The organism is Phenylobacterium conjunctum (genome assembly GCF_042679085.1).
Lineage (GTDB): Bacteria > Pseudomonadota > Alphaproteobacteria > Caulobacterales > Caulobacteraceae > Phenylobacterium > Phenylobacterium conjunctum.
Map to the genome: position 1 here is coordinate 1 of NZ_JBHTLQ010000024.1, position 56178 is coordinate 56178.

The 56178-nt window shown below is 68.8% G+C and carries 51 protein-coding genes; 31 read left to right on the top strand and 20 right to left on the bottom strand.

Annotation, left to right across the window (positions count from 1 at the left end):
• Positions 1-221, top strand: a 221-nt coding sequence (locus ACFQ27_RS11660; protein WP_377353702.1) for a hypothetical protein, incomplete at its 5' end; no start/stop codon positions are given.
• On the top strand, positions 222-746 hold the full coding sequence (locus ACFQ27_RS11665; RefSeq protein ID WP_377353703.1) for a periplasmic heavy metal sensor: 525 nt from the start codon (positions 222-224) through the stop codon (positions 744-746).
• Positions 747-751: 5 nt separating this feature from the next.
• Here the strand turns inward: ACFQ27_RS11665 and ACFQ27_RS11670 are convergent, their stop codons facing one another.
• From ACFQ27_RS11670 to pepN, 3 genes are all read right to left on the bottom strand, one after another.
• The gene (locus ACFQ27_RS11670) at positions 752-3262 is read right to left on the bottom strand and encodes a sensor histidine kinase (RefSeq protein WP_377353705.1); all 2511 of its coding nucleotides are present in this window, start codon (positions 3260-3262) and stop codon (positions 752-754) included.
• Between the two features lie 131 nt (positions 3263-3393).
• Positions 3394-3894 (bottom strand): response regulator, encoded by a 501-nt coding sequence (locus ACFQ27_RS11675; protein WP_374347136.1) that lies wholly within the window; start codon positions 3892-3894, stop codon positions 3394-3396.
• A 74-nt stretch (positions 3895-3968) separates the two neighbouring features.
• On the bottom strand, positions 3969-6587 hold the full coding sequence (gene pepN, locus ACFQ27_RS11680; protein WP_377353706.1) for an aminopeptidase N: 2619 nt from the start codon (positions 6585-6587) through the stop codon (positions 3969-3971).
• Positions 6588-6819: 232 nt separating this feature from the next.
• Between pepN and ACFQ27_RS11685 the strand changes: the two genes are divergently transcribed.
• Positions 6820-7467, top strand: coding sequence for an OmpW/AlkL family protein (locus ACFQ27_RS11685; RefSeq protein ID WP_377353707.1), 648 nt, complete (start codon positions 6820-6822; stop codon positions 7465-7467).
• 1 nt (position 7468) lies between these two features.
• On the opposite strand, the gene ACFQ27_RS11690 is transcribed toward ACFQ27_RS11685, so the two are convergent.
• Complete coding sequence (locus ACFQ27_RS11690; RefSeq protein WP_374347142.1) at positions 7469-8044, bottom strand: hypothetical protein; 576 nt, start codon at positions 8042-8044, stop codon at positions 7469-7471.
• A gap of 150 nt (positions 8045-8194) precedes the next feature.
• On the opposite strand from ACFQ27_RS11690, the gene ACFQ27_RS11695 reads away from it, so the two are divergent.
• Positions 8195-9319 (top strand): acyl-CoA dehydrogenase family protein, encoded by a 1125-nt coding sequence (locus ACFQ27_RS11695; protein ID WP_377353708.1) that lies wholly within the window; start codon positions 8195-8197, stop codon positions 9317-9319.
• Positions 9320-9333: 14 nt separating this feature from the next.
• On the top strand, positions 9334-10560 hold the full coding sequence (locus tag ACFQ27_RS11700) for an acyl-CoA dehydrogenase family protein (protein WP_374347146.1): 1227 nt from the start codon (positions 9334-9336) through the stop codon (positions 10558-10560).
• Between the two features lie 82 nt (positions 10561-10642).
• Here the strand turns inward: ACFQ27_RS11700 and ACFQ27_RS11705 are convergent, their stop codons facing one another.
• Positions 10643-12382, bottom strand: a complete 1740-nt coding sequence (locus tag ACFQ27_RS11705; RefSeq protein WP_377353709.1) for a vWA domain-containing protein — start codon at positions 12380-12382, stop codon at positions 10643-10645.
• Between the two features lie 220 nt (positions 12383-12602).
• On the opposite strand from ACFQ27_RS11705, the gene ACFQ27_RS11710 reads away from it, so the two are divergent.
• The 4 genes from ACFQ27_RS11710 to ACFQ27_RS11725 are packed head-to-tail and all read left to right on the top strand — an operon-like array spanning position 12603 to position 16229.
• The gene (locus ACFQ27_RS11710) at positions 12603-14033 is read left to right on the top strand and encodes a tetratricopeptide repeat protein (RefSeq protein ID WP_374347150.1); all 1431 of its coding nucleotides are present in this window, start codon (positions 12603-12605) and stop codon (positions 14031-14033) included.
• The gene (locus ACFQ27_RS11715) at positions 14033-15466 is read left to right on the top strand and encodes a hypothetical protein (RefSeq protein ID WP_377353710.1); all 1434 of its coding nucleotides are present in this window, start codon (positions 14033-14035) and stop codon (positions 15464-15466) included. Before ACFQ27_RS11710 ends, ACFQ27_RS11715 begins: the two co-directional genes overlap by 1 nt.
• The gene (locus tag ACFQ27_RS11720; RefSeq protein WP_374347153.1) at positions 15463-16080 is read left to right on the top strand and encodes a hypothetical protein; all 618 of its coding nucleotides are present in this window, start codon (positions 15463-15465) and stop codon (positions 16078-16080) included. The genes ACFQ27_RS11715 and ACFQ27_RS11720 overlap by 4 nt, the downstream gene beginning before the upstream one ends.
• Positions 16074-16229, top strand: a complete 156-nt coding sequence (locus tag ACFQ27_RS11725; protein WP_374347155.1) for a hypothetical protein — start codon at positions 16074-16076, stop codon at positions 16227-16229. The genes ACFQ27_RS11720 and ACFQ27_RS11725 overlap by 7 nt, the downstream gene beginning before the upstream one ends.
• Here ACFQ27_RS11725 and ACFQ27_RS11730 read toward each other — a convergent pair.
• The 5 genes from ACFQ27_RS11730 to ACFQ27_RS11750 form a co-directional block, all read right to left on the bottom strand.
• Positions 16226-16771, bottom strand: a complete 546-nt coding sequence (locus ACFQ27_RS11730) for an AAA family ATPase (RefSeq protein ID WP_377353711.1) — start codon at positions 16769-16771, stop codon at positions 16226-16228. The two genes, ACFQ27_RS11725 and ACFQ27_RS11730, sit on opposite strands and share 4 nt — an antisense overlap.
• Positions 16768-18375 carry an amidase gene (locus tag ACFQ27_RS11735; RefSeq protein ID WP_377353712.1) on the bottom strand — a complete coding sequence of 536 codons (1608 nt, stop codon included), beginning with the start codon at positions 18373-18375 and terminating at the stop codon, positions 16768-16770. The genes ACFQ27_RS11730 and ACFQ27_RS11735 overlap by 4 nt, the downstream gene beginning before the upstream one ends.
• A gap of 138 nt (positions 18376-18513) precedes the next feature.
• Positions 18514-18696, bottom strand: coding sequence for a CsbD family protein (locus ACFQ27_RS11740; protein ID WP_374347161.1), 183 nt, complete (start codon positions 18694-18696; stop codon positions 18514-18516).
• 66 nt (positions 18697-18762) lie between these two features.
• Positions 18763-19923, bottom strand: a complete 1161-nt coding sequence (locus tag ACFQ27_RS11745; RefSeq protein ID WP_377353713.1) for an acyl-CoA dehydrogenase family protein — start codon at positions 19921-19923, stop codon at positions 18763-18765.
• Positions 19913-21064: an alpha/beta hydrolase family protein gene (locus ACFQ27_RS11750; RefSeq protein WP_377353714.1), complete on the bottom strand. Its 1152-nt coding sequence runs from the start codon at positions 21062-21064 to the stop codon at positions 19913-19915. Before ACFQ27_RS11750 ends, ACFQ27_RS11745 begins: the two co-directional genes overlap by 11 nt.
• 88 nt (positions 21065-21152) lie before the next feature.
• On the opposite strand from ACFQ27_RS11750, the gene ACFQ27_RS11755 reads away from it, so the two are divergent.
• Positions 21153-21818 carry a TetR/AcrR family transcriptional regulator gene (locus ACFQ27_RS11755; protein WP_377353715.1) on the top strand — a complete coding sequence of 222 codons (666 nt, stop codon included), beginning with the start codon at positions 21153-21155 and terminating at the stop codon, positions 21816-21818.
• Complete coding sequence (locus ACFQ27_RS11760) at positions 21815-22501, top strand: VOC family protein (protein ID WP_377353716.1); 687 nt, start codon at positions 21815-21817, stop codon at positions 22499-22501. Before ACFQ27_RS11755 ends, ACFQ27_RS11760 begins: the two co-directional genes overlap by 4 nt.
• Positions 22502-22581: 80 nt before the next feature.
• Here ACFQ27_RS11760 and ACFQ27_RS11765 read toward each other — a convergent pair whose 3' ends face one another.
• The gene (locus ACFQ27_RS11765; RefSeq protein WP_377353717.1) at positions 22582-24924 is read right to left on the bottom strand and encodes a TonB-dependent receptor; all 2343 of its coding nucleotides are present in this window, start codon (positions 24922-24924) and stop codon (positions 22582-22584) included.
• Positions 24925-25117: 193 nt separating this feature from the next.
• Here ACFQ27_RS11765 and ettA point away from each other — a divergent pair, with 193 nt between their 5' ends.
• The 4 genes from ettA to ACFQ27_RS11785 all read left to right on the top strand — a co-directional run bounded on the left by ettA (position 25118) and on the right by ACFQ27_RS11785 (position 32020).
• A complete protein-coding gene (gene ettA / locus ACFQ27_RS11770; RefSeq protein ID WP_377353718.1) occupies positions 25118-26785 on the top strand; it encodes an energy-dependent translational throttle protein EttA in 1668 nt (555 codons plus the stop codon).
• Between the two features lie 71 nt (positions 26786-26856).
• A complete protein-coding gene (locus tag ACFQ27_RS11775; RefSeq protein WP_377353719.1) occupies positions 26857-28356 on the top strand; it encodes a calcium-binding protein in 1500 nt (499 codons plus the stop codon).
• A gap of 108 nt (positions 28357-28464) precedes the next feature.
• On the top strand, positions 28465-30192 hold the full coding sequence (locus ACFQ27_RS11780; protein WP_377353720.1) for a calcium-binding protein: 1728 nt from the start codon (positions 28465-28467) through the stop codon (positions 30190-30192).
• A 100-nt stretch (positions 30193-30292) separates the two neighbouring features.
• Positions 30293-32020 (top strand): calcium-binding protein, encoded by a 1728-nt coding sequence (locus tag ACFQ27_RS11785; RefSeq protein ID WP_377353721.1) that lies wholly within the window; start codon positions 30293-30295, stop codon positions 32018-32020.
• A gap of 6 nt (positions 32021-32026) precedes the next feature.
• On the opposite strand, the gene amaB is transcribed toward ACFQ27_RS11785, so the two are convergent.
• Positions 32027-33532 (bottom strand): L-piperidine-6-carboxylate dehydrogenase, encoded by a 1506-nt coding sequence (gene amaB, locus ACFQ27_RS11790; RefSeq protein WP_377353722.1) that lies wholly within the window; start codon positions 33530-33532, stop codon positions 32027-32029.
• Positions 33533-33616: 84 nt separating this feature from the next.
• Positions 33617-34735: a saccharopine dehydrogenase family protein gene (locus ACFQ27_RS11795; RefSeq protein ID WP_377353723.1), complete on the bottom strand. Its 1119-nt coding sequence runs from the start codon at positions 34733-34735 to the stop codon at positions 33617-33619.
• Positions 34736-34841: 106 nt separating this feature from the next.
• Between ACFQ27_RS11795 and ACFQ27_RS11800 the strand changes: the two genes are divergently transcribed.
• Complete coding sequence (locus ACFQ27_RS11800; protein ID WP_374347183.1) at positions 34842-35285, top strand: Lrp/AsnC family transcriptional regulator; 444 nt, start codon at positions 34842-34844, stop codon at positions 35283-35285.
• A gap of 3 nt (positions 35286-35288) precedes the next feature.
• Here ACFQ27_RS11800 and ACFQ27_RS11805 read toward each other — a convergent pair whose 3' ends face one another.
• Positions 35289-36524: an MFS transporter gene (locus tag ACFQ27_RS11805; RefSeq protein ID WP_374347185.1), complete on the bottom strand. Its 1236-nt coding sequence runs from the start codon at positions 36522-36524 to the stop codon at positions 35289-35291.
• Positions 36525-36727: 203 nt separating this feature from the next.
• Here ACFQ27_RS11805 and ACFQ27_RS11810 point away from each other — a divergent pair, with 203 nt between their 5' ends.
• The 13 genes from ACFQ27_RS11810 (at position 36728) to ACFQ27_RS11870 (ending at position 49787) form a co-directional block, all read left to right on the top strand.
• A complete protein-coding gene (locus tag ACFQ27_RS11810) occupies positions 36728-38113 on the top strand; it encodes a serine hydrolase domain-containing protein (RefSeq protein ID WP_377353724.1) in 1386 nt (461 codons plus the stop codon).
• A 59-nt stretch (positions 38114-38172) separates the two neighbouring features.
• A complete protein-coding gene (locus ACFQ27_RS11815) occupies positions 38173-39105 on the top strand; it encodes a 2-hydroxyacid dehydrogenase (protein WP_377353725.1) in 933 nt (310 codons plus the stop codon).
• 13 nt (positions 39106-39118) lie between these two features.
• Positions 39119-39487 (top strand): VOC family protein, encoded by a 369-nt coding sequence (locus ACFQ27_RS11820; RefSeq protein ID WP_377353727.1) that lies wholly within the window; start codon positions 39119-39121, stop codon positions 39485-39487.
• Between the two features lie 31 nt (positions 39488-39518).
• A complete protein-coding gene (locus ACFQ27_RS11825) occupies positions 39519-40490 on the top strand; it encodes an ArsR/SmtB family transcription factor (RefSeq protein ID WP_374347191.1) in 972 nt (323 codons plus the stop codon).
• Positions 40487-41416, top strand: a complete 930-nt coding sequence (gene metF / locus ACFQ27_RS11830; RefSeq protein WP_374347192.1) for a methylenetetrahydrofolate reductase [NAD(P)H] — start codon at positions 40487-40489, stop codon at positions 41414-41416. Before ACFQ27_RS11825 ends, metF begins: the two co-directional genes overlap by 4 nt.
• On the top strand, positions 41413-42267 hold the full coding sequence (gene bla, locus ACFQ27_RS11835) for a subclass B3 metallo-beta-lactamase (protein WP_377353728.1): 855 nt from the start codon (positions 41413-41415) through the stop codon (positions 42265-42267). The genes metF and bla overlap by 4 nt, the downstream gene beginning before the upstream one ends.
• Positions 42264-43328 (top strand): homocysteine S-methyltransferase family protein, encoded by a 1065-nt coding sequence (locus ACFQ27_RS11840; RefSeq protein WP_374347196.1) that lies wholly within the window; start codon positions 42264-42266, stop codon positions 43326-43328. Before bla ends, ACFQ27_RS11840 begins: the two co-directional genes overlap by 4 nt.
• Positions 43325-45973 carry a methionine synthase gene (metH, locus tag ACFQ27_RS11845; protein WP_377353729.1) on the top strand — a complete coding sequence of 883 codons (2649 nt, stop codon included), beginning with the start codon at positions 43325-43327 and terminating at the stop codon, positions 45971-45973. Before ACFQ27_RS11840 ends, metH begins: the two co-directional genes overlap by 4 nt.
• Positions 45974-46196: 223 nt before the next feature.
• Positions 46197-46376, top strand: a complete 180-nt coding sequence (locus ACFQ27_RS11850) for an antitoxin (protein WP_374347200.1) — start codon at positions 46197-46199, stop codon at positions 46374-46376.
• Entirely contained in the window at positions 46364-46636 is a 273-nt protein-coding gene (locus ACFQ27_RS11855; protein WP_377353730.1) for a type II toxin-antitoxin system RelE/ParE family toxin, read from the top strand. The genes ACFQ27_RS11850 and ACFQ27_RS11855 overlap by 13 nt, the downstream gene beginning before the upstream one ends.
• 53 nt (positions 46637-46689) lie before the next feature.
• A complete protein-coding gene (locus ACFQ27_RS11860) occupies positions 46690-47136 on the top strand; it encodes a hypothetical protein (RefSeq protein ID WP_377353731.1) in 447 nt (148 codons plus the stop codon).
• A gap of 1071 nt (positions 47137-48207) precedes the next feature.
• Positions 48208-48882 (top strand): terminase small subunit-like protein, encoded by a 675-nt coding sequence (locus tag ACFQ27_RS11865; RefSeq protein WP_377353733.1) that lies wholly within the window; start codon positions 48208-48210, stop codon positions 48880-48882.
• A 221-nt stretch (positions 48883-49103) separates the two neighbouring features.
• Entirely contained in the window at positions 49104-49787 is a 684-nt protein-coding gene (locus ACFQ27_RS11870; protein WP_377353734.1) for a M24 family metallopeptidase, read from the top strand.
• A gap of 12 nt (positions 49788-49799) precedes the next feature.
• Here the strand turns inward: ACFQ27_RS11870 and ACFQ27_RS11875 are convergent, their stop codons facing one another.
• The 3 genes from ACFQ27_RS11875 to ACFQ27_RS11885 all read right to left on the bottom strand — a co-directional run bounded on the left by ACFQ27_RS11875 (position 49800) and on the right by ACFQ27_RS11885 (position 52499).
• Positions 49800-50033 (bottom strand): hypothetical protein, encoded by a 234-nt coding sequence (locus tag ACFQ27_RS11875; RefSeq protein ID WP_374347208.1) that lies wholly within the window; start codon positions 50031-50033, stop codon positions 49800-49802.
• Positions 50034-50185: 152 nt separating this feature from the next.
• Positions 50186-51055 (bottom strand): hypothetical protein, encoded by an 870-nt coding sequence (locus ACFQ27_RS11880; RefSeq protein ID WP_377353736.1) that lies wholly within the window; start codon positions 51053-51055, stop codon positions 50186-50188.
• 82 nt (positions 51056-51137) lie between these two features.
• Complete coding sequence (locus tag ACFQ27_RS11885) at positions 51138-52499, bottom strand: alginate export family protein (protein ID WP_377353737.1); 1362 nt, start codon at positions 52497-52499, stop codon at positions 51138-51140.
• A gap of 127 nt (positions 52500-52626) precedes the next feature.
• On the opposite strand from ACFQ27_RS11885, the gene ACFQ27_RS11890 reads away from it, so the two are divergent.
• Entirely contained in the window at positions 52627-53019 is a 393-nt protein-coding gene (locus tag ACFQ27_RS11890; protein WP_377353738.1) for a nuclear transport factor 2 family protein, read from the top strand.
• A gap of 83 nt (positions 53020-53102) precedes the next feature.
• Positions 53103-54506, top strand: coding sequence for a tetratricopeptide repeat protein (locus tag ACFQ27_RS11895; RefSeq protein WP_377353740.1), 1404 nt, complete (start codon positions 53103-53105; stop codon positions 54504-54506).
• A gap of 11 nt (positions 54507-54517) precedes the next feature.
• Here the strand turns inward: ACFQ27_RS11895 and ACFQ27_RS11900 are convergent, their stop codons facing one another.
• The 3 genes from ACFQ27_RS11900 to ACFQ27_RS11910 form a co-directional block, all read right to left on the bottom strand.
• The gene (locus tag ACFQ27_RS11900; protein ID WP_377353741.1) at positions 54518-55183 is read right to left on the bottom strand and encodes a M15 family metallopeptidase; all 666 of its coding nucleotides are present in this window, start codon (positions 55181-55183) and stop codon (positions 54518-54520) included.
• 138 nt (positions 55184-55321) lie between these two features.
• Positions 55322-55750, bottom strand: coding sequence for a hypothetical protein (locus ACFQ27_RS11905; RefSeq protein WP_374347219.1), 429 nt, complete (start codon positions 55748-55750; stop codon positions 55322-55324).
• A 23-nt stretch (positions 55751-55773) separates the two neighbouring features.
• The gene (locus tag ACFQ27_RS11910; protein ID WP_374347221.1) at positions 55774-56151 is read right to left on the bottom strand and encodes a glycine zipper 2TM domain-containing protein; all 378 of its coding nucleotides are present in this window, start codon (positions 56149-56151) and stop codon (positions 55774-55776) included.
• Between the last annotated feature and the right edge of the window lie 27 nt (positions 56152-56178).

Sequence of the window (56178 nt, forward strand, 5' to 3'; positions counted from 1 at the left end):
CGCCGCGTCGCCGCGCCACGGGATTGGCCGCCTGGATCTGGCGCGGCGCGGTCGGCGCCGGCCTCGCGGGCGCCTGCGCCGCCGGCCTGTTGATGGGGGTGAGCCTGTCCTCAGCTTCCGGGGGCGGCCACACCACGGACACTTTGAGCGCCGCCATGGGCGCCTATGATGGGGACACTACGGCCCCGCTCAACACCTCGGCTATTGGAGCCGCCGCCTAGATGAGCCCACGCGCCCTGACGATCGCCCTGCTGGCCTCGCTGGCCGTCAACCTGTTCGCCATCGGCGCCGGAGTGGGGGTCCTTGTGGCCGGCCGCCTGCCGGGGCCCGCCCGCGGCCAGCCTGTCGGCCCGGTGGCCCTCTGGCGCGCCGGCGACACCCTGCCGGACCCGGAGCGCCAGGCCTATCGCGACCTGCTACGCCGCCAGTCGATGGAGGTGCGCGACGAGGTGCGCCGGTCCCGCCAGGCCCGGCGAGAGGCCTTTGAATCCCTGGCTGACGAGCCGGTGGACGCTCCCGCCGTCCGCGCCCGCCTGGACGAGGCCCGCCGCCTGGAGATGCAGGCCCGCGGCGGGGTCGAGGGATCGCTGGTGAACTTCGCCGCCAGCCTGCCGCCTCGCGAACGGGCGGAACTGTCCCGCGGCCTGGCGGAGTTCGCGCCGGGGCCCAGGCCAGGGCGCTTCGGCATGGGCCGCCCAGGGATGGGGCCGCTGCACGGACCGCCGGGCGGGCCGGACGCGCCGTAGAGCCGTCAGGCCACCTGGCTGGCGGCGCCGGTCTGGTGGATCGGGATCGAGAAGCTGACCATGGTGCCCTCGCCAGGCGCGCTCTGCATGTCCAGCGAGCCGCCGTGCATCTCCACCAGGGACTTGGTGAGCGCCAGGCCGAGGCCCGTGCCCTGGGTGGTCTTGGAGTGCTGGTTCTCCACCTGCTCGAAGGGCTGGGCCAGGCGGGCGAGGTCGTCCTGGGCGATGCCGATGCCGGTGTCCTGCACGCTGATCCGCAGGCGCTCGCCCAGGGGATCGTGACGGCCCTCGGCCCGGACCGTGACCCGGCCGCCGCGCGGGGTGAACTTGATGGCGTTGGAGAGCAGGTTGAGCAGCACCTGCTTGATGGCCCGATAGTCGGCCTCGATCTCGGGCAGGTGCGGCGGGAAGTCGATGGTCAGGGCCAGGCCCGCGGTCTCGGCGCGGTTGCGCACCAGGCGGACAGCGTCCTCGGTGACGTCCTCCAGCGATAGGGGCTCGAACTTCAGGTTCATCTTGCCGGCCTCGATCTTCGACATGTCGAGGATGTCGTTGATCAGGGCCAGCAGGTGCTGGCCTGAGGACAGGATGTCCTGGGAGTAGCCCTTGTAGCGGGCGTCGCCCAGCGGGCCGAACATCTCCTGGACCATGATCTCGGAGAAGCCGTTGATGGCGTTCAGCGGGGTGCGCAGCTCGTGGCTCATGTTGGCCAGGAACTCGCTCTTGGCCGTGTTGGCGCTTTCGGCGCGGACCTTCTCGGCCTCGTACTTTCGAGCCAGTTCCGACAGCTGCTCCTGGCTGCGTTCCAGGCTGTCGACGGCCTTCTGCAGCTGTTCCTCGTTGAGGCGGCGGGCCTCCTCCTGGGTCTTGATCGCGGTGATGTCGGCGGCGGTCATGACCAGGCCGCCCTCGGCCGTGCGCCGCTCTGAGATCTGGATCCAGCGGCCGTCGTGCAGCTCGGCCTCGCGCACGCCCTTGCGACCGTCGGGGGAGGGGTGCTCGTGCTTGATGGCCAACTGGGCGTAGCGGCTGACCTGGTCCCGCAGGGCGCCCGGCTTCAACAGCCGCGGCTCCAGGGAGAAGACGTTGCGATAGTTGCGGTTGCACATCAGCAGCCGCCCGCCGCGGTCCCAGAGGACGAAGGCCTCGGAGAAGCTCTCGATGGCGTCGCGCAGGCGGATCTCGGCGGCCTGTGCGCGGGCCTGGGCCATGCGCTCCTCGGTGACGTCGAGGGCCACGCCGATGATGCGGGTGTAGCTCTGGCCGTCGCCGAAGGCCTGGCCGCGGGCGTCGATCCAGATGGGCCGGCCGCCATTGGGGCCGGGGACGCGGAACGAGACGTCAAAGCCGCCATAGGCGGCGGCCGTGGCCAGGGCCTGGCGGACCCGTTCGCGGTGGTCGGGGGAGACGCGCTCCAGCACCTGCTGGCCTTCGACGACGCCACCGCCGCCCCAGCCGAAGATCGCGCCGGTGACATCGGACATGTACATCCGGTCCTGCAGCAGATCCCACTCCCAGATCCCGCAGCGGGCGGCCTCGACGGCCAGGCGGAAGCGCTGTTCGGAATCGACGAAGGCCTTGGTGGCGGTCTCGGCCTTGCGGCTCTGGATGATCAGCATCAGGCCCAGCAGCAGGGCCGCCGCCAGGGGCAGAAGCAGCCAGGTCAGCTGTTCCGCGGTGGTCGCCTCCTCGTTGATGGCGGAGGGGGCTGCGGCCACCACATAGAGCGCGCCGCCCAGGGCCGGGCGGGCCGCCAGGTCGATGCTGGCGCCGTCGGGACGCTTGCCGCGGCTGAGCCCTCCATCCAGCACCAGCTCGTCGGGGGTGACGCCGAAGCCCGCGTTGAGGCTGTCGGCCATGGCCACGCCGCCGGGACCGGAGGCGGCCAGCACGCGCCCGTCCGGGGTGGCTATGGCCTCGTCGCGGGTCTTGGACAGCCAGGCGGTCAGGCGCGAGGCCTTGCCCACCACCACGACCCAGCGGCGGCCCTTGTCGGTGCCGGCCGAGGTGGCCAGGGCGATGGCGGGCTTGGTCTGGGAGGTGACGCCCAGCCAGGGATCGCGGCCGGTGCGCTCGACGGTCTGGGCCAGTTCCTGCCAGTTGATCCCGGCGGTGTCGCCGGCCGTCGCCAGGACGCCGTCCTCGCCGACCACGGCCACGCCCGAGGCCGCGCCAGCGCTGGCCGCTAGGCCCAGCTCGGCGGCGTCGGCGGCCTGGCTGGAGGGTTGCTGCAGCAGGCTGCGAGTGGCGAGTAGGGTGGCCTTGAGCCCGGACGCCTCGCCGTCCAGCCGCGCGGCCACCGCGTCGGCGCGGTCGGGCAGGGCGGCGTTGGCCAGGGTTGTGCTTTGCGGCTCGCGCTGGATGCGGGCGATGGCGAAGACGGTGTAGATGGCCAGCAGCAGCAGGGTGGACAGGATCGCGGCGCGCGCGAAGGCCTGGCCGGGCGGCGTGTCCGAACCGGGCGTCTTCGCCCGTTTTCGCCCGCCCGCCGGACGGTCAGCCGCGTCTTGCCCCACGCGTCTGGCCAAAGCCCGCCGCTCCTTCAACCTTTACCGAGTCACCCCGAAGCCCTGAGTCTACGCGGGCGAGTCCGTCGCGTCACGGGGCACGTTTGGTCACACCCGGCTCAAGGCGGGGATTGATCGACTCAGATCATGGCGGGGCCGCGGCGGCGGTCCGGGCCCTTGTACTTCGGATCGTTGTGCCGCCGGCGATCGGGGCCGACATAGCCGCCCGGATTGCGGATGAAGGGGCGCGGGCTCTCGAAGGTGGTGAGCATGCGCTTCATCAGGTCGGCCGGGGTGAAGGGCTTCACGCAGATCTCGTTCACCCCTGAGTCGCGGGCCGCCACCACGCGGGCGCGGTCGGCGTGCCCGGTCAGCATGATGATCGGCACATCCTCATGCTTGCTGGCCGGGTTGGCCCGAATCCAGCGCGCCAGGGTGACGCCTTCCTCCGGCCCCAGGATGTAGTCCAGGAGGACCAGATCCACCGGCTTGGTGCGCAGGATCTGCTGGGCGTCGGCGATATTGGTCGCCTCGTAGAACTGCTCGAAGCCGAAGCCGCGCAGCATCGTCTTCACGAGGTCGATGGTCCGGATGTTGTCGTCCACCAACAGAACGCGCAGCCGAGCCAACGGATTGGTCATGTGAAGAGCCCCCTTCCGCGCTCGTCTATCCTGGCGAAAGCGTGCGCCGCCAGCATCCCTGGGTTGTCAAACTTCTAGTCAGCGAGCGCCTTGGAGGCCAGTTCGTAGACGTTCTTCGACAAGCCCGGCGCCTCGACGATCCGTTGCAGTTGCGCCTTCATCAGGGCCCCAAGCTCCGGCGTGTAACGCCGCCAGCCGCCCAGAGGCTCCACCAGGCGGGCCGCGGTCATCGGGTTGAAGCCGTCCACCGCCAGGATCTGGTCGGCGAGGAAGCGATAGCCCGCCCCGCTGGGATCGTGGAAGCGGGCGGGGTTGAAGCCGGCGAAGGTCGAGACCAGGGCGCGCAGGCGGTTCGGATTTTTCTGGTCGAAGGCCGGATGGGCGGTGAGGCCCAGGACGCGGCCCAGCGCGCTGTCGGCCGGATCGCGGGCCTGCAGGGCGAACCACTTGTCGATGACCAGGGGCTCGGATTTCCAGCGATCAAAGAAGTCGGCCAGGGCCGCCTCGAAGGCCTCGCCGCCGATCTGCATCAGGGCCGACAGGCCGCCCATGGCGTCGGTCATGTTGAGGGCGGCGCGGTAGTGGCCGTCCGCCAGCTCGGCGATCTCGGAGCGGGGATTGGCGGCCAGCAGGTCGAGGGCGGCGTTGCGCAGGGCGCGGCGACCGGCGCTGGCGGCGTCCGGCGAGAAGTCGCCCAGGCCCTGGAGGCCGATGTGCAGGCGCTTCAGGTCCTCGTCCAGGTGCAGGGACAGGCGCTGGCGCAGGGCGTCCCGGGCGGCGTGGATCGCCGCCGGGTCGGCGGGTTGGCGGGCGAGCGCCAGGTCCGACTCGCTGGGCAGGGCGAGCAGCAGGGCCTTGAACGCCGGGTCGGCGGCCTGGTCGGCCAGGGCGCGCTGGACGGCGTGGGCGTAGCGCTCCTCGCCGACCTCGTCAGGCTTGCCGGCGGCGCGGGCCAGGATCAGGTCGCGGGCCAGGTCCTGGCCGGCTTCCCAGCGATTGAACAGGTCCGGATCGCCGGCCAGCTGGACATAGCGGTCCTTGGGCGCGGCGTCGGTGGTCATCACCACCGGAGCCGAGAACCCGCGCAGGGCCGAGACAACGGGCGCCTGGTCGACGTCGGTCAGGGTGACGCTGGCCTTGGCGTCCTTCAGCACCACCACGGTCTCGTCCATGGCCTGGCCGTCGCGCTGGAAGGCCAGGGTCCGGCCCTCGGCGTCCAGCAGGCCCACGCGCACCGGCGTCGGCAGGGGGCGCTTGTCCGGCTGACCCGGCGTCGGGTCGATCTTCTGGGACAGCTCCAGGGTCAGGGTGCGGGCGGCGGCGTCATAGGCGTGCTTCAGGTCCAGACGCGGGGTGCCGGCCTGTTCGTACCAGGCGAAGAAGTCCGACAGGTCCTGGCCGCTGACCTCGGCGAAGCAGCGGATGAATTCCTCCACCGTGGTGGCGTGGCCGTCCCAGCGGTCGAAATAGAGGTCCATGCCTTTGCGGAACAGCTCAGGCCCGATCAGGGTCCTGAGCATGCGGATCACCTCCGCGCCCTTCTCGTAGATGGTCGCGGTGTAGAAGTTGTCGATCTTCAGATAGCTGGAGGGGCGCACCGGGTGGGCGAGCGGGCCCTGGTCCTCGGCGAACTGGCGGGCGCGCAGGGCCTTCACGTCCTTGATCCGCTGGACGGCCTCGCCGCGCATATCGGCCGAGAAGCTCTGGTCGCGGAAGACGGTCAGGCCTTCCTTCAGGCACAGCTGGAACCAGTCGCGGCAGGTGATCCGGTCGCCGGTCCAGTTGTGGAAATACTCGTGGGCGACGACGCTCTCGATCCGCTCGTAGTCCAGGTCGGTGGCCGTCGCCGGATCGGCCAGCAGGAGCGAGGCGTTGAAGATGTTCAGCCCCTTGTTCTCCATCGCCCCGAAGTTGAAGTCGCGCACGGCGACGATCATGAACAGGTCGAGGTCGTACTCGCGGCCGAACGCTTCTTCGTCCCACTTCATGGAGCGCTTCAGGGCGTCCATGGCGTAGGTGGCGCGGTCCGCCATGCCGGGGTCGACATAGATGCGCAGGTCGATGGTCCGGCCGCTCATGGTGACCAGGCTGTCGACCAGCTCGTCCAACTCACCAGCCACCAGGGCGAACAGGTAGCAGGGCTTGGGGAAGGGGTCGTTCCAGACGGCGAAGTGACGCCCGCCCGGCAGGTCGCCCGCCTCCATCAGGTTGCCGTTGGACAACAGGCGCTGGAAACTCTTGGGCGCCTCGATGCGCACCGTGTAGCGGGCCAGCACGTCAGGGCGGTCGGCGAACCAGGTGATCTTGCGGAAGCCCTCGGCCTCGCACTGGGTGCAGAAGCGGCCGCCGGACATGTAGAGGCCGTCGAGCGCCTTGTTGTTCTCCGGATCGATCTCGACCTCGGTCGCGAGCTCGAAGGCCGCGGGCGGGTTCGGGATGGTCAGGACTTCGGCGTCGATGGTCCGCTCGGCCTCGGCCAGTTCGCGACCATCGATGGCCACCGAGATCGGCTTCAGCTTCTCGCCGTTCAGGACCAGGGGCTCGGCATGATCGCCATTGCGCCGGATCGTCAGCCTGGCCTTCACCCGCGTCGTGTTCGGGGCCAGATCGAAGGTCAGGTGGACCGTGTCGATCAGGTAGGCGGGCGGGCGATAGTCGGAGAGCCGGATCGGCTGGGGCGTTTCGGTGCGCATGACCTGGATTTAGGACATCGCGAGCCGAAGGGCGAGGGGCGGGACAGGTGGAAAGTCGATCCATCCACGCCCCTGGCGGCGGGCGGTGGACGAAACCTCCATGCGACCTGCAAGCCACACCGTAGGACGTCAAACACGCGTTTGAGTTAGATCAAGGTGGCGCTGTCCGGTTGGCGCGATCCCACGGTCAAGGCGATCCGAGAGACCGCCTCCACCAAGGGGATAGACACCAATGAAAGCTCTCCGCATCGCCCTGTTCGCCACGGCCGCCCTGGCCGTCGCCGGCGCCGCCCAGGCCCAGGATTTCCAGCCCAAGCAAAAGGGCACCATCATGCTGAACGTCCGTCTGACGGACGTTTCGTCGAAGGCCGATGACGCCATCACCACGGCGGCCGGCGCGGCCACCGGCCTGAATGTCGACGTGAAGCGCGACACCGTGCCGACCATCGGCATCAGCTACTTCCTGACCGACCACGTGGCCATCGAGGCCATCGCCGGCACCAGCAAGCACACCGTCAAGGCCGTGGGCCCGGCGACCAACGTCCAGGTGCATGACAACTGGGTCCTGCCGCCGGTCGTGGCCCTGCAGTACCACTTCGCTCCCGACGCCAAGGTCAGCCCCTATGTCGGCGCCGGCATCAACTACATGCTGTTCTACAACGACAAGGACAAGAACGGCTTCAAGGTGAAGCTGGACGACGGCTTCGGCTACGCCCTGCAGGCGGGCGTGGACATCGCCACCGCCGGCAAGTGGAGCGTGAACGTCGACGCCAAGAAGATCTTCTTCGAGACCGACGCCTCCATCAACGGCGGCGCCCTGAAGTCCAAGGTGAAGCTGGACCCGTGGGTCATCTCCGCCGGCGTCGGCTACAAGTTCTAAGCTACTCGGCCGCGTGAACTTCCGTGTCGGCTTCGACCTCCTCAGCGGTCGGCACGGACTTCACATAGGCCTCGATCTTCACGACCTCCTCGGCCAGGCGCACCAGTTCAGGCGGCGCATGGCCGGGGTTTTCGTCCACGATCCGGACCAGCGCGCGGCAGGCTGACAGCAGGCGCGGCGCAGAGGCGATCATCCGGGCCTGGAATTCGATCCGCATGGGGTCGCGGTCGTACTCGGCCCCCGGCACCCGCCAGCCGCCCCAGTCATTCACATCCGTGACCACCACCGGGTAGCTGCCCGGATAGGGATGGTGCCGACAGTTCTCCGGCGCCTGCCACTTGTTCTTGGCCCTCAGCAGCCGCCAGCGCGAGCCGTCATCGGCCAGGGCCTCGGCGCCGTCCTGCTCGGCCTTCAGCTCATGGGCCTGGAAATCGCGGCCCAACCCTACGTCGTAGGTGACGCGCACCGGCTCATCGAAGCCCCGCGCCCAGATTGGCACGATCTTGTCGACAACGGCCCAGGCGCCGACGCTCTCGACCCAAACCTTCTGGTTCCGCTGGAAAATCGCCTTGGCCATTCTTACGAGCCCTGCACCCCTTTTAAACTGGGGCCCATAAGAGCCTGAAATCCTTGACGCGAGGTCAATCTTTCCAAGGGCTTCGCCATCGCTATGCTCGCGCCCGAAGCAAGATGGAACCGACCCCCAAACGGGGCGGGATGGGCGGAAATGAATTTCGATTTCTCAGACGACCAGAAGTTCCTGAAGAGCGAGGCGCGCAAGTTCCTCGAGGCCAACTCTCCCACAACCCGGGTGCGCAAGGTGCTCGATGATGAGGCCAAGCCCTATGACGAGGCGTTGTGGAAGGCCGTGGCCGAGCAGGGCTGGCTCGGCGCGGCGATCCCGGAATCGCACGGCGGCCTGGGCCTTGGGCACCTGGAGCTGTGCGTGATCGCCGAGGAGCTGGGCCGCGTGGTGGCTCCGATCCCCTTCGCCTCGACCGTCTACATGCTGGCCGAGGCCGTCATGCTGGCCGGCTCCGAGGCCCAGAAGGCTGAGCTGCTGCCGAAGATCGCCGCGGGTGAGGTGATCGGCGCCCTGGCCACCTCCGAAGGCCCTGGTCCGATCACGGCCGGCGGGATCAACGCCACCGTGTCCGATGGCAAGCTCTCGGGCGCCAAGGTCCCGGTGACCGACGGCGATATCGCCACCGTCGGCCTGGTCCTGGCCAAGGAGGGCGGCAAGCCCGGCCTGTTCCTGGTCGACCTGACCGGCGCCGGCGTGACCCGTGAGCCGGTCAAGACCCTGGATCCCACCCGCGACGCCGCCAAGCTGACCTTCGCCGGCGCCAAGGCCGAGCGCCTGGGCGCGGCGGGCGAGGGCCTGGCCCTGCTGGAGCAGATCCTGGATCGCGCGGCCGTCCTGATCAGCTTCGAACAGTGCGGCGGCGCGGACCGCTGCCTGGAGATGGCCAAGGATTATGCGCTGGAGCGCTACGCCTTCGGCCGGGTGATCGCCTCGTACCAGGCGATCAAGCACAAGCTGGCCGACATGTACGTCAAGAACGAGCTGGCCCGCTCCAACGCCTATTACGGCGCCTGGGCGCTGAACACCGGCGCGAGCGAACTGCCGGTGGCGGCCAGCGCCGCCCGGATCGCGGGCTCGGAAGCCTTCTGGTTCGCCTCCAAGGAAAACATCCAGACCCACGGCGGCATCGGCTTCACCTGGGAAATGGACTGCCATCTCTACTACCGGCGCTCGCGCCAGCTGTCCCTCGTGGCGGGCGCGCCGCGGGTGTGGAAGGAGCGTCTCGTCAGCCAGCTTGAGCGCCGCAACGCTACGGCCGCCGCCTAAGGAGGACATGGATCATGGATTTCAACGACTCTCCGGAAGAAGCCGCCTACCGCAAGGCCGCCCAGGACTGGCTGGCCGCCAACGCCCCCAAGGCCCATGTCGGCGGTGACCCCGAGGGCGGCGACAGCCTCGCCGCCTCAAAGGCCTGGCAGGCCAAGAAGGCCGCGGCCGGCTATGCCTGCATCACTTGGCCCAAGGAATGGGGCGGGGCCGGCGGCACGCCGATCCAGCACGTCATCTTCGGCCAGGAAGAGGCCAAGCACCCCATCCCGCCGAACCCCTTCCAGATCGGCCTGGGCATGTGCGTGCCCACGGTGATGACCTTCGCCGACGACGAGACCAAGAAGCGCTTCGTCGGCCCCGCCCTGCGCGGCGAGGAGATCTGGTGCCAGCTGTTTTCCGAACCCTCGGGCGGCTCTGACGTCGCGGGTTCGCGCACCAAGGCGGTGCGGGCGCCGGACGGCTCCGGCGACTGGCTGATCTCGGGCCAGAAGGTCTGGACCACGGGCGCCCAGTTCTCGGACTTCGGCATCGTGATCTGCCGCACCAACCCCGATGTGCCCAAGCACAAGGGCCTGACCATGTTCTGGCTCGACATGCGCTCGCCGGGCGTCGAGGTGAAGCCGATCCACCAGATGTCGGGCGGCTCGGGCTTCAACGAGGTTTTCTTCACCGAGGTCCGCGTGAAGGACAGCCAGCGCCTGGGCGCCGAGGGCGATGGCTGGAAGGTCAGCCTGGTGACCCTGATGAACGAGCGCCTGGCCGTGGGCGGGGCGACCGGCGCGAGCTGGGAAAACTTCCTGGAGGCCGCCCGCGCCACGCCCGGCCTGGATGGCGCAGCCGCCATCAAGGACGCCGCCCTGCGGGACAAGCTGGCCGACTGGTACGTCCAGGCCGAAGGTCTGAAGCACACCCGCAACCGGACCATGACCGCCCTGTCCCGCGGCCAGACGCCGGGTCCGGAAAGCTCGATCGGCAAGATCGTCTCGGCCCTGCAGCTGCAGGACCTGTCGAACACCGCCGTCGAGATGATGGATCAGTACGGGATCATCAATGATCCGGAGCTGGCCTCGCTGAGCGGCATGTTCCATGGCTCGCTGATGTTCGTGCCCGGCCTGCGCATCGCCGGGGGCACGGACGAGATCCTTAAGAACATCATCGCCGAGCGCGTGCTGGGCCTGCCGGGCGACATCCGGGTCGACAAGGACATTCCGTTCAAGGACATGCCCACGGGCCGCTAAGCCCACCTCCGGACCTCAAAGACCTGCGCCGCCCACCCCTGGAGCACCCAAGGGTGGGCGGTTTGCTGTCTAGGGCCGGGGATCAGCGGGCGGTGTCGCGGGCGGCGCGGACCAGCTGGACGAACTCGGCGCGCTGGCCGAAGGGATCATCGCCGCGCGCGCCCTGGGCCAGGTCGGCGATGCGGTCCCAGGTGAAGGCCGGGGACATCCACGGATCGCCGCGCAGCTTCTGCCCGAAGGCGGCGACCGCCACAGCGAACCGCACCGGCTCCGGCGCCTTGGTAAGCTCGCCGACGACGTCTCGGGCGCCGATAGGCCGTTCCATGAGCTGCGATGTGGCCTGGCCGGGCAGCTTGTAGCGGACCTTCAGGTAAGCCAGTTCACCGGCCTCGGCCGCGGGCGAGGCCGCCGCGCCATAGCGCAGCGGGTCCGAGGCGACCGGCTGGCCGACCGGGGTGATCTCATAGAGGGCGGTGACCGAGACCCCGGACCCGACCTCGCCCGCATCGACCTGGTCGTTGTTGAAATCCTCGCGGTTCAGCAGCCGGGTCTCATAGCCGATCAGCCGGTATTCCGAGACCGTGGCGGGATTGAACTCGACCTGGATCTTGGCGTCGTCGGCGATGGGGAACAGCGAGCCGGAGAAGTCGTCCCGGAACGCCCGGCGGGCCTCGGCCAGCGTGTCCACATAGCCGGCGGTCCCGTTGCCGTTCTGGGCCAGGGCCTGCATCAGGGTGTCGTTGTAGTTGCCCTGGCCAAAGCCGTAGATCGACAGATAGACCCCGGTCTTGCGCTTGTCGGCGACCACGTCGGTCAGGCGCGCGGGATCAGCCACGCCGACATTGAAGTCGCCATCGGTCATCAGGATCACCCGGTTGACCGCCTTGGGGTCAAAGTTCTGCTGGGCCAGGGCATAGGCCAGATCGAGGCCCGCGCCGCCCGCGGTGGAGCCGCCGGCCTCCAGGGCGGTGAGGGCGCAGCGCATCTTCAGCTTCTGGGTCCCGTCGGTGGGCGCCAGCACCGCGCCGGCCGAGCCCGCATAGGCGACCATGGCCACCCGGTCGCCGGGCCGCAGCTGGTCGATCAACAGGTTCAGGGCCTTGCGCGCCAGGGGCAGCTTGGCCTCGTCGGACATCGAGCCGGAGGTGTCGATCAGGAACACGAGGTTCAGGGGCGGGCGCTCGGCCCTGGGGATGTCATAGCCCTGCAGGCCGATCTGGATCAGCTGGTGGCCGGGGCTCCAGGGCGAGGGCGCGACGGCGACAAAGGGCTGGAAGGGCTTTGCCGGGTCGGTCGGCCGGGCGTAGCCGTAGTCGAAATAGTTGATCAGCTCTTCGGTGCGCACCGCGTCGCGGGGCGGGGCCTGGCCGTCGTTCAGGAAGCGCCGGACATTGGCGTAGGCGGCGGTGTCGACATCGACGGAGAAGGTGGAGACCGGGGCGTCGGCCGTGCGGCGCACGCCCTGAACCGCGGCATGGGGATAGCGCTCGGTGTCCAGGCCCTGGTCGGACGGAGGCGTCGGATAGGCGGGCGCCGTCGTGTAAGCCGCCCCAGGCACAGGCGGCGCCATGGCCGGCGGGGGCGGCGGCGGGGGCGGGGTCGCTAGGGCCATCGGGGCGTAGGCCTTGGCCGACCGGCGCCAGACGCCGCCCACCCTGCGTTCATCCTCACGCGGCGGCGGCTTGAAGCCCAGGGCCTCGCAGGCGGCGGCGGTGGGGGATCCGTCCCGAATCGTGGGGGCGGCGATCGCCGGTACGGGCTGTGCGAGGCCGGCGACCAGGAAGCATAGGGCCCCGCGACTCATCTTTAGAAACGTCGACATTGTCTTTGTCGCCTCCCTGGCAGGTCTTTACAGTCAAGTCTGCCTTCGCCTCTGAGGCGAAATAGCGACGAAGAATTGGCCCCGCAGAGGCGAAGCTGTTGATGAAGCGGCCTCTTCATTCCTTGGAACGGGGCAAACCGTTGCTGGAAAGCTTGACAGGCTGGGGCGGGCCGTCGCTAGTGACGGCTGAGGGAATATGGTTAACGCTTTGGGGGAGCGCATGGCCGGACATGAAGCTGCCCAGGACGCCCGGCGATGGGGGCGAAGGGCCCTGACCATCGCTGCGATGGCGGCTCTGGTGCCGCTGATGGGCGGTTGTGAGCCTAAGGCGCCTGGCGGCAAGGGCGGGTTCGCCTCGGCCACCTGTCCGCGCCCGCAGTCCCCCATCGGGGTGGCGCCGCAGTTCAACGCCCAGGAACAGGACATCCGCTTCCTGCGCCGTCAGGCCTTCCACGGCGACTTCTTCGCCCAGATCGACCTGGCGCGCCGCTACACCGGCCGCGACGCCCGTGAGCGCAACCTGGAAGACCCGGTCGAGGCCGCTACCTGGTACGAGCTCGCCCTGTCCAATCCGGACGGCTATTCGCCGATCGTGCCCTATCCGGCGGCGCGCAAGGACAATCGCGGTCCCAAGAAGATCACCGACTGCCGCACCGCGGAGCGCCGCGCGGCCTTCGGGACGATGGAACGTCTGCTCTCGATGATGAGCTCGGACGAACGCCAGGACGTGAAGAACCGGGTGATCTATGTGCTCTCGACCCAGGGCGCGCCCGGCTTCCGCACCCTGGCGCGGCTGCATGATGTGGCCTTTGGCCCGTTCGGCGATCCGCCGGACACCTCGCCCATTGATCCCAAGGACCTGGCGCGGGTGAAGCCGCCGGCCTCGGCCACCCTGTTCACGCGCAATGACGTGGACGTCTATCTCTACAACTACCTGGCCACCCAGGCCGGCGATGTGGCCGGCTTCGTGATGCTGAAGGACTTCGAGCGGTCCTCGCCGGAGCGCGCGGCCCTGGCGGCTGACGCCCAGGCCACGGCCGCCCGTTGGGTGCCGCCCTATGAGTTCTATCCGCCGGAGGCTCCGGCCTCGGGCGTGCCGCATTCCGACGAAAGCGACACCCAGGGCGAAAGCGGCGCGGTGGCCTTGAGCCGCCTGGACGAGCTGCCCTTCATCCATGTGGCCCGCGCCATGACCTATCTGCGGGTCCTGCCCGCCCCTGTGGCCGACGAGAAGGCGCTGGCGCCGCAGGAAGTCCAGGCCATGCAGGGCATGCTGGGCCGCATCGGCTCCGGCCGGCGCCTGAGCCCGCTGGAGAAGGTTCGCGCCATCCAGTACGCGGCGGTGAACGGCTCGGCCAATTCCCAGCTGGTGCTGGCGGTGATGTACGCCGAGGGCGTGGGCGTGCCGCGCGACTATGCGCGCGCCTTCCACTGGTTCTCCGAGGCCGAGAAGCAGGGCAACCCTGAGGCCAAGTACGCCATGTCCACCTATTTCAGCCTCGGCGTGGCCGGCATCGCCGACCAGGACCGGGCCCAGGCGGTGGTCTACCAGATCGATTCCGCGCTCTCCGGCTTCAGTCCCTCCGTGGGCCGGCTGCGCAATGTCCTGGCCCAGGTCTCCGGCCAGCCCCAGCGTGAGGGGGACCGTTGATGACCCGGCCGCTACTGAACGCCTTCCTGGCTCTCAGCCTCGTCTTCGCCGCCGGCCTGGTGGCGCCCGCGCCGGCCCTGGCCGCCGCGGACGCCCGGGTGGACGCCCTGATCCGGCCGTGCTTCGGGGTGCTGACCGATCCGACCCTGTCGACCCGCTGCAAGCCGGCCAAGCGCAAGGGCGGGGGCGGCGGTCCGCCGCCGCTGCGTCCGCCGCCGACGTTCATCGACTGCGCCTATGCGCGGCCGGGCCAGATCAGCGACGCCATCGCCCGCAACTTCGACGGCGTGACCATCACCCTGACCTCGTCCAATGGCCGGGCCTGCGAGGAATCGGTGGTGATCAACCGCCCCGCCCGCATCGTCGGCGACCTGCGCGGTCCCGTCCGCTTTGACCGGCCGCTGCTGAAGGCGCCCCCCGGCGCGCCCTGCATCCGCATCGCGCCGTCCGTCTGGGTCTCGCTGGAGAACCTGACCATCGCCCAGTATGAGGGCGGCTCCGCTCCCTGCATCCTGGGCCAGAGCGATGAACTGACCCTGGGCAATGTGAACCTGGCTTATTCCGGCTCCGGCGGCGGCGTGGTCCTGCCCGGCGACAGCCGCCTGACCCTGGCCGACAGCCGCATCGTGGCGCGCAGCCAGGAAGCCGCCGTGGCGGTCCGCGGCCGGCTGCGGATCAGCAACTCCACCATCGGCGCCGCCGTGGTCGGCCTGAAGGCCGCGCCCACCGAGGACGCTCAGATCGACGGACTGGAACTGGTGCGCCTGGATGACTGGACCGGCTCGCGCCGCTCGGCCGCTTCCGCCGGCCTGGTCCTGGCCGATATCGCCGCCAACGACCTCATTGAGATCCGAGGCCTGGAAGTGACCGGCTTCTCGCGCGGCGCCTATGTGGCGGGCGCGGGCGAGGTCGCCTTCACCGCGCCGGTGGTGCGCAGCGCCGACTGGGCCCTGCTGGTCGAGGGGCCGTCCACCCGGATCGCCCGCGCCCAGCTCTCGGCCGCCGAGGTCGGGGTCTACGCCGCGGCGGGCACCACCTACGTGGCCGGCGCGAACATCCAGGGCGTGATGCGCTCGGGCATCTTCGCCGAGCGCGGCGCCCAGGTGCGTGGGGTCGACAACGTGGTCTACGCCTCCAAGGACGGCTGCGCGGCCCTGAAGACCGGCTTCTTCGACGGCGCGCTGACCTGCCGCAATTGGTACGAGGCGCCTGAACTCGGCGGCGTGAAGGGCCAGCCCAGCCTGCCGACCTTCGACAGCTTCCGCGCCGTGCTCGACGACGAGCAGAACGTCCGCGCGACCCAGTTGCAGGGTGGCCCGGACCTGCAGGGCGGCCCCGGTATCGCGGCCCCCCTTCCGGGCGCGCCCGTTAGACCCTCTAATTCCGGCCCCTCTAGTTCCAGCGGCGTGAGCCCAGGAGGCGTTTCGAAATGACCTCGATGTCCAACAAGGGCGCCGCCGTCTTGGCCGCCGCCGCCATGATCTCGTCCAGCTGCGTGGTCTGGGCCGCTCCGGCCGTCGCCCAGCCCCTGCCGCCGCGCCCCGCCGCCGGTTGCGGGACCCAGTCCCTGACCGGTGTCGCGCCCGACATCATGACCTATGACTCGCGCACCGGGACCCAGGTCTTCGTCGACCAGGGCGCGCGGACGGACATCACCGCCTACAACGCCCGCACCCGTTCGGCGGCGCATGTGGATGGCGACCTGTCCAAGCACGGCACCCCGGAAGTCTGCGTCACTGACGGCACGCCGGGCGGCGATTCCTATTCAATCCGCCCGGTGGGTGACAGCGCCCAGATCACCGGCTTCGACGGCAAGACCGGCCAGACCTGGCGCATGGACGGCGACGGCTACCTGACCCGCGAGCACGACTGCTTCAAGCTGGGCCTGGGCCTGTTCGCGGGCGACCGCGGCAACACCGCTACCCTCGGTCCGCAGATCGCCGCCGGCCGTGACTTCGCCGCCATCGGCGTGGGGGTCGGCGACGCCATGATCGCCCCGCTGGCGGTCAAGGACGGCATGATCGGCATGGGCGTGCTCAAGTGCTGAGCCGCCTGATCCTGCTGGGCGTCGCGGCCCTGAGCCTGTCGGCCTGCATGGTCGGCCCGCCGCCGCCCAAGCCGGGGCCGCAGGCGCCGGGCGCCAATCGGGTGATCCCGCCGCCGCCGCCCATTGACGCCATCCGCCCGAAATTCTAGGCGGGCAAGGCCGCGATAGCGCGCGCCAGGCTCTCATCCATGGCGGGCGCGCCCTCGATCCTGACCACCGGACAGCCGAGGCCGTCCAACCACGCCAGGTGTCTCGCGAGGCTGCGGCCGGTGAAGGCTGGATCGTCATAGCCGGCGGCCCAGGTCATGAAGGCGGCGTGCTGCTCCGCCATTGGGCCATCGGGGGCGATGCGGTCGCCATAGCGGCCCTGCTCGCGGCGCTTCAGCCGGGGCAGGCGGACCTCGGGCGGAACCTGCAGGAACACCACCAGGCTGATCCGTGGGATCAGGGGATCACCCCAGCCCATCAGCGACCCGGACAGAACCCAGTTCGCCTGGCGGCCGAGGGCCTCCTCCAGGGCGGCAAGGCGCTGCGGCATCGGCTGCGGCGCCTGGAAGGGCGGATCGCTCGGGGCCCAATAATAGGCGTCGGTGTCGATGTGGGCGCAGGCCAGCCGCGCCGCCAGGGCCGCGCCGAGGCTGGTGGTTCCTGAACCCGACGCGCCGGTGATGTGGATGCGGTGACCGGTCATCGCTTGAGCGGGGCGTAGGCCTGGACGATGTCCGGATCGGCGGCGACATTGGGCTTGAAGCTTGGCGCGATCCGCGCCCGGCTCGCTTGCTCGAAGGCGTAGCCCAGGGCGAGCAACCGCGCCTCCGACCAGGCGGGGCCGATGAAGGACAGGCCGACCGGCAGGCCCTGGACCGCGCCCATGGGAACCGTCAGGTGCGGATAGCCCGCCACCGCCGGAGGACTGGAGGGGGAGCCGAAGCTTCGCGCGCCATTGACCGGATCGACGATCCCGGCCGGCGCGCCGCTGGGGACGACCAGGATCTCGACCTGGGCCTCGGCCAGCAGGCGGTCGATCCCGTCCGCCCCGGCGAGCCGAAGGGCCTCGGCCTTGGCCTTCAGATAGGCCGGATCATCCAGGCCAGGGCCGGCCTGGCTACGCTCAAAGATCTCCTGGCCGAACAGGGCGAGTTCCCTCGGGGTGGCGGCGTTGAAGGCGATCAGGTCGGCGAGGGTGCGGGTCTTGACCTTGGCGGGGTCGGTGGACGCCAGATAAGCGTTCACGCCGGCCTTGAATTCGACGCTCAGCACCAGGCTCTCGGCGGCGCCGAGCGCAGTCTCGTCCGGAGCCTGGACATCGACCAGCACCGCGCCCTGGGCGGCCAGCAAGGCCAGGGCGCGCTCGAACACCAAGTCGGTCTGGGGCGTGCGGCCCTTGGGGCCGCGCAGGACGCCGATCCTTGCGCCCTTCAACGCCAGGGGGTCGAGGGCTTTCAGGTAGTCGGTCCGGTGAGCGTCGGCCGTCGCCGTGGCGGGGTCGGCGGGGTCTGAGCCGGCGAGGACGGTCAGCAGGGCGGCGGTGTCGGCCACGCTGCGGGTCATGGGGCCGGCGGTGTCCTGGCTGGCCGAGATCGGTACGACGTGGGTGCGCGACACCAGGCCGACCGTGGGCTTGAGGCCGACAATTCCGTTCAGCGCGGCGGGGCAGGTGACCGAACCGTCCGTCTCGGTGCCGATGGCGCCGGAGGCCAGGGCGGCGGCGACCGCGGCGCCCGACCCTGAGGACGAACCACAGGCGGTGCGGTCAAGGCTGTGCGGATTGCGGACCAGACCGCCCAGGCCGCTCCAGCCGCTGATTGAGCGGGTGGAGCGGTAGTTGGCCCATTCCGACAGGTTGGTCTTGCCCAGGATGACCACGCCGGCCTCGCGCAGACGCGCCACCAAGGGCGCGTCCCGACCCGTGAGGTTGTCCTTCAAGGCCAGGGAGCCGGCGGTGGTGGCCATCGGGTCAGCGGACTCGATGTTGTCCTTCAGCAGGATCACAACCCCATGCAGCGGGCCGCGCACCCGGCCGGCCTTGCGCTCGGCGTCCAGTGCGCGGGCCTGGGCCAGGGCGTCAGGGTTGAGCGTCAGGACGCTGTTGAGGGTCGGGCCGGCGCGATCCAGCCGGGCGATGCGATCCAGATAGAGCCGGGTAAGGGCCTCGGCGCTGGTCTGGCCGGCCGCCATGGCGGTCTGCTGTTCGGCGAAGCTGGCGAAGGCGAGGGGTTCAGCCTTGGGGCTCGCCGCCTGGGCGCACCCGCCCAACGCTGCGGCCACAATGATCCCGCTGATGAACTTTCGCATGCTTGCGCCTCCCCACGGCCGCCATTGGATGGCGCCTCGGGGCGGAAGGCCAGACATGTCGAGGGCCGCGCCGGGGGAGGCGCGGCCCTGCATGTTCCGTCGGCAATGGGGACGTCGCCGGCGGCAACGGGAAGGGGGTCAGTGCTTCAGAGCGTCGCGGGCGGCGTCCTTGAGGTCGCCGACGCCTTTCTGGACCTTGCCCGCCGTCTTGTCGGCGGCGCCTTCAGCCTCGAGCCGTTCATTGCCAGTGGCCTTGCCGATCGCCTGCTTGGCGGAACCCACGGCCTCCTTGGCGGCGCCCTTGATGGTGTCCTTGTGCATGCGGGGTCTCCTTCGTGTGGGGTCCCTGCAATACGTCCGGGCGGCGCGCCGGTTCCGCGGCGATGGCTAGAGCAGATCGGCCAGGGTCGGCTCCAGGCCCAGGGCGATGCGGCCGCCGATCTGGGCCGCGCGGTCCCAGTCGAAGACCACATGGCCACGCATCATCTGCACGTCCCGCAGGTGGCGCTGGAGGGGGGAGGTGAGGAAGCCCGAACTGGCCCCCGCCGCGCCCGCCAGGCTGTTCACCGCGACATTGGCCATGCGCACCACGTCGGCCGCCGCCAGCCGGATGGCGGCGAGATCCGCGTTGGCCGCCGGTCCGCCCTGGGCGCCGATCCGCTCCAGGGTGGCGATGGCGTCGGCCCAGACCAGGCGCGCCGCGCGGACCGTCGCCGTCGCCTCGCCCAGCCGCAGGTGGATGGAGGGCAACTCGGCCGCCTTCACCCCGCCGCCATAGGCCTGCTGCTTTTCCTGCATGCGTCGGGTGAAGACCTCCAGCGCGGCCTCGGCCGCGCCCAGGGCCGGGGTGCAGGCCACCAGCGCCAGGGCCGCGTTCAGCGGCCAGCCGACATTGGAGCCGGGAGGGAAGGCCTCGCCCGGCGTCTGGCCGAGCTTGGTGCGCCAGGCCTCCAGGGTGCGGTGCTCGGGCACGAAGACGTCGCGGACATGGATGGTGTTGGAACCGGTCGCGCACATGCCGGCCGTATGCCAGACGTCCTCGATCTCGACGTCGGCGATGGGCAGGACGCAGAAGCGCGGGCCCATGCCTTCGGGATCGACCCCGGTGACCATGGCCCAGTCGGAATGCATGACCCCGGTCGCCCATTCCCAGCGGCCGGTGAGGCGAAAGCCGCCCTCGACCCGGGTGAGCTTGCCGGTAGGGGCGAGCGGGGCCGGCGCGCGGGGCGCAGGGCCGGCGGCGAACACCTCCTCCTGCAGGCGGGGATCGAAGCGGCACAAGAGCCAGCAGTGCAGGGCCAGGAAGGACAGGGTCCAGGCGCTCGAGGGGCAGCCCTGGGCCAGGCGACGGGTCGCGTCATAGAAGGCGGTGAAACCCGCCTCCGCTCCACCCCATCGGCGCGGCGTCATCATGCCGAGGAACCCCGCCGCCTCAGCCTCGGCGACGGTGGCGTCGGGCATGCGGCGCAAGGCTTCGGCCTCGGCGGCCCGGGCAGCGAGCCGCGGGACCATGGCGTCGACGGCCGCCGAGATGGCGTCAGAATCCATGGCGCGCCAGCCAGTCCGCCACCGTGGCCACCGCCGTCGGCAAAAGGTCGCGACGTTCGACGTAGTAGTGGTCGGCGTCCTTGATCTGCACGATCTCCTTGTCCTTGGAGCCGACGGCGTCGAACAGGCGCTGGGCGTGGCTGGGCGTGCAGGCGAGGTCCGCGGTGTTGTTGATCACCAGCACCGGGCAGGAGATGCGCTGCGCATTGACCACGCCGTTCGCGCGGCTCTCGTCATAGCTCCACTGGGACAGCCAGGAGCGCAGGGTGGTGAAGCGGCCCAGGCCGACGGGCCCGTCATTTGCGATCTTGGGCTCGCCCAGATAGCAGGTCCCCGGCCGGCGGTCGGAGGGATCCTGGGCCGGGTCGGTCCAGCGCACGTCGCACATGGTGCCATAGACCACGAAGGGCCGCTCGGCGTCCGGCTCGCCGGAGGCCTTCAGCTCGGCCAGGGTCTGCTTGACCCGGGCGGTGATGCGCCGGTTGCGGGCGATCTGGGCGGCCCGGAACTTGGCCACGAACTCGGCGGAGTAGGGCGGCTGGTTCGGGCAGTCCGGAGCGTAGATGTTGAGCTCGCGGTCGCGCTCGAAGGGCTTGTCCTCGTCCAGGATCGAGGGGTCCAGCCATTCGGTCATGGTGATGGAGCGGCTGATGTGGGCGGCCAGCAGCAGGATCCCGTCGGCGGGCTCGAGCCCGGCGCCGACCAGGTCGACGGCGTCGCCGGCCGGGGTGTCGGTGAGCGTCGGGTGCTCGGCCTGGTCCTGGTAGAACAGGGACAAGGACCCGCCGCCGGACCAGCCGCCCAGGACCACCTTCTCGTAGCCGAACCGGGTCTTCAGGTCCTTGATGCAGGCGCCCAGGTCGAGGACGCACTTCTCCATGATCAGGGCCGTATCGTTCCCGCGATAGCGCGGGTTGCAGTAGATGACGTGGTGGCCGCCGTAGGCCAGGGCGTTGACCAGCGGCAGGAACGAGCCGCCGCCCACCGGATGGCTGAACACGATCGCGGTCTTGGACTCCCCCGTCTCTGGGCGGATGCGCATGCACTCCACGAAGACCTGGCCGGTCGGGCCGCCATAGACCTCCTTGAGCCGGCTCGTATCCGCATGAACGAAGCCATAGGGCTCGCGCACCACCGCCATCTGATCCTCCCTGACCGTCCAGGGCGCGCTTGCCCTGACCTTATTTTTGAGTATCAAATCAGGAAAGCTGATTAGAAAGTCAATTCTGTTGTCAAAGACCGCCACCGTCGTCGCTCTGGGCAAGGGGGAACGCACCGCCGCCCGCATCCGCGAGGTGGCGCTGGACCAGTTCTCCAGGCTGGGCTTTGAGCGGGTGACCCTGTCCGGCATCGCCGAGGCCGCGGAGGTCAGCCAGCCGACCCTGCACTATCACTTCCGCGACAAGGACCACCTGTGGCGCAGCGCCATGCTGGAGCTGGCGGCGGTGATCCGCGACGAGGAGCGGCTGTTGAAGGCGGCCCGTGACGCCCCGCCGCTGACCCAGCTGCGCATGGCCATGCGGATGTTCCTGGAGGTCAGTTGGCGTCACCCGGCGCTGGGCCGGATCATCGCCCTGGAAGGCATGGCCGGGGGCGAGCGCCTGGCCTGGCTGAACGAAAACCTGACCGGCGCGCGCAACCGCCGCCTGGCTGAGCTGGCGCGGCGCGCCATGGCGGCCGGCGAGCTGAAGCCGTTTCCGCCTGAACTGCTGGTGGTCACCGTGCAGGCCGCCGCCGTCGGCGCGGTCAACCTGGCGCCCCTGCTGCGCAGCGAGTTCGGCTACGAGCCCGACACGCCAGAGGGCCGCGCGGCGCACGAGGAACTGATCTTGAACGCCCTGATGCAGGGCCTGGTCGCCGACAGAAGCGGCCGCGATGCGGAGGAAGCCCCATGACCCAACCGAACGGCATTCACCACCTGGCCTTCATGGCCTCGGACATCAAGAAGCACATCGCCTTCTTCTCGGAGGTCATGGGCTGTCCGCTGGTGGCCATCTTCGACATGCACGGGGTGCCGGGCGCCCTGCACGCCTTCCTGCGCATGAACGACCACGGCTATTTCTCGATCGTGCAGATGCCTCAGGTGGCCGATATCCCCATCGAGATCGGCAAGACCCACGCCGGGTCCGGCGGCCTGCCCAGCGCGGCGGGCACCCTGCAGCATGTCGCCTTCCGGGTGGATACGCCGGAACAGCTGGTGGCCATGCGCGACCGGATCCGCAGCCATGGGATCAATGTGATCGGCCCCATCGACCACGGCATGTGCAGCTCGATCTACTTCGCCGGCCCCGACCAGATGACCCTTGAGGTCGCCACCTCCGCCGAGCCGGTCGACCCCGCCAAGTGGATCGACCCCGCGGTGCTGGCCAAGGCCGGGATCTCGCCCGAGGAGGCCGCGCGCTTCAAGGCGCCGACCGCTTACACGGGCCCGAGCCCGGTGCCGCAGCCGGCCTATGACCCGGCCAAGCCGCACATGGTCTATCCGCCCGAGGTCTATCAGCAGATGCTGAAGATCCCCGACGAGGTGCTGACCAAGTCGGCCTCCTACACCGCCCCGCCGGTGGGCGAGCCGGCCTGATCGCCCCAGCCTGAACCTCCAAAAGAAAACCCCGCCGCGCGGACGCGGCGGGGCCGGAAAATCCGGGAGGGGAGGGGAACTTAGAACTGCTTGCGGACGGTCACGAAGACCTGGCGCGGAGCCGCAGCCAGCAGGGTCTGGCTGTCGCCCGAGTTGGAGAAGCCGTTCGAGCCGATGGTCGAGATGTACTTCTTGTCCAGCAGGTTGGTGACGTTGGCCTGGATCTCGAGACCCTTGGTCAGGCCCTCGCCCTGGAACCGGTAGCCCAGGTTCAGGTCGAAGGTGGTGACGCCCGAGACGCTGAGGTCATTGGTGTAGGTGATGAAGCGCTTGCCCGTGTAGTGGGCGTTCAGCGCGCCGAACCAGCCGTCCTGGTCGTAGGCCAGGGACAGGTTGGCGACCGACTTCGGCGCGTCGGGCAGGGTCTTGCCGCTGATCTTGGCGACCAGGGCGCCGGAGCCGTTGCGCACGTCATCATCGAACTTCGATGAGTTGTAGGCGTAGGAGCCGAACAGCGACCAGGCGTCGTTGATGCTCCAGGTGCCCGCGGCTTCCAGGCCGTTGGTGGTGACGCTGCCGACATTGGACAGGACGCTGGGATTGCCGGCGACGCCCGAGCCCGAGGCCGTGGCCAGGAGGCGGTTCTCGAACTTCACGTGGTAGGCGGCGATGACGCCTTGGAAGTCCGCCGTGCGGAAGCGCCAGCCGGCCTCGACCGTCTTGGAGGTTTCCGGCTTCAGCTTGGACTTGATGGCGTCAAAGCCCGGCTGGGTGGTCGAGAACGGCCCAGCGGTGGCGGCGCTGACGAAGGCGCGCAGGTTCTCGGTGTAGGAGCCGAACAGCTCGCTGTTGTCGCTGAGCTTGTAGTTGACGCCCACCTGCGGAAGGAAGCTGTCCTTCGACTGGATGGCGCCGGAGTTCACCAGCGGGCCGTAGCCGTCCAGGAACTTGGCCTTGTTCTCGACCTTCAGGGACTTGAAGCCGAAGTTGACCTTCAGGGCGTCGGTGACGGTCCAGACATCCTCGACCGAGAATTGGGTGGTCTTGGTGTTGAAGGCGTAGTGCCAGCGGGTCTTGAAGGGGTTCGACTGGAAGGACAGGGCGTCGCGGTTGTTGGCCGCGCGGTCCAGGGCGTAGTAGCGCCGGGCCTGTTCGAAGTCGTTGTCCTCGTACCAGCCGCCCAGGTGGATGGCGTGGGCGCCGAGATTGATGTCGCCGCCGAGCACCAGGCCATTGCGGTCGATGCTGTACTCGGTGGTGCGGAAGGACATGGACGCGTTCGAGGTCGTCGCGCCCACGACGCCAAAGTTCGGCGACGGGTTCAGCGGGGCGTACCAGCTGCCCTGGCCCTTGTTGGTGTGGCCGTAGAGGGTGGCCGTGACCTTCACCGCCTCGCCGAACGGCATCTCACCGGTCAGCGACCACAGCTTGTCATCGCGCAGGCCGCCGGCGTCGAAATAGGCGTCGTCATCGCACTTGATCGGCGAGGGATAGACGTTCGTCCCCGTGCCCGGATCGGACACGCAATAGGCCGGATCGCCCGAGACGCCCTTGGTCAGGTAGTTGGCGAGCGCGGTGTCGGCGACCTGGTTGGCCAGGGCGTAATTGCCCGAGATGTTGTCCCAGCCGTAGCCCAGGCGCTTGATCATCTCGAGCGACAGGTCCTGGTAGTCGTTCTCGCGGCGCTTGGACCAGCCGTAGAAGCCGCTGACCTTGCCCTCGCCGATCGGCTGGACGAACTTGAAGTCGATCTGTTCCTGCTTCTGGACGCCCACGCCCTTCCACTTGTCGGCGTCCTGGTTGCCGTAGCTGATGAAGGCGCGGCCGCCGCTGGGCAGCTCGCCGGTCTCCAGGCGCACGAAGCCGCGGCGCATGTTGTCGGAGCCCAGGGTAGCGGCGACAAAGGCGCCCATCTCGGCGGACGGATCGCGCGAGGCGAACTTCAGGGTGCCGCCCAGGTTGGACGACGAGGCGGTGCCGAGCGCGCCGGAGCCTTGAGCCAGCTCAACGGCGCCCAGGTCTTCCGACATGATGGCGCGGCTGATGTGCAGGCCGTTGTGGTTGCCGTAGCTCATGTCGCCGAGCGGCACGCCGTCGAGGGTGAAGCCCAGCTGGTTCTGGTTGAAGCCGCGGATCGAGATGCGGGTCGACCACTCATAGGCGCCGAAGGCGTCGGCGGACTGGAAGTTCACGCCGGGCAGCTTCTCGACCAGCTTGATCGGGCTGGTGCCGGGGGCGGCCTGTTCGACTTCCTGGATAGCGATCTGCTGGACCTGGCGGCTCTCGCCCTTGCCATAGACCACCAGTTCTTCGACGGAGGCCGAGGCGTCGGCGGCGTCGGCGGCCGCCTCGGCGGCGAAAGCCTGGCCCGAGGCCAGGAGGAGGGCGCCGGCGCAGGCGCCAGCGAGAAGCTGTTGTTTCATGTTGTCATCCCCTTCGGCCCGCCGGGAGAGGGCGGGCGTTGCGGGTGAGCTAGCGCTGCTATGCGACACTTGGGCGACGAGCCTGCGTCGGATCGGTGAAGCTTCCGCCGCCTCGCGGGCGTTGCGTATCAAGCCCCGGACCGCTATCTCCGCACGCGAATTCCCTTATTCCGACGAGCGAGCCGAACGCCCCATGGCGCAGCAGTACATTTTCCAGATGCAGGGCCTGACCAAGGCCTATCCCGGCGGCAAGAAGGTGTTCGAGAACATCTGGCTGTCGTTCTACTCCGACGCCAAGATCGGCGTGGTCGGGGTCAACGGCTCGGGTAAGTCGACCCTGCTGAAGATCATGGCCGGCCTGGACCAGGAGTTCCAGGGCGAGGCCAAGGCCGCCGACGGCGTGAAGATGGGCTACCTGGAGCAGGAGCCGCACCTCGACCCGGCCCTGAACGTCTGGGAGAACGTGATCGCCTGGTGCGAAGAAAAGAAGATCTTCGACCGCTACAACGCCATCGCCGCCGAACTGGGCGACAACTACACCGACGAACTCATGGAGGAGATGACCGCCCTCCAGGAGAAGATCGACGCTGGCGATCTGTGGGACATCGACAGCCGCGTCGAGATGGCCATGGACGCCCTGCGCTGCCCGCCCAACGACTGGGCCGTCGACAACCTGTCCGGGGGTGAAAAGCGCCGCGTGGCCCTGGCCCGCCTGCTGCTCAGCAAGCCCGACATGCTGCTGCTGGACGAGCCGACCAACCACCTGGACGCCGAAAGCGTCGCCTGGCTGCAGCACCACCTGGAAGCCTTCCCGGGCTGCGTGATCCTCGTCACCCACGACCGCTACTTCCTGGATCAGGTGACCAAGTGGACCCTGGAACTCGACCGCGGCAAGGGCATCCCCTACGAGGGCAACTACTCCGGCTGGCTGGAGCAGAAGACCAAGCGCATCGTCCAGGAGCAGTCCGAAAGCGAAGCCCGCCAGCGCGCCATGACCCGCGAACTGGAATGGGTTCGCTCGGGCGCCAAGGCCCGCCAGGCCAAGTCCAAGGCCCGTCTGGCCGCCTACGAGGAAATGGTCCGCGAGCAGGAGAACGCCCGCCAAGCCCAGACCTTCGCCACCATCCAGATCCCGCCGGGCCCGCGCCTGGGCAATGTGGTGCTGGAGGCCGAGGGTCTGTCCAAGTCCTATGGCGACAAGGTGCTGTTCAAGGACCTGTCCTTCCGCCTGCCGCCCAACGGCATCGTTGGCGTGATCGGCCCGAACGGCGCCGGCAAGTCGACCCTGTTCCGGATCATCACCGGCCAGGAGCTGCCGGACGCGGGGACATTCCGCCTCGGCGAGACCGTCAAGCTGGCCTATGTCGACCAGAGCCGCGACGCCCTCGACGCCAGCAAGACCATCTGGCAGGAGGTCTCCGGCGGCCTGGACATCATGTTGGTGGGCAAGCGCGAGATCAACACGCGCTCCTATGTCGGCTCGTTCAACTTCAAGGGCGGCGACCAGCAGAAGAAGGTGGGCCTCTTGTCCGGCGGTGAGCGCAACCGCGTCCACCTGGCCAAGACGCTCGCCACTGGCGGCAACGTCATCCTGCTCGACGAACCGACCAACGATCTGGACATCGAGACCCTGCAGAACCTCGAAGAGGCTCTGGAAGAGTTCGCCGGCTGCGCCGTGGTCATCAGCCACGACCGCTGGTTCCTGGACCGCCTGGCCACCCACATCCTGGCCTTCGAGGGCGACAGCCACGTGGAATGGTTCGAGGGCAACTTCGAAGCCTATGAGGAAGACAAGAAGCGCCGCCTCGGCGCCGACAGCCTCATCCCCCACCGGATCAAGTTCCAGAAGTTCGGGCGGTAGGTCTAAGCGAACCGCACCCTCGCGGTGCGGTTCAAGCTTGCGGAGTGTACAAGGCCAGGTAGAGTTTGGCCATGAGTATCCTCACCGCGACCCGTTTTGGCGACACCCTGGTGGGCGGCGGTGACGATGACACCCTGACCGGCAGCAACGGCTCTGACAGCCTGTCGGGCGGTGGGGGCGCAGACACGCTCTATGGCGCCGCGAGCTTCGCCTCAAATTTCGGCTTCGACACCCTGTCCGGCGGGGCCGGCAATGATCGCCTGGACGTGACCCAATACGCATATGGCGGCGGCGTCCTGCACGGCGATGCGGGGGATGACACACTGATCGGCGGCGGCGGGGAGAATACCGAATTCCTTAACGGCGGGGCTGGCGATGACTTCATCGACGGCAAGGTCAGCGAGACCTCCTTCATCTTCGCCACCTATTCTGCGGCGACCTCAGGCGTGCGCGTGGACTTGTCCGTCACCGGGGCTCAGGCCGTGGGCGGCGGGCAGGGCGTGGACCAGATCACACGCGTCAATGGCGTCATCGGCTCAGCTTACGCCGACACGCTCATCGGTGGCTGGACCGGCGCGTGGTCGTCACGAGGCTCGGTGCTGCAGGGCGGCGCGGGCGACGACTATCTGTACGCCAACGGCCAGAACTCGACTTTGCGCGGGGACGCCGGGAACGACACCCTGATGGGCGGCGGAGGTTATGACACCGCCGACTACGGCCCTTCTGCGACGGCGCGCTATGGCTACAGCGGCTCCGAAGCCACCGCCGGCCTCACCATCGACCTGCAGGTGTCCACGCCGCAGGCGGTAGGCGGCGGCCTGGGGGTCGACCAGTTGGTCTCCATTGAGAAGCTGCTCGGGAGCGCCTTTGGTGACACCCTGTCCGGATCTTCGGCCGCCAATGAAATCCGCGGGAGCGATGGGGCGGACAGTATTCAGGGGCAGGCGGGGAACGATTATTTGCTGGGCGAGGCTGGCGCCGACAGCGTCCTGGGCGGAGACGGTGATGACACGGTCTACGGCAATGACGGCGCAAGCTACCTGCGCGGAGACGCAGGCGCCGACCAGCTCGCCGGCGGCGCCGATTTCGACGACATCAACGGCAACATGGGCAATGACACCGTCCACGGTCTTGGTGGCGACGACTGGGCTGTCGGCGGCAAGGACAATGACCTGCTCTACGGCGACGCCGGCTCGGACATTGTCTACGGGAACCTCGGGAACGACACCTGCTATGGCGGCGAAGGGGATGACGTCGTGCGCGGCGGGCAGGGCGACGACTCGGTCTCCGGCGACGCGGGGGGCGACTGGCTGAGCGGGGACCGGGGCAATGACACCCTGGCCGGCGGCGCTGGAGCGGACACCTTCAACTTCTTCGCAGGCGCCGGTGGGGACCGGGTGACGGACTTCAATGCGGCGGAGGGCGACAAGGTCCGGATCGAGGGCGGCGCAAGCTACGCCGTGCGCCAGGTCGGCGCCGACACCATCATCGACCTAGGCGGCGGCGACACCCTGACCCTGGTTGGCGTGAACAGCTCAAGCCTGCCGGCGGGGTGGATCTTCTCAGGCTAGCCAGCTTGGAGGCTGGTCAAACTCCAAGCTTCAACTAAGAATTGACTGACAAAATTCAGCGCGTTCGGCGCGCAATTTTCAGCCGCTTGATATTGCAAGGGAAACGCCTTGGCCGACATCGTGGGGACTTCCGGCTCCGAAAGCCTTTCGGGCTCCTCCGGCAATGACAGCATCGTGGCAGGTGGCGGCACCGATACCGTCTATGGCGGCGATGGTGCAGATACAATCACCACCACCGGCTACACCGGGAATGGACCCACGCTCAACGGAGATGCAGGCAACGACAGCATCAATGGCGTCGGGTACATCGACGGTGGTGGCGGGGACGATACCGTGTCGTCGGTCGGCCTAGGTCAATCGGCCTTTGTGACGGGCGGCGCGGGCAACGACCTCATCCAACTCGGCGTCGGCAACGCCATGGGGGGCTTGGGATCGGACACCATAACAGGCGTCTACAGCATCAATGGATTTGGCGACGAGGGGAACGACTCTCTCGCAGGCACGGGTGAGCTATTCGGTGACGCTGGAAACGATACTCTGGCAGCGTCTGGAACGGCCTCCATCGCTTGGCTCCGTGGCGGAACTGGAAATGATAGCCTCCTTGGGGGCGACCGGAATGATTTCCTCTATGTGGGATCCGGCGAGAACACCGCCATGGGCGGCGCCGGAGACGACAACTTCGTCATGATGCAGGGGCTGGGAGACACCAACGCCCAGCATACCGGCCAGATGACAGCGGACTCGCTCGGCGACAACATACTGGATGGCGGCGCCGGCTTGGACACCGTCTGGATCGCCAGCCCCTCCAATGTCGAGGTTCAGGCGCGCGGCGTCGTGGTCGCTGATCTGGCGGCGGGTGAAGTGCGGGTGACCGACCTCAAGATACTCCTGTCGGGCTCCTGGCAATCCAGGCCGTCGGTCACCTATCACGTCACCAGCATTGAACACCTCGTCGGGGGAGATGGTGATGACAGCATGGCGGGCTCCGGCGCCTCCGAGAGGTTCGAGGGCGGGTTGGGGAATGACACCATCAACGGACGGGGCGGTGACGACGAGATATTCTTCACCGGCGACAACGCGGCCCGGAGCAATCTCGGGTATGGCGGCGACGGCGCCGACAGCTTGTACGGCGGCGGCCAGGACACCCTCTATGGCGACGCCGGCAATGACCAGATTTCCACCAGCCTATACGCGTCCGTCGCCTACGGTGGCGACGGAGCCGACACCTTCTACAACAACGGAGCCAGTTCAATCTTCGCCGGATTGGGTGATGACGTCATCGAGTCCTATGGGGCCAATGCTTACCTGCGTGGCGATGAAGGTAACGACACCATCCGCGGGGGAGTTGGCTTCGACGACATCAACGGCAACATGGGCGACGACACCGCCCACGGGAACGCTGGCGACGACTGGGTCGTCGGGGGCAAGGACAACGACCTGCTCTTTGGCGACGCTGGCGGCGACATCGTCTACGGCAATATGGGCAACGACACCTGCTATGGCGGCGACGGGGCCGACATCGTGCGCGGCGGGCAGGGCGACGACAGCGTCTCCGGCGACGCCGGCGCCGACTGGCTGAGCGGGGACCGGGGCAATGACACCCTGGCCGGCGGCGCTGGAGCCGACATCTTCAACTTTTTCGCAGGCGCCGGTGGGGACCGGGTGACGGACTTCAATGCGGCGGAAGGCGACAAGGTCCGCATCGAGGGCGGGGCGAGCTACGTCGTGCGCCAGGTCGGCGCCGACACCATCATCGACCTAGGCGGCGGCGACACCCTGACCCTGGTTGGCGTGAACAGCTCAAGCCTGCCGGCGGGGTGGATCTTCACGGGCTGAGAGAGTCGCGCAGACGCAGCCGAATCAACCTTCAATTGAGGTGTCTTGATATTGTCGGCGAGCGCGTGCTCGCGTGCCGAAGCGAATTGGGGAGCGTGACGTGAGCACCATTACTGGAACCTCCGCCGCGGAGAGCCTGACGGGCACATCGGGGTCCGACAGCATCAGCACGGGCGGCGGCTCCGACGCGGTCGCTGGCGGCGATGGTGCGGACACCATCGTGGCGTCCCGGGACCTCAACGCCTCGCCCCTGCTGCTCGGGGAGGACGGCGCGGACAGCATCTCGGGCGTTGGCCGCATCGATGGGGGCCTCGGCGACGACACGATCTCGATGTCGGGGGTCGGGCTGGCCTCCGCCTCGGCGACGGGGGGCGCCGGGAATGACAGTATCTCGGCCGACGGTGGCTACCTCCGCGGGGGCGATGGCGCGGACACGATTTCCGGGCTTGGGGCGACGTCGATCCGCGGCGACGCCGGCGCCGACGTGATCACCGGCCGGGGTTACATGTACGGTGACGCTGGCGCGGACACCATCACCGCCAGTGACGTCTTCGGCTTCGCCGCCCTCTACGGCGGCTCAGGCAATGACAGCCTCGTTGGGGCGTCCGGCAATGAGTATTTCTACGTCGGTTCCGGCGACAACACCGCGAGCGGCGGCGCTGGCGACGACCAGTTCAGGCTGATGATCAACCTCGGGGACTCGCTGCCGGATCGAGAGTCCGTGGCTCCCGGAACCTCCATCGGTTCGAACACGATCGATGGCGGAGATGGCTTCGACCTCGTCACGTTCTGGGGCGGAGACGGGCTGAGTGAAGCGGTCGCCGACGTCAATGCGGACCTTGCGACTGGCGAAATTCGCCTGACCAACGTCCAGGTTCGGGTTTCGGGTGTCCTGCAGGCGCAGGCGTCAGTCACCGAGCGGGTCTCGAACATCGAGGCCGTCACAGGCGGCGATGGCAACGACAGTATCGCCGGCGCGGCCGGCGGCGAGCAATTGACCGGCGGCGCCGGCAACGACACGATCAACGGCCGAGGCGGCGCGGACTACATCTCGTTCGCGGGCGACCCCAGCAGCTATCACAACCTCGGTATGGGCGGTGACGGCGCCGACACCCTCTTGGGCGGCGGCCAGGACACGCTCTATGGCGACGCCGGAAATGATCAGATCATAACCGGCCTGTACGCCAGCGTCGGGTATGGCGGCGATGGATCAGACCTGATGGTCAGCCACGGCCGCAGCTCGATGTTCGGCGGCCAGGGCGACGATGTCATTCGCAGCGAAGGCACAAACGACTACCTGCGCGGCGACGAAGGCAACGATCAGATCACCGGCTCTGGCGGCTTTGACGACATCAACGGCAATATGGGCAACGACACGTTGAACGGCTCCAGCGGTGACGACTGGGTGGTCGGCGGCAAGGACGACGACTATGTCGATGGCAGCTTCGGCGACGACATCGTCTACGGCAACATGGGCAATGACACCTGCGTCGGCGGCGAAGGCGCCGACATTGTCCGAGGCGGTCAGGGCGACGATATCCTGTACGGCGCCGGGGGCGCAGACTGGCTCAGCGGGGACCGGGGGAACGACACCCTTTATGGCGAACGGGGCGCTGACACCTTCAATGTCTTCTCCGGGGCCGGCGCGGACCGGGTGATGGATTTCTCCGCTTCGGAAGGCGACAAGGTCCGGATCGAAGGTGGGGCGAGCTACGTCGTGCGCCAGGTCGGCGCCGACACCATCATTGACCTAGGCGGCGGCGACACCCTGACCCTGGTGGGCGTGAACAGTTCGACCCTTCCGACGGGGTGGATCTTCACCGGCTGAGGGACCTCAGATGTCGAACTTGACGCCCTGGGCGAGCGGCAGGTCGCGGGAGTAGTTCACGGTGTTGGTGGCCCGGCGCATATAGGCCTTCCAGGCGTCGGAGCCGCTCTCGCGGCCGCCGCCGGTCTCTTTCTCGCCGCCGAAGGCCCCGCCGATCTCGGCGCCAGAAGGGCCGATATTGACGTTGGCGATGCCGCAGTCCGAGCCTTGGGCCGAGAGGAACAGCTCGGTCTCGCGGATGTCGTTGGAGAAGATCGAGGAGGCCAGGCCGGCGGCCGTGGCGTTCTGCATCGCGATAGCGTCGGCCAGGTCCTTGTAGCGCACGACATAGAGGATCGGGGCGAAGGTCTCGTGCAGCATCGGCCCGGCCTGGGCCGGCATCTCGACGATGGCCGGTCGGACATAGACGCCGTCGCGGGCGACCCGCTCGCCACCCTGGACCACACCACCTGCGGCCTTGGCTTCAGTCAGCGCCTTTTGCATGCCCTCATAGGCCTGCTCGTCGATCAGCGGACCGACCAGGGTTCCGGCCTCGCGGGGATCGCCCACCGGCACCGAGGCATAGGCCGCCTTCAGGCGCGGGATCAGGGCCTCGGCGACATCCTCGTGCACGAACAGGCGGCGCAGGGTGGTGCAGCGCTGGCCCGCCGTGCCCATGGCCGAAAACGCGATACCGCGCAGGGCCAGCTCCAGGTCGGCCGAGGGGGCGATGATGGCGGCGTTGTTGCCGCCGAGCTCCAGGATGGCGCGGGCGAACCGCTCGGCCAGGATCGGCGCGACCGCGCGGCCCATGCGGGTGGAGCCGGTGGCCGAGACCAGCGGAACCTTCGGGTGCGACACGAGCGCGGCGCCGACCTCGGGCCCGCCCTGCAGCACCACCGACAGGTTGGCGGGCGCGTCGCCGAACCGGGCGAGGGCCTTCTCGAACACGGCCTGGGTGGCGATGGCCGTCAGGGGCGTTTTCTCGGACGGCTTCCAGACTACGGGGTCGCCACAGACCAGGGCCAGCGCCGCATTCCAGCACCAGACCGCCACGGGGAAGTTGAAGGCTGAAATGATCCCGCAGACGCCCAGGGGGTGCCAGGTCTCCATCATCCGGTGGCCCGGCCGCTCGGTGGCGATGGTCAGGCCGTGCAGCTGGCGCGACAGGCCGACGGCGAAGTCGCAGATGTCGATCATCTCCTGGACCTCGCCTAGGCCCTCGGAGGTGATCTTGCCGGCTTCCAGGCTGACCAGGCGGCCGAGGTCGGCCTTGGCGGCGCGCAGTTCCTCGCCGAACAGCCGGATCAGTTCGCCGCGACGCGGGGCGGGCACGGTGCGCCAGGCGCCGAAGGCGGCGTGCGCGGCGTCGATAGCCGCCTTGGCCTCATCCACAGTATGGGCCCGCAGGGTGGCGATCACCGCCCCGTCGATGGGCGAGCGCGCGACGACGCCCTGTCCCTCATGGTCGGCCAGGGTCACACCCAGGCGGGCGAGCACGGCGCGGGCGTCATCAGCGGGCTGGGCGGTCATGCGGAATCTCCTCAGGTGCGCTCAATACCCCACCGAACGGGTCCGGCGAAGGCGTGCGCTGACAGGCAGGCTGGAGGTGTTGGGTCAGGCGACCTGGGCGAGCTGCGGCTGGGCGGCGGGGGGGGTCCCTTGCGCGTAGGCCTTGCCGAACCGGTTAGCCAGGAAGTCGGACAGAGCGATCTCCTCCTGGCGCACATAGCCCTGCTGCGGCAGCCGGCCGGCGGCCAGAAGGTCGAGCACGGTGCAGATGCCGGCGGCGGTGGTCACCTGGATCGCGCTCCAGAAGCCCTTGCCGTGATGTTCGCCCAGCACGCGGCCGGCATAGCTCTCCTGCATCAAGCGGCCACCCCGCCAGCCTGACGCCGTGACGAAGAACACCACCACGTCCTGCTCGGTGCCCGGCACCGCGCCTTCCAGCACATCCTTCAGCAGGTCGCGGCGGGCGCGCAGGTTGAGGTCGTTCAGCAGGGTGCGCATCAGGCCGCAGTGGCCCGGATAGCGGATCGACTTGTAGTTCAGGTTCTTCGCCTTGCCGGCCAGCACTTCGGCGAGCGAGCCCAGGCCGCCGGAGGTGTTGAAGGCCTCATAGGCGACGCCGTCCAGGCTGAAGGTCTCCAGCCCTTCGAGCGCCGGCAGCTCGCGGATCTCGCCGTCGACCAGGGCCTCGCAGGGCTCGCAGTACTCGTTGATCACGCCCTCGGTGGACCAGGTCAGATTGTAGCCCAGGGCGTTGGAGGGGAAGCGGGGCAGGGCGCCGACGCGTAGGCGCAGCTCCTCGACCTTGTCGAAGCCGCGGGCCAGCTCGGCGCCGGCGATGGAGATGAAGCCGGGCGCCAGGCCGCACTGGGGAATGAAGGCGCCCTTGGCGGTCTCGGCCAGGGCCTTGACCTTGCGGGTGGTGGCCACGTCCTCGGTGAGGTCCAGATAGTGGCAGCCGACCCGGGCGGCGGCCTCGGCGACCTTGCCGGTCAGGTGGAAGGGGGCGGCGGACAGCACCGCGAAGCAGCCGGTGAGCGCGGCGTCCAGGGCGGCGGGATCGGTCATGTCGGCGACGCGCGTCGTCACGCCGCGCAGGCCCGCGCAGGCCTCAAGCGCCTGGGCTGAACGATCGATCACCGTGACGGCATAGTCGCCCGTTTCCGAAAGCATCTCGGCGATGACGCCGCCGATCTTGCCGCCACCGGCCACCACGATCCCGCGCATGCTGAAGTCCTCCCAAGCGTTGAGGCTTGACGGTGCGATGCGGAGCTGTCGATGTGAACAGTCAGACCGTCATATTCGCGCAGATGACCTGGGCAGATCGCCAAGTATGGATGACGAAACGCAGATCGACGCCCGCGACCAGGCCCTGATCCGGCTGCTGGAGGCGGATTCGCGCCTGCCGACGGCGACCCTCGCGCGCCGGCTCGGCCTGTCGCGCACCACGGTCCAGGCGCGCATCGACCGGCTGGTGCGCAGCGGGGTGATCGCCGGCTTCACCATCCGGCTGGGCGAGGGGCTCGCCGCCCGGCGGGTGCGTGGCCACGTCCTGGTCACCGCCGCGCCCAAGGCGGCGCGCCAGATCGAGGCCACCCTGCGCGCCATGCCCCAGGTCGAGGCCCTGCACTCGGTCTCCGGCCCCTTCGACATGATCGTCATGGTGGCCGCGGGCTCCATCGAGGAGTTGGACCGGGTGATCGACGAGATCGGCCTGATCGAGGGGGTGGAGCGCACCACCAGCTCGATCATCCTGTCGACCAAGATCAGGCGCTGATCATCAGGCGCTGACGGGGGGCTCCCCGATCCGACGCAGGGGCGACAGGGCGCCGATCAGCGGCATGAGGCAGAAGCCGCCTGCGGCCAGCGCGATGGCCGCGCGGGGGCCGATCTCGCCGCCTAGCCATCCCCCGCCCAGGGCGCCCAACACCATCAGCCCGCCGGCGCTGGCCTGGAACGCGCCGCTCACCCGACCCAGCACCGCCTGAGGCATCAGGGCCTGGCGCAGGCTGGTCATCAGCACCATGGCCGCCACCCCGAAGGCGTCGCCGCCGATCTGGGTCGCCATCAGGACCAGGGTCGCGCCGGTCCGGTCGCTCGGCGCCAGGGCGATGGCCAAGGCGCTGAGGGCAAAGGCGACGAGGGCCACAATGATCGCGGGTCCCATGCCCATCCGGCGCGCGAGCGCGGGGCCAAGCCAGGCGCCGATCAGAGCGCCGACGCCGCCGCAGGCGATGGCGAGGCCCATCAGGCTGGTCGGCAGGGCCAAAGTCCGCAGGACGTAGAGCACATAGAGCGCGCCGAAGACGCCGCCCGCGAGGCCTTGAACCATGGTCATCAGCAAGAGCGGCCGGACCACCGGCTGATCCCAGGCCAGGCGCAGGCCCTGGGTGATCCCGGCGGCCTCATGGGCGTGCGGCTCCGGCGGCGGCTCTTGTCCCCGGATGGCCCCCAGGAACAGGGCCGAGACCCCGTAGGTCGCCGAGGTGAACAACAGGGCGAAGGGCGCGGCTAAGACCTGGAAGATCAGGCCGGCCAGGGCCGGGCCGCCGATCTCGGCCAGGGACTCGGTGGTGGCCAGCCTGGAATTGGCCTCGACCAGGCGCTCCGCCGGCACGAGGCCGGGCAGGTAGGCGTGGCTGGCCATCTCGAACACCACGCTGCAGGCGGCGATCAAGCCGGCGACGATCAACACCTGGGGCAGGGACAGAAGGTCCAGGGCGGCGGCGATGGGCACGGTGACCAGGGCGGCCAGGCGGGCGAGGTCGGCCCAGACCAGGATCGGCCGCCTGGGTCGGCTGTCGACAAAGCCGCCGGCCGCGAACCCCAGGACGAGGGCGGCGGCGCCGGCCATGGCGGACAGGGCGCCCAACGCCAGGGGCGGGGCGGCGAGGGTGGTGACCGCCAGGATCGGCAGGCCTTCACGGGTGATGCGGGCGCCGAAGGCGGAGACGGCCTGGGCCGCCCAGAGGCGGGCGAAGCCGGGGTCGCGCCAGAGCGCGGGCGGGGAGGTCATGGAGATGTCCGATGAAGGCGCATGCAGGGGTGCCGGCCACGGTGAGCCGGCGGCGGTGGGCCTGATGTTTTCGCCGCCCGCCGCGGCCCACCTGAGCGACCAGGGTCCGGGGCGGGGCGGAAACTGTCAAGCCGCGTAGCTGGCCGGTGACACTTCGGCGCGGCGCTGTAGTGTGCCGGCCACAAGCCTTCCGGGGAGTCTTCATGCGCCGCCTCTTGTTCGCTGCCCTTGTCGCCACGCCGTTACTGACGACCTCCGCCCAGGCGGCGGAAGACGCTCACGTCCGGGCGCTCGCCGCCGGCTACAAGGCGAACTTCCTCTGCTCGGATCTGTTCAACGCCGGCCTGACCGAGGCCCAGGCGACGGAATGGGACCTGGAGGGGATCTATCCCGAGTACCAGACGGTGATCCGCACCCTGGAGGCCAAGGTCGACCGGCAGGCCAGGACCGTCAGCGTCGCTTTTGATCCCAAGTTGCCGCCGCGCCTCGCCGCCTGGCGTCCGGGCCTGGGCTGCACGTCCCTGCCCATCGGCGCCGGGCCGGATGCGATCGCTGCCCTGCCGAAGCTGAAGATCAAGCCGCCCTCGGCGGTGGGCAAGGCCTGGCCAGATGGCGATGAGGGCGCGACGGCGACGCCGCTGGCCCCGGTCGCCGCGGCCCTGGATCAGGCGATCTCCAAGGCCTTTGATCCCGCGGTCCAGGGGGAGGGGCCTCGCACCACCGCGGTCCTGGTGATCCGCGACGGAAAGATTGTCGCCGAGCGCTATGTCGAGGGCTTTGGGCCACAGACGCCGCAGCGCACCTGGTCGGCGGCCAAGAGCATGACCGCGACCATGGTCGGCCGCGCGGTTCAGCTGGGCAAGCTGAAGGTCGACACCCCGGCTCGGGTGCCGGAGTGGCCGGCGGGGGATCCCCGCCGCGCGATCACCCTGGCCAACCTGATGCACATGAACAGCGGCCTGTGGACCGACGGTCCGGGCAACCGCACGGACGAACTCTATGCGGGCGGCGCGCTGGTCACCCAGACGGCCACGGTCATGCCCCTGGAGGCCGCGCCAGGAACCCGCTTCCGATACGCCAACAACGACACCCTGCTGGCCATGCGCAGCGTGCGCGCGGCGATGGGGGACGGGGAGGCGGCCCTGAACTTCCCGTTCCAGGAAGTCTTCTGGAAAATCGGCATGTTGCACACGGTTCCTGAGACCGACTGGCAAGGCAACTACATCCTCTCCAGCCAGGTCTGGACCACAGCGCGGGATCTTGGCCGGCTTGGGCTGCTCTACATGAACGACGGCGTCTGGAACGGGGAGCGCCTGCTGCCGCAAGGCTGGTCGAAGTTCGTGGCCACCCCGGCGCAGACCCAGCCGGATAGCGGACCGGGCTATGGCGCCTTCTTCTGGCTGTATGGCGCGGCGCAGGGCCTGCCTGCTGACACCTATGTGATGAACGGCAACCGCGGGCAGTACGTCTTCATCGTGCCGTCCAAGAACACGATCATCGTGCGCCGTGGCTTCGACAAGGCCGGCGCCAAGGCCTTCGACCTCGCCGGTTTCGCCCGCGAGGTGCTGGCGGCCCTGGAGGCGCGGTAGGGCAGGACAGGCCTGGCGGGGCTCGCTAAGACGGAGGCGACGCCAGACTGGAGAGCCCGATGTCCCAAGCCCCCCTCGTGCTGATCTCGCATGAGATGCTCAAGCCCATGCAGGCCGCCCTTGAAGGGCAGGGCTATCGGGTGGCGGGGCGTTGGGCCATGGAGGGCGTGGAGGTCGGTGAGATCCGGGCCATCGTCCATGCCGGCGAGATCGCCCTGACGCCCGAGTTCCTGGAGAGCTTGCCAGCCCTGAAGCTGATCGCCTGCGTGAGCGTGGGCTATGACGGGGTCGACGTGGCCTGGTGCCGGGCGCGCGGTATCGAGGTGACCCACGCCGACGGCCTGAACGCCGAGGACGTGGCTGACCATGCCGTCGGTCTGATCATCGCCTCCTGGCGCAACATCGTGGCCGGCGACCAGATCGTCCGCGCCGGCAAGTGGCGCAATGACGACCGCATGGGGCCGCGCCCCGGCCTGAAGGGCCGCAAGGTCGGGATCATGGGCCTGGGCCATATCGGCCAGGCTGTGGCCACCCGGGTCGAGGCCTTCGGCATGCAGGTTTCCTGGTGGGGGCCGCGCCCGAAGGAGGCGCGCTGGCCGCGCGCCGAGAGCCTGCTGGCCCTGGCCGCCGACAGCGACATCCTGGTGGTCGCCTGCCGCGCCGACGCCTCCAACCGTAAGGCGGTGGACGCCGAGGTGATCGCCGCGGTCGGCCCCCGCGGCCTGATCGTCAATGTCGCCCGCGGTTCGATCATCGACGAGGACGCCCTGATCGCGGCGCTGAAGGACGGTCGCCTGGGCCGCGCGGCCCTGGACGTGTTCTCGCCGGAGCCGACCTCGGCCGAGCGTTGGGCCGATGTGCCGGGGACGGTGCTGACGCCGCATACCGCCGGCTCGACGGTGGACAGCGTGCCCAAGATGGTCGCCCAATGCCTGGAGAACCTGGCCGCCTTTTTCGCCGGCAAGCCGCTGGTGACGCCGGTTCCGGACTGATCAGGAGGTCCCCATGGCCAAGGTGCTCGGGATTGGTGGCGTGTTTTTCAAGGCTGAGGACCCGGCCACGCTGGCGGCGTGGTACGACAAGGTGCTGGGCTTCGGCGGCGGCGACTGGTCCGGCGCCATGTGGCCGCACGGCGACCGCGGCTATACGATCTGGTCACCGTTCAAGGCCGATACGACCTACTTCGCGCCCTCGACCGCCCCGTTCATGGTCAATTTCATCGTCGATGACCTGGATGGCGTGCTGGCCCGGGCCGCCGCCGCGGGGGTCCATCCGACCGGTCGCGACGACAGCGACGAGAACGGTCGCTTCGCCTGGCTCATGGACCCGGCCGGCCTGAAGATCGAGCTGTGGGAGCCAAAGTCGGGCGCTTGACATAAAGACATAAAGATATCTTTATGTGCCTATGAGTCTGACGAGTGGCAAGGCGGTCGATGTGCTGCGTGCGGCGGGGGAGCCCAGCCGCCTGCGCATCCTCGCGCTCCTGGCCCATGAGGAACTGGCCGTCCTCGAACTGTGCCGCGTTCTGGACCAGTCGCAGCCCCGTGTCTCGCGCCATCTGAAGCTGTTGGCCGAGGCCGGCTTGGTCGAGCGGTTCCCGGATGGGGCCTGGGTCTTCTATCGCCTGGTCGCCACCGGCGACGCGCGACGCCTGACCGACGAGATCCTGCGCATGGTCGATCCGGCCGATGACGTGCTGCTGCGCGACATTGAGCGCCTGCAGGCCGTGCGCGCTGAACGCTCCGCCGAGGCGGACGCCTACTTCGCCCGCAACGCCGCCCGCTGGGACGAGATCCGCTCGCTCTATGTAGCCGAGGCGGCGGTGGAGGGCGCGATCCTCAAGGCCGCCGGGCCCGGCCCGTTCAAGCGACTGGTGGACCTGGGCTCCGGCACCGGGCGCATGCTCACCCTGTTGGGCCCGCACGCCGAGACGGCCGTCGGCCTGGACCTGTCCCAGCAGATGCTGAACATCGCCCGCGCCCATGTGGCCGAGGCGGGGCTGGAGCGCTGCGAGCTGCGCCACGGCGATATCTTCGGCACCCGTCTGCCGGGCCAGAGCGCCGACCTCGTGGTGGTCCACCAGGTGCTGCACTATCTGGGCGATCCCGGCGCGGCCGTGCGCGAGGCCGGCCGGCTGGTCGCTGAGGGCGGCCGGCTGATCATTGTCGATTTCGCCCCGCATCACCTTGAGTTCCTGCGGGAATTGCACCAGCACCGCCGCCTGGGCTTCGCCGAGGCCGAGATGGAGCGCTGGGTGCACGAGGCGGGCCTGGCCAAGATCCGCGCCACCGCCCTGCCGCCCGCCCGTCACGACGGGCTGACCGTGAAGATCTGGACCGCCGAGCGCGTCCGCAACCCCCACAGGAGCGCGTCATGACCGCCACCGCCCTCGGACCCGTCGCCCGCGCTGGCGCCGGCCTGGCCAAGCGGCCGTCCGTGTCCTTCGAGTTCTCTCCGCCCAAGGGTCCGAAGAGCGAGGAGAGCCTGTGGGAGGCCATCCGCCGCCTGGAGCCTCTGAACCCCACCTTCGTCTCGGTGACCTATGGGGCCGGCGGTTCGACCCGCGACCGGACGCACCGCACCGTGGTGCGGATGCTTAAGGAAACCACCCTGAGGCCGGCCGCTCACCTGACCTGCGTCGAAGCCAGCCGGGCCGAGGTGGACGAGGTGATCCAGGACTATTGGGACGCCGGCATCCGCCATATCGTCGCCCTGCGCGGCGACCCGCCTGGCTCGCTGGGCGGCGCCTATACGCCCCGGGCCGACGGCTACCAGAACGCCACGGAGCTGACCGCCGGCATCAAGGCGATCGGCGATTTCGACGTCAGTGTCGGGGTCTATCCGCAGATCCACCCCGAGAGCCCGTCCGTCGATCACGACATCGAGGTTCTGAAGGCCAAGGTGGACGCTGGGGCGACCCGGGCGATCAGCAACTTCTTCTTCGACATCGACGGCTACCTGCGGTTCGTCGAGCGCATCCGCAAGGCCGGCGTCACGATCCCGATCCTGCCCGGCATCATGCCGGTGAGCAGCTATGAGGGGCTGAAGACCATGTCCCACCGGATCGGCGTCACCCTGCCGGCCTGGCTGGGCAATCTGTTCGAGGGGCTGGACCAGGATCCGGAAACCCGCAAGTTGATCGCCGCCTCCGTGGCCGCCGAGATGTGCGCCAGCCTGCTCGACGAGGGCTATAGCGACTTCCACTTCTACACCCTGAACCGGGCGGACCTGGTCTATGCCATCTGCCGGGTGCTGGGCGTCCGCGAAGCACCCACCGAACCCGCCACGGAGGTCGCGGCATGAAACGCATCCTGATCGCCGCCGCCGCCCTCGTCGCCCTGCCGGCCCAGGCCCAGGGGCCGGCGTCCTGGACCACGCCCACCGCGCCCTTCAAGGTGGCGGATAACCTGTACTATGTCGGCTCGGCCGGTATCTCGGTCTGGCTGATCACCACGCCCCAGGGCCACATCCTCATCGATGGCGGCATGCCGGGCGCGGCCGTCCAGATCGAGAAGAGCATCACCGAACTGGGCTTCAAGCCCAAGGACGTGAAGCTGCTGCTGGCCACCCACGCCCACATCGACCACGTTGGCGGAACCGCCGACCTGAAGGCCGATACCGGCGCGCAGCTGGTGGCGATGGCGCAGGACAAGGCCGCCCTGGAGACCGGGACCTATCCCGGCTCTGAGGACGTGAAGGCGCTGAACTTCAAGCCGGCCAAGGTCGACCGCGTGATCCGCGATGGGGAGGTCCTCGCCTTGGGCGGCGTCAAGCTGACGGCGCACCTGACGCCGGGCCACACCGCCGGCTGCACGACCTGGACGTTTCCCGTGACCGACCAGGGCCGCAAGCTGGACGCGCTGCTCTATTGCAGCACCAGCGTCGCCGCCAATCGGCTGGTCTCGAAGACCCGCGGCCCGCAATATCCCGGCATCGTCGACGACTACCGCAAGGCCTTCGCCAAGCTGAAGACCCTGAAGGCTGACATGTTCCTGGCCCCCCACGCCGAGCAGTTCGGCCTGGACGCCAAGCGCACGAAACTGGGCCAGGGCCCGAACCCGTTCGTCGATCCCACCGAACTGCAGACCCGCGTCGCGGCGTCGGAGGCGGACTTCCGCCGCGACCTCGCCCGCCAGGAGGAGGCCGCGAAATGACCGCCAGAGCCGACCGCATCGCCAAGCTGAAAGAGATCGCCAAGCAGAGGGTCCTGATCCTCGACGGCTCCTGGGGCGTGATGATCCAGAAGCGCAAGCTCGACGAGGCCGACTATCGCGGCGACCGCTTCGTCCACCACAACGGCCAGCTCAAGGGCAACAACGACCTGCTCTGCCTGACCCGGCCGGACATCGTCACCGAACTGCACGACGCCTATTACGGGGCCGGCGCCGACATCTCCGAGACCAACACCTTCTCGGCCACCTCCATCGCCCAGGCCGACTACGAGCTGGAAGAGGCCGTCCGCGACATCAACCTGGCCGGCGCGCGCCTGGCCCGCGAGGCCGCCGACCGCTGGACCGCCAAGGAGCCGCACAAGCCGCGCTTCGTCGCCGGCTCCATCGGGCCGCTGAACAAGATGCTGTCCATGTCCTCGGACGTGAACGATCCGGGCGCCCGATCGGTGACCTTCGACCAGGTCTATGAGGCCTATCGCGAACAGATGATCGCCCTGCACGAGGGCGGGGTCGACCTGTTCCTGATCGAGACCATCACCGACACCATGAACTGCAAGGCCGCCATCAAGGCGATCATGGACCTTGAGGACGAGGGCTATGAGCCCCTGCCGATCTGGATCTCGGGCACCATCACCGACCGCTCGGGCCGCACCCTGTCGGGCCAGACGGTCGAGGCCTTCTGGAACTCGGTGAAGCACGCCAAGCCCTTCGCGGTCGGCCTGAACTGCGCCCTGGGGGCCGAGCTGATGCGGCCGCACATCGCCGAGTTGTCCAGGGTCGCCGAGACCCTGGTTAGCGCCTATCCGAACGCCGGCCTGCCGAACGCCTTCGGCGAGTACGACGAGGAGCCGCACCAGACCGGCCACGAGCTGCATGAGTGGGCCGAACAGGGCTTGGTCAACATCCTCGGAGGTTGCTGCGGCACCACCCCCGACCACATCGCCCACGTGGCCAAGGCCGTTGAAGGCATGGCGCCCCGGCGGATCCCTGAACGTCCGAAGGCCATGCGCCTGGCGGGCCTGGAGCCCTTTGAACTGGCATGAGACCGATCTTCGTAAACGTCGGCGAGCGGACCAATGTCACCGGCTCGGCCAAGTTCCGGAAGCTGATCGTCGAGGGCGACTACACGGCCGCCCTGGACGTCGCGCGCCAGCAGGTCGAGGCCGGCGCCTCGGTGATTGACCTCAACATGGACGAAGGCCTGCTGGACAGCCGGCAAGCCATGGTGACCTTCCTCAACCTGGTCGCCGCCGAGCCCGATATCGCCCGCGTGCCGATCATGATCGACTCCTCCAAGTGGGAGGTGATCGAGGCCGGGCTGCAGTGCGTCCAGGGCAAGGGGATCGTCAACTCTATCTCTTTGAAAGAAGGGGAAGAATCCTTCATCAAGCAGGCGACCGCCTGCCTCCGCTACGGCGCCGCCGTCGTGGTCATGGCCTTTGACGAGACCGGCCAGGCCGACACCAAGGCGCGCAAGATCGAGATCTGCGAGCGGGCCTACAAGATCCTGACCGAGCAGATCGGCTTCCCGCCGGAAGACATCATCTTCGACCCCAACATCTTCGCCGTGGCGACGGGGATCGAGGAGCACGACAACTACGCCGTTGACTTCATCGAGGCGACGCGGGCGATCAAGCAGATGCTGCCCTATGCGCGGGTCTCGGGCGGGGTCTCCAACGTCTCGTTCAGCTTCCGCGGCAACGAGCCGGTGCGCCGGGCGATCCACTCGGTGTTCCTGTACCACGCCATTAATGCGGGCATGGACATGGGCATCGTCAACGCCGGCGACCTGCCGGTCTATGACGACATCCCGGCCGAGCTGCGCGAGGCCGTCGAGGACGTGATCCTGAACCGGCCGCGCCGCGATCCCGCGGTCAGCAACACCGAGCGGCTGGTGGACTTGGCGCCCAAGTATAAGGGCGGCAAGTCGGAGGCCAAGGGCCCGGACCTGGCCTGGCGCCAGGGCGATGTCGCCGAACGCCTGAAGCACGCCCTGGTCCACGGCGTCACCGAGTTCATCGAGGCCGACACCGAGGAGGCCCGCCAGGCGGCCGCCCGGCCGCTACACGTCATCGAAGGTCCGCTGATGGACGGGATGAACGTGGTCGGCGACCTGTTCGGCGCGGGCAAGATGTTCCTGCCCCAGGTGGTGAAGTCGGCCCGGGTGATGAAGCAGGCCGTGGCCTATCTGATGCCCTTCATGGAAGCCGAGAAGGAAGGCCAGCCCCAGTCCAGCGCCGGCAAGATCCTGATGGCGACGGTCAAGGGCGACGTCCACGACATCGGCAAGAACATCGTCGGCGTGGTCCTGCAGTGTAACAACTACGAGGTCATCGACCTGGGCGTCATGGTGCCCGCCGACCGCATCCTGGACGAGGCCAAGGCGCACAATGTGGACGTGATCGGCTTGTCCGGCCTGATCACCCCGTCCCTGGACGAGATGGTCTATGTGGCCCGCGAGATGGAGCGCCGGGGCTTCAAGGTCCCGCTGCTGATCGGCGGGGCGACCACGTCCAAGACCCATACGGCGGTGAAGATCGCGCCGGGCTATTCGGGGCCGACCACCTATGTGCTCGACGCCAGCCGGGCGGTGGGCGTGGTCTCGAACCTGTTGTCGGAGACCGAGAGCGAACGGTTCGTCGCCGAGACTCGCGCCGACTACGACAAGGTGCGCGAGCAGTTCGCCCGCGGCCAGACCAACCGCGCCCGCGCCACCCTGGCCGAAGCCCGCGCCAACGCCTTCAAGCCCGACTTCGCCAAGGCCGCGCCGGCCAAGCCGAGTTTTATCGGCACGAAGGTGTTCGAGGCCTGGGACCTCGCTGACCTCGCCCGTCACATCGACTGGACCCCGTTCTTCGCCAGCTGGGAGCTGATCGGCCGCTTCCCGCAAATCCTCGAGGACGACATCGTCGGCGAGGCGGCCAGCGATCTCTATCGCGACGCCACCGCCATGCTGGAGAAGATCGTCGCCGAGCGCTGGTTCACGGCCAAGGGCGTGGTCGGCTTCTGGCCGGCCAATTCCGACGGCGATGACATCGTGGTCTGGACGGATGAGAGCCGCACCACCGAGCTCGCCCGCCTGCACGGCCTGCGCCAGCAGATGGCGAAGGGCGAGGGCGGCCGCGCCAATGTCTCGATCTCCGACTTCGTGGCCCCCATCGGCACGCCCGACTGGATCGGCGGCTTCGCCGTCACCTCGGGCCATGGCGAGGCCGAGCGCGTCGCCGCCTTCAAGGCCGCGGGCGACGATTATTCGGCGATCATGGCCTCGGCCCTGGCCGACCGCCTGGCCGAAGCCTTTGCGGAAGCCCTGCACCGCCGGGTGCGCACCGAGTTCTGGGGCTATGCCCCGGGCGAGGTCTTCGACATCGACGCCCTGATCGGCGAAAAGTACCAGGGGATCCGCCCGGCCGCCGGCTATCCGGCCCAGCCGGACCATACGGAAAAGGGAACCCTGTTCCGGCTGCTCGACGCGACGGCTGCGACGGGCATGGAGCTGACCGAGAGCTTCGCCATGACGCCGACGGCGGCGGTCTCAGGCCTCTATTTCAGCCACCCGGACAGCCACTATTTCGGCGTCGGCCGCATCGAGAAGGACCAGGTCGAAGACTACGCCCGCCGCAAGGGCTGGGACCTGGCGACGGCGGAACGCTGGCTCGCGCCGATCCTGAACTACGATCCGGGGTGAGGTGCGGTGCTCTCCCTCTCCCCTCGGGGAGAGGGTTGGGGTGAGGGGGGCGGCGCCCTGTGCAGCCCCAAAAGAGCTGACCACGAACCACACGAAAAACACGAACGGGGCCGAGCCCGTCCCCAACTCCGCTCATCCCCGCGCAGGCGGGGATCCATGGGGTCTGTCCGCAGCACCCTGATCTAGGGTTGATATTCTTGCTTTGTTCCGGTAGGGTTTTGGAATGAAGCCTGATCCGTCCCTCTTCGACAAGGTCGATGCCGAGGCCGATGAGCGCGCCGATGCTGAGGCTTTGGCCGATGTCGCGGCGGGACGCGTGGTGTCTCATGAAGAGGTCTCAGCCTGGCTGGACACCTGGGGCACGCCTGCGGAAGCGCCGGCGCCTGCTCATTGGTTCAAATAGTCTGGTCCAGGCGGGCGATCGCCGATCTTGAGGCGATCCGGAGGTATATCGAGCAGTTCAATCCCCTGGCGGCGCAGCGCATGGTGCTGCGGTTACGAGCCGCGGCGCTGGGGCTACATGAACATCCAGAGCGGGGCAGGCTGGCCAATCCGCCAGTGCGCGAACTGACGATCGTGGCGCCGTATGTCATCCGCTATGTCGTGGTTGGTGCTCAGGTCGCCATTCTACGCGTGAAGCATGGGGCGCAGGCGCCAGAGTAGCTGTCGCCGGTACCCGACTTGTGGCCTTCATCTCGTCGCCGAGGGAGCGAGAAATGCGCCTCACCACTGCGATCAGATGCACCCTTCTGCTCCGTGGGGCGCAACATCTCGCGGCGACCGGTGACTATGCAGCTGCCGCGATCAGTCTTGAGCGCATCTACGACCTGATCGGGTTCCGGATGCCGTCGCCTGAAGCCCCGATAGAGCTGAATCTGCTGGCCGGGCTGGTTGCGCTGCGCCTAGAGCGTCGTGGCTTGGCGATCCAGTGTGCTGCGGTCGCGGTGACGCAAATGCGGGACGGCAAGGGTCGCTTCACGCCGGCGGAACGGGCGCATCTTGAGCGTTACGCGCGTCAGGTCGGAGATCGCGTGGCTTGGGAAGCCGGCAGGCCGCATCCCTGGTGCGACCATCCTGAGACGCCTGCGCCGCTGTCCGGTCGTGTCAGTGCGCGTCTGCGCGCCCGGTTTCCGTTGATCTCGGACGCGCTTCCTACGCCTTGAACCCATTTGGTCGGTGCGCGCCATGACGACTGCTGGCGCGGCCCCCTCACCCTAACCCTCTCCCGGAGGGGAGAGGGAACGCGCTGGGGCCGAAGCTCTCAGTCCCAGGCTCAAGGGGTTTGACTCAAGTCGACCGGGATAGGGTTGGGGTGAGGGGCGGCCCCCCAAAAGAGTTGACCACGAACCACACGAAAAACACGAACGGGCTTCACTCCAGGCCATGACGGGCCGGGTGGGGCTAGCGCGGTGGCGCCCAGCGTACCGGGAGGCGAAGCTTGCGGCCTTCCGTCGGTAGGCCGTCGGCGTCCGTAGACCGCTGTCGGAAGAGCTTGCAGAGCTCCAGTGTGGCGGCTCCGAAGCCTAGGCCGGCGGGCTCTTCGCGAACAATCGCGCAGTCTGCGAACCTGCCCGAGCCATCCACCAAGCCTTCGGCTACAACGCTGCCTGCGGCGCCCTTGGCCGCCTTTGGGTAGAGCCGCGCGAGGTCCACGGGCGCGGGCAGCTTGGTCCAGATCGGATGCGTGATCATCCCGGGCGTGGGCGGCTCTTGCGCTGCGGCCGCTCCAGCGAGCGCCAGGACTGCGGTCGCAACAACAATTGCAATTCTGATCACCACGCATCTCCGGTGGGTAAGCTGGATGATGCTACCCTGGCGTTTGTCGCCCTGACCAGTCTCTACGGATTGAAGTCTTGCAAGACTGCTTGGATCCCCGCCTGCGCGGGGATGAGCGGAGTGAGGGCGCCCTAACCAGCGTCCAGCTTTGCGATGGCGGCGCGAAGGCGCTCGACGTTGGCGGGGGTGGAGAGGAGGTGCAGGGTCTCCTGGATCGCGTTCCAGTCTATGGCGCGTGCGCCTGGGACGGCTTGGCGTTCCGGCGCGGTTATGGCCGCGATAGGAGGGGGCGGCGGGACTTTCGGCGCCCCTGGCCTCAGCCGAGCTCGGGCGTCTGAATAGCTGATGATTTCCACGGCTGGCCTCCGCCGGTGAATATATGTTCTTAATTTGTTCTCGACAAGTGCGCCTGTTTGTGGGACCTTTCGGGTATCTGCCAACCATTGTGAGGTCCTGAGATGGACAAGGAACCCGGGCGCGCTGCGCCTGCCGGGAAGCGCGAGGCTGTGCACTATAGTGAGGCGCTGGCGCAGGAGATCTGTGCCCGTGTTTCGGAGGGCGAGAGCCAGCACGAACTGGCGCGGGAGGAGGGAATGCCCGCGAGGCGGACCTTCCGGGATTGGGCGCAGCGCTATCCCGCCTTTGGCGAGCAGCTGGATCGGGCCAAGGCCGCCGCCCAGGTGGCGGCCTGGACCAAGAGCCGGATCGCCGAGGACGCCAAGCGTTGGCGGGTGTCGCTTCGGGCGACGCAGCGGGGCGGCCAGCCCACCACCTTGAACGAGGCGGTGGCCGAAGAGGTGCTGGACCGCATCGCCGGTGGCGAGACCGTGCTGAGCATCGGGGCCGAGCCGGACATGCCGTCGGCGGCGACGATCTACAAATGGGCGCGGCAGAACGAGGCCTTCGCCAAGGCCTATGTGCGGGCCAAGGCCATCGCCGCCGACCTGATGTTCGACATGATCTATGACATCGCCTTGGAGGCCAGCGAGGAGACCGTGCAGGCCGACGCCCTGCGCATCCGGGCGCTGCGGGCGCACGCCGCCCAGATCGCGCCGCGCCGCTATGGCCAGTGGCTGCTGGACCGTGCGCCGCCCGACCCGTTCGCGGCCCCGCCTCCGCCTTTGGTGATTTGAGGGGGAGGGGGCTGCTCCCTCTCCCTCGCCCCGCTTGCGGGGAGAGGGTTGGGGTGAGGGGCGCGGCGAGAAGGCTGGGCTGTGTGGTGGGTGGTGTCGTGGTGAAGGTCGGAGCGACGGGCCCCCTCACCCTAGCCCTCTCCCCGAGGGGAGAGGGGACGCGCCTGGTTTTTTGGGGCGGCCGCGTGGCGTAGGGTTCGCGGTGGTAGCGGAGACCCACCATGTTCGATGAACCTAACCGGCTGGCCAGCCTGGTCGCGGCGCAGGATCAGGCGGCGGCGCTGTTTGCGGCGGCGCAAGGGGCGGGGCTGTTGCGGGCGGGGGTGAGCGAGAGCCAGCTCAGCCAGGAGATCCATGATCTGGCCGCGGCGCAGTTCGGGGTCACGACCCATTGGCATCGCAAGGTGGTGCGGGCCGGGGCCAATACGGTGGCGACCTTCTATGAAAGCCCGCCGGAGACGGTGCTGGGCGAGGACGACCTTGTCTTTGTGGATCTGGGCCCTGTGTTCGGGACCTGGGAGGCCGACTATGGCCGCACCTTCGTGCTGGGATGTGATCCTGAGAAGCTGCGGCTGGCTGCGGACCTGGACGCCGTCTGGGAGGCGCTGGCCGCCCTGTGGCGGGGGCGGCCGGACATCACTGGCGCCGAGCTGTATGCGGCGGCCCATCGGGCGGCGGAAGGTCGGGGCTGGCGGTTCGCCGGTCAGATCGCTGGTCACCTGGTCGGTGAGTTCCCGCACACGGACCTGCCCGGCGAGCGCAACGTCTCGCTGATCGCGCCGGTCAATGATGCACCCATGTCGGACAAGGACGCCGATGGGCGGGTGCGCTACTGGATCCTTGAGGTGCACCTGGCGTCGCCGGACGGCGCATGGGGCGGCTTCTGCGAGGCGCTGCTGCGCTGAAGTCGGTTGGGATCAGGCATGAGCCGGGTCGGGCCCATCCTCGGTGGGGATGAGGGCGGGGTCCTGCCGGGCCTCCGTGTGCACCAGGGTCTCGCCGTCCCAGACCTCGACCAGCACCGCCGAGCTGTGGTCCTCCAGAAGTTCAAGGCAGCGCGCGGCGGCGGCGCTGCGGTCGGCCAGTTCAAAGACCTCAAAGGTAAGCGCAGTCCCCCCCGCGTTGCGGGGGTAGAAAATATAACGAGACATGTCGGGGGCTCCGGCCGCAGGCGCTTGGACAGGGGGGGCCGTCGGCGTGGCAGCAGGACAGGGGTAGGCGCTTTGCAGGCCCCGCGTCTGTCGAATTCCGACATTTGAGGTCGAATTCGGATGCTCGCACAACTGAGAATAGTTGGACGGGCTCAGGCCTGGACGATGGCCCCGACATTGCGCAGGCGACGCACCATGCGGGTGGCGTCGCGGTCGATGCGCTCGATCATGGTGCGGGCCGAGGGGCTGTCGAACAGGGTGTCGGGGACGACGACGCCCCAGGAGCGGTCCTCCAGACGACCCAGGGCCGAGAGGGCGCGCAGCTGTCGGCGCAGGGTCTCGCGCGGGACGCCCAGGGTCTCGGCCAGGCGCAGGCCGGTGAGGCGGGGCTCGATCCCGGCGGCCTGGGCGCGGGCGGTCTCGCGCAGCACGCCGATCATCACGAACTCCATCAACAGGCCCTCGAAGCCGACCTCCTCGCGGACCTCGCCGATGGTGCGCAGGACGTGGCGGGTGGCCATGCGCATGGCCGCGCCGGACACCGGCCAGATGGGGTCGATCAGCCGCTCCGTCTTCTCCAGCCCGGCTGCGCCCGCGCTGGCCAGGGCGGCGATGTGGGTGGCCAGGGCGCCCAGATAGGCCTCCAGGGCCAGCAGGAAGGCCTCGGTGACCAGGGAGCCGGTGGGGATGATCAGGCCGGCCTCGGTCTCGGTCACGATCCCCATGTCCACCAGCTGGTTGACCTTGTTGCGGATCGTCTGGCGCGGCAGCCCGAGGGACTCCGCGATCCGCTGGCTGCGGATCGGGCGACGCAGGTCGTCCGGATAGGTGGGATCCAGGGCGGCGGCGCGGACGGAGGCCTCTGGGTTGTCGTCGAGGTGGCCGACATTGGCGTCGATGATGGCGGCGAACACCAGGGCCCGCTGCAGGTCGCCGCCGACGCAGTCCCGCGTCACCCGGATGAACTCCAGGCAGAGCGTCAGGCTCGCAAACGCAGGCGGGGGAACCGGTGTCGACGTCACAGCTTCAGCGTATGGCGCAGAACGGCCGTTGCGTGAAGGGTGACCGGCCCCGAAATGTGGCGCCGGCGCCGCGGGCTGAAGCTCAGAATTTCCAGTCGGCGGCCAGGGAGACGATGGAGCCGTCGCGGCCGCCCCGGGCGCGGACGGCGTCGCCGGCGAACTGGCGGATGACGGTGGCCGAGAAGGTCAGACCCCGGCGCGGCTCCCATTTGGCGCGGGTATAGACCTGCCGCATCATCACCTGGCCGTGGCCCGTGGGCAGGGCGATGGGGTTCTGGGCCGAGTAGTAGAAGCCGTCGGCCTTGGACATCCGGCTCATGGACTGGGCGCCCAGAAAGAGGCTGAGGGTCTCGCTGGGCTTGGCGGTGAGCAGGGGGAACACCGACCAGGCGTTCCCCGGCCAATAGGCGCTGCTGGTGGAGAGGTAGGAGGTGTTGGGGTAGGGGGCGTCGAAGGTCTCCAGCCGGTCATCGCCCTTGCGCCCATCGCCGCTGGTGGCGTCGGCGCGCAGGCTGAAGCGCGGGGTCCAGGCGGCGGTCGCAAAGGTCCAGCCCAGGTCGGCGCTGAGCGCCCAGGCGCGGATGTCGCGGGTCCCGAAACGGCCGGTCTGGCCCACGGCGTACAGGTTGTAGTCGAGGGCCTCGCGGTCGCCATGCAGGCGCAGGCCGAAGGTCTCGCGACGTTCCGGCGCGGTTCCCTCCGCATAGGTCGAGGCGCGGCGCCGGCGCTCCAGCCAGAAGCCGTCGAGCCCGGGGCGGGCGGCGGCGACATAGAGGCCGCGGAAGGTCTCTCCCGGCTGGTCGCGGTCATCGAAGGCGTCGGGGCGGTTGATCACCAGCCGGGTGTCGAACGCGGTCACGGTGATGTCGCCGGGCGCCTTTGCGTCCAGCCGCACCCCATCGAAGCTGCGGCGCAGGTTGTAGGTCTCGCGCACCTCGGAGAGGCGCTGGTCGCCCAGGGGCAGTTCCTGGCGACCAACCCGCAGGCGCAGATTGTCGGTCACGGTGAGGTCGGCGAACAGCTGCTGAAGGTCCGGCGCGCTCTCATCGAAGCTGCGGTCAGGGCCCTTGCGCCCGCCCTCATCGGCCCAGGACAGCTGGCCGAACACCCGCAGATGCTCCCCCAGATGGGCGTCGGCGTGAAGGTAGCCGCGGGTGGTGGCGGAGACCGCGTCGGGCGAGGACGACAGGCCGATCTGGCCGTTGTGGACATTGTCGACGCGCTGGCGCAGCTCACCGCCCAGGGTCAGCCAGGCGCTGCGCTCAGGATTGAGGGGCAGGAACTTGATCTGTTCGCCCAGGGCTGTCGGCGCCGGCGCGGCGGCCATCCAGGCGTAGTCCTCCTCCCAGCGGTGGGACTTGGGCTCGAAGGGGTCGGCCAGGGCCGGGCCGAGCGGCGCCAGGGCCAGCAGACCCGCCAACAGAAGTGCACCCTTGCCCGTCACGCCACGCCCCACACGCCAACGAGGCTGAGAAGCATGGGCCGGGGCCTGGGCCAAGCTGAAACGCGCGGGTTCGACCCGGACCGGGACAATTGGTAGCCTGGGGGCGCCTCAAGATCGGAGATCGCCCATGTACCCCGCCGCCGCCGCCCTGGACCGCTGGCACGCCATGATTGACACCAAGGACTATGCCGGTCTGAAGGACCTGCTGGCCGAGGACGCGGTGTTCGAAAGCCCGGTGGTGCATACGCCCCAGTTCGGCAAGGCGATCACCTACAAGTACCTGGCCAGCGCCATGACCCTGCTGAACAACGGCACCTTCGAGTACCTGGGCGAGTGGCGCTCTGACAGCTCGGCGATCCTGGAGTTCGCCTGCGAGCTGGACGGGATCCGGGTGAACGGCGTCGACATGATCTGGTGGAACGACGAGGGCCGGATCACCCGATTCAAGGTGATGGTCCGGCCGCTGAAGGCCATCAACACCCTGCACCAGAAAATGGGCGAACTGCTGGCGAAGGCCTGAGCCACGCGCGAACCCGTATGCGCCAAGCCTGGCTATATGCTTGACTGTCTCCAACATCGCGAGAACAGCGTGAGGGGGACGAAATGCGCAGATCAAGCTTTGGGGTGACAAGGTGGGCGGGGCTCGCCTGCGGCCTGGTCCTTACGATCGGGGGCGCGCCGGCCTGGGCGCAGTCGGACGACGCCCAGGCCCTGGAGGCGGAGTGGCGCGACTGCACGCAGAACGCGGGCCCAGTGGATCCTGGTCCGCGCATCACCGCCTGCCAGAAGATTCTTGATGAGGGTGAGCTCGACGCCGAATCGCGGGCGCTTTTCCAGGTGAACCTGGCGGCGGCCTACGGGGACGCCGGCCTGATCGATCAGGGGCTGTTGACCTATAGCGCAGCCCTCGCCAGCGCCGTCGAAGACAAGGACGTGCCTCTACAGGCCAAGATCGTGGCGTCGCGCGGGGCCCTGCGCGCGGACGCCCAGAAGGATTACGACGGGGCGCTTCGGGACCTCAACATTTCGGTGCAAATGGCGCCGGCTGACGGCCTCTATCGCGAGCTTCGCGGGGACATCCTTGTGAAGCTCAAGCGCTACGCGGAGGCCGTCGCCGACTACGACCTGCTGCGCCGCCTCACCCCGAGCGATCCCAAGTCCCACTATCGCTACGGTGAGGCCAACCGCCTTCTAGGGGACAACGCCAAGGCGATCGAAGGCTACAGCCGGGCGATCCAGCTCAAGCCAGACTTTTATAGCGCGATCGAGCAGCGCTATCTGCTGCAGACGACGACGCGAGACTTCAACGGCGCACTGGCGGACGCCCAGACCATGATGCGCCTGAGGCCAGCCGAGCCGGCCAACCTGTACTACCGAGGCTGGGCTTACAGTCGCCTGAAGGACTATCCGCGCGCGCTGACCGATCTCAACGCCTACATCAAGGCCGAGACCCAAGTCGCCGATGGCTATCTGGAGCGCGGCATTGTTTATGCCGCGCAGAAAAACGCACCCCTGGCTATCGCCGACTTCAGCCAAGCCATCCGCCTGAGCCCCACCCTCACCACCGCCTACATGCGGCGCGCGTCGATGAAGCTGGAGCTGAGAGACTTCCCAGGCGCCATAGCGGACCTGGATGTCGCCGTGCAGCAGGCGCCCGCACTGGCGCTGAACTACAACAACCGCTGCTGGGCCCGGGCGTTGTGGGGGCAGGGGCTCGATCTCGCCCTGGCCGACTGCGACGCCGCGATAAAGATGCGGGACACCAGCATGGCGCGGGGCAGCCGGGCGATGGTGCGCCTGCGGCTGGGCCAGCCGCAGCTCGCCTTCGACGACTATGAGGCCTCGCTGAAGCTTTCAGCCAATCCGCCAGCGAGTTCGCTCTATGGGCGGGGGCTCGCCCACATGCGGCTGGGGCGTGTCGCAGAGGGGCAGGCCGACATGGCCGCCGCCCTGGCGAAGGATCCGGCGGCCGCGGAGTACTTCCAGAGGGCCGGACTGGCGCCGTAGCGCCACCCGGCTCAGGGCGAGGGCGCGGCGGTGGTCTGGCCGCTCTCCGACGGCTTCACTGGCTGGGACGCCGGGGCGGGGAACCGTGTGCGGGCGTCGTTGAAGATCTGGCGCGCCGTGGCGGTCTCGTCGCGGCCGATCCAGCGCCAGTGCCAGGGCTCGTAGACGACGCCCTGGAGATTGCCGTCTGGAAAGGACAGCTCGAAGCCAAACTTGGGCGCGTTCGCGATCAGCCATTTGCTGGCGGCCGTCGCGCCAAAACATTGCTCGACCACGCAGGCGGGGGCCTTGCGATCGGCGAAGTCGACCGCATAGCCGGTGGCGTGTTCACTGAAGCCGGCGGGCGCCACCTGGCGGGCGCGTTCAGCGGCGGTGAGGCTGGGGGCTCCCCCCGTGCAGAACAGTGTCCGCTGCCGCTGGGCCGAGCGGTGGCAGGAGACCACATAGAGGGTGGTGATCCCGTCGGCGCGGGCCTTGGCCATCAGGGCGGCGAGATCGGGCAGGGCCTCGCGGTTGGTCCGGCAGTTTTCGGCGACGGATGGCGGGCTCGGCGCCAGGGCCTGGGCGGACACGCCCGCATAGGGCAGGTGGCCGAGCAGCCGTCCATCACTTCCGACGGGCTCCAGGGCCTTGCAACGGTCCTGGGGCGGGGCCGCGGCGCTGGTCGCTATGCCCACGGCCACAGCCGTCAGCCCGGCCGCAAACCGTCGCCCTCCACTGTTCCGCGCCACGTCCGCCCCGCACGCTCAGCCGCCTGGGAGACAATTTGTCACTACCCAGCCGAGCTTGGCAATTCGGAAGCGGCAGGAAGGCGCCTAGCTGCGCGGGCGCGCCGGTGGCGGCGGCGCGCAGTGACCGGCGCGGGCCTGGACGACGTAGAACAGGGCGCGGCTTTCGGCGAATTCGCGGTGGGCGGTCATGGGACTGACGGGCTCGCCGGTCATCAGGCTGAGAGCCTGGGCGGGCGCGGTTGCGGCCGGGGCCAGGGCCTCGCGGTTCCAGGCCGACAGCTGGCCGGCGCAGGCCGCAACGGTGGCGCTGGCGACCTGGTCGGCCGGATCAGAGCTTCCGGCCAGGCTGTAGGCCCAGCGGTGCAGGCAATCCTCCAGCGGGGCCGAGGCGTCGGCCGCCGCCGCGCTGGGCGCGGGAACCCCGGCGGCGGGCTTGGCGTCCGCGGTCTCAAAGGGGGTGCACAGGCCCTTGACCCCCGCCTGCGGCCCGCAGGCCGCGAGCGGGGCGAGCATCAGCGCGATCATCGGCGCGCGCATCAGCGGCAGACCCGGACCTGGTCATAGAACAGGCGGCCACGCTCGTCATAGAACGGGCGGCTCTCCATGTGGCAGCGGGCCGAGGCCGAGCGGTAGTAGGTGGGCCGGGCCGCGGAGCGCTGGCCGGTGTCGCACTTGGTGCGGGCCAGCTGGTTGCCGACCACCGCACCGCCGAGGCCGCCGATCACGGCGCCGTTCTTGTGGCTGACCGCGTTGCCGACCAGGGCCCCGCCGATAGCCCCCAGCACCGTGCCGGTCACCTTGCGGTCGTGGGCCCGCTGGTCGCAGTAGGTGCGGGCCTGCGCCTGTTCAGGCGCGGCGATGGCCGGAACCGCCAGGGCGGCGGCCAGGCCGGCGATGGTGAGATAGCGACGCATGGGGCGTCCTCCTTCGCTGTAGTCCCT

Bases quoted from the DNA above. Each gene is read 5' to 3' on its own strand.
- ACFQ27_RS11665 (WP_377353703.1), top strand. From the start codon at position 222: ATGAGCCCACGCGCCCTGACGATCGCCCTGCTGGCCTCGCTGGCCGTC.
- ACFQ27_RS11675 (WP_374347136.1), bottom strand. From the start codon at position 3,894: ATGACCAATCCGTTGGCTCGGCTGCGCGTTCTGTTGGTGGACGACAAC.
- pepN (WP_377353706.1), bottom strand. From the start codon at position 6,587: ATGCGCACCGAAACGCCCCAGCCGATCCGGCTCTCCGACTATCGCCCG.
- ACFQ27_RS11685 (WP_377353707.1), top strand. From the start codon at position 6,820: ATGAAAGCTCTCCGCATCGCCCTGTTCGCCACGGCCGCCCTGGCCGTC.
- ACFQ27_RS11690 (WP_374347142.1), bottom strand. From the start codon at position 8,044: ATGGCCAAGGCGATTTTCCAGCGGAACCAGAAGGTTTGGGTCGAGAGC.
- ACFQ27_RS11695 (WP_377353708.1), top strand. From the start codon at position 8,195: ATGAATTTCGATTTCTCAGACGACCAGAAGTTCCTGAAGAGCGAGGCG.
- ACFQ27_RS11700 (WP_374347146.1), top strand. From the start codon at position 9,334: ATGGATTTCAACGACTCTCCGGAAGAAGCCGCCTACCGCAAGGCCGCC.
- ACFQ27_RS11705 (WP_377353709.1), bottom strand. From the start codon at position 12,382: ATGTCGACGTTTCTAAAGATGAGTCGCGGGGCCCTATGCTTCCTGGTC.
- ACFQ27_RS11710 (WP_374347150.1), top strand. From the start codon at position 12,603: ATGGCCGGACATGAAGCTGCCCAGGACGCCCGGCGATGGGGGCGAAGG.
- ACFQ27_RS11715 (WP_377353710.1), top strand. From the start codon at position 14,033: ATGACCCGGCCGCTACTGAACGCCTTCCTGGCTCTCAGCCTCGTCTTC.
- ACFQ27_RS11720 (WP_374347153.1), top strand. From the start codon at position 15,463: ATGACCTCGATGTCCAACAAGGGCGCCGCCGTCTTGGCCGCCGCCGCC.
- ACFQ27_RS11730 (WP_377353711.1), bottom strand. From the start codon at position 16,771: ATGACCGGTCACCGCATCCACATCACCGGCGCGTCGGGTTCAGGAACC.
- ACFQ27_RS11735 (WP_377353712.1), bottom strand. From the start codon at position 18,375: ATGCGAAAGTTCATCAGCGGGATCATTGTGGCCGCAGCGTTGGGCGGG.
- ACFQ27_RS11740 (WP_374347161.1), bottom strand. From the start codon at position 18,696: ATGCACAAGGACACCATCAAGGGCGCCGCCAAGGAGGCCGTGGGTTCC.
- ACFQ27_RS11745 (WP_377353713.1), bottom strand. From the start codon at position 19,923: ATGGATTCTGACGCCATCTCGGCGGCCGTCGACGCCATGGTCCCGCGG.
- ACFQ27_RS11750 (WP_377353714.1), bottom strand. From the start codon at position 21,064: ATGGCGGTGGTGCGCGAGCCCTATGGCTTCGTTCATGCGGATACGAGC.
- ACFQ27_RS11760 (WP_377353716.1), top strand. From the start codon at position 21,815: ATGACCCAACCGAACGGCATTCACCACCTGGCCTTCATGGCCTCGGAC.
- ACFQ27_RS11765 (WP_377353717.1), bottom strand. From the start codon at position 24,924: ATGAAACAACAGCTTCTCGCTGGCGCCTGCGCCGGCGCCCTCCTCCTG.
- ettA (WP_377353718.1), top strand. From the start codon at position 25,118: ATGGCGCAGCAGTACATTTTCCAGATGCAGGGCCTGACCAAGGCCTAT.
- ACFQ27_RS11775 (WP_377353719.1), top strand. From the start codon at position 26,857: ATGAGTATCCTCACCGCGACCCGTTTTGGCGACACCCTGGTGGGCGGC.
- amaB (WP_377353722.1), bottom strand. From the start codon at position 33,532: ATGACCGCCCAGCCCGCTGATGACGCCCGCGCCGTGCTCGCCCGCCTG.
- ACFQ27_RS11795 (WP_377353723.1), bottom strand. From the start codon at position 34,735: ATGCGCGGGATCGTGGTGGCCGGTGGCGGCAAGATCGGCGGCGTCATC.
- ACFQ27_RS11800 (WP_374347183.1), top strand. From the start codon at position 34,842: ATGGATGACGAAACGCAGATCGACGCCCGCGACCAGGCCCTGATCCGG.
- ACFQ27_RS11805 (WP_374347185.1), bottom strand. From the start codon at position 36,524: ATGACCTCCCCGCCCGCGCTCTGGCGCGACCCCGGCTTCGCCCGCCTC.
- ACFQ27_RS11810 (WP_377353724.1), top strand. From the start codon at position 36,728: ATGCGCCGCCTCTTGTTCGCTGCCCTTGTCGCCACGCCGTTACTGACG.
- ACFQ27_RS11815 (WP_377353725.1), top strand. From the start codon at position 38,173: ATGTCCCAAGCCCCCCTCGTGCTGATCTCGCATGAGATGCTCAAGCCC.
- ACFQ27_RS11820 (WP_377353727.1), top strand. From the start codon at position 39,119: ATGGCCAAGGTGCTCGGGATTGGTGGCGTGTTTTTCAAGGCTGAGGAC.
- ACFQ27_RS11825 (WP_374347191.1), top strand. From the start codon at position 39,519: ATGAGTCTGACGAGTGGCAAGGCGGTCGATGTGCTGCGTGCGGCGGGG.
- metF (WP_374347192.1), top strand. From the start codon at position 40,487: ATGACCGCCACCGCCCTCGGACCCGTCGCCCGCGCTGGCGCCGGCCTG.
- bla (WP_377353728.1), top strand. From the start codon at position 41,413: ATGAAACGCATCCTGATCGCCGCCGCCGCCCTCGTCGCCCTGCCGGCC.
- ACFQ27_RS11840 (WP_374347196.1), top strand. From the start codon at position 42,264: ATGACCGCCAGAGCCGACCGCATCGCCAAGCTGAAAGAGATCGCCAAG.
- metH (WP_377353729.1), top strand. From the start codon at position 43,325: ATGAGACCGATCTTCGTAAACGTCGGCGAGCGGACCAATGTCACCGGC.
- ACFQ27_RS11850 (WP_374347200.1), top strand. From the start codon at position 46,197: ATGAAGCCTGATCCGTCCCTCTTCGACAAGGTCGATGCCGAGGCCGAT.
- ACFQ27_RS11860 (WP_377353731.1), top strand. From the start codon at position 46,690: ATGCGCCTCACCACTGCGATCAGATGCACCCTTCTGCTCCGTGGGGCG.
- ACFQ27_RS11865 (WP_377353733.1), top strand. From the start codon at position 48,208: ATGGACAAGGAACCCGGGCGCGCTGCGCCTGCCGGGAAGCGCGAGGCT.
- ACFQ27_RS11870 (WP_377353734.1), top strand. From the start codon at position 49,104: ATGTTCGATGAACCTAACCGGCTGGCCAGCCTGGTCGCGGCGCAGGAT.
- ACFQ27_RS11875 (WP_374347208.1), bottom strand. From the start codon at position 50,033: ATGTCTCGTTATATTTTCTACCCCCGCAACGCGGGGGGGACTGCGCTT.
- ACFQ27_RS11890 (WP_377353738.1), top strand. From the start codon at position 52,627: ATGTACCCCGCCGCCGCCGCCCTGGACCGCTGGCACGCCATGATTGAC.
- ACFQ27_RS11895 (WP_377353740.1), top strand. From the start codon at position 53,103: ATGCGCAGATCAAGCTTTGGGGTGACAAGGTGGGCGGGGCTCGCCTGC.
- ACFQ27_RS11905 (WP_374347219.1), bottom strand. From the start codon at position 55,750: ATGCTCGCCCCGCTCGCGGCCTGCGGGCCGCAGGCGGGGGTCAAGGGC.
- ACFQ27_RS11910 (WP_374347221.1), bottom strand. From the start codon at position 56,151: ATGCGTCGCTATCTCACCATCGCCGGCCTGGCCGCCGCCCTGGCGGTT.